Raw genomic sequence first — 55,957 nt, 5'->3', positions numbered from 1 at the left:
TAGCGGTAAAGGGGGCACGAGGACACCATGATCTCCGATCGACCGACCACCCGCGCGGCCCGCCGGGGCACGGTCGCGGCGACGACCGCCGCCGTCCTGCTGGCGCTCGCGCTGGCACCGTCGGCGCCGTCCGCGAACGCCGCGCCGGCGCCGGCCAGGCCGGTGCAGGCCGTCCAGGCGCAGACCGTCCAGACACACGTGATCTCGACCCGGACGGCTCCGGCCCCGGCCCAGGCGCCGGCCGCCGCCCGGACGGACGACACCGTCGGGCAGATCGCCCAAGGGCTGATCAACTCCCGCCTGTACGTGACGAGCGGCGCCGGCAACGTGCTGTCGCCCGCGGACCAGGCCGCGGTCAAGGCCGCCCTGGACCGGGACCGCGACGCCGACATCCGCGCCGTCGTCGTGCGCAGCGACATCGACCGCACCGAGGTCGGCCAGATGCTCCGGGCCGTCGCGAACCGCGTCGGCAAGGGCCAGACGTACGTGGCCGTCACCGCCGACGCGCGGCGGATGGGCGGCATCTCCAAGAAGTTCGACACGAACGAGATCAACCAGCTCGTCACCCGCACCAACGGCGTGGGCCTCAAGGACCGGCTGATCAAGTTCGGCGACCTCGCCGAGAAGAAGGCCGACGACAAGGCCCAGTCCAGCGCGATCGGCGCGTTCGTGACGCTCGGCGTCCTGGTGCTGCTGGTCGCGGCGGCGGTCTCGGCGCTGCTGGTCGTCCGCAAGCGGCGCCGGACCCGCGAGGCCCGGCAGATGGCCGACCTGAAGCGCGGCGTCGAGGAGGACGTGACGCTGCTCGGCGAGGACATCGCGCGTCTCGACCTCGACGTCATGGACAAGAGCCTCAGTCCCGACGTCAGGACCGACTACGAGAAGGCCCTCGACTCCTACGACCGGGCCAAGACCGCGACCGAGCGCGCCTCCAGGCCCGAGGACATGCAGGAGGTCACGACCGCGCTGGAGGACGGCCGCTACTACATGACCGCCACCCGGGCGCGGGTCGCCGGCGAGCCCGTCCCCGAGCGGCGGCCGCCGTGCTTCTTCAACCCCCAGCACGGACCGTCCGTCCAGGACGTGACGTGGGCGCCGCCCGGCGGCCTGGCCAGGTCGGTCCCGGCGTGCGCGGCGGACGCGGAGGCAGTGCTGCGCGGAGGCGACCCGGACGTCCGCATGGTGCCCTACGGCGACGGCCGCCGCCCGTACTGGGACGCCGGGCCCGCCTACGCGCCCTACGCGGGCGGCTACTACTACGGCTACGGCGGCCTCGACCTGCTCAGCGGCCTGATGATCGGCACGATGCTGGGCTCGGCGTTCGGCGGCGGTTTCGGCGGCGGCTACGGCGGAGGCGACATGGGCGGCTTCGGCGGGGACGGCGGCGACATCGGCGGCGGCTGGGACTTCGGCAGCGGCGACTTCGGCGGCGGAGGCGGGGGCGGAGACTTCGGCGGCTTCTGACGAGCCTCCGCTTGAGGCCTCCGCTCCGGGCCGGACCCGTCCGTCCGGCCCGGAACCGCCTGACCCCCCGGTACGTCAGTAGGCGTGCTCGGACATCAGGCGGCGGGACGCCTCCGTGATGCTGCCCGACAGCGACGGGTAGACGGCGAAGGTGTGGGCGACCTGCTCCACGGTGAGGTGCTGCTGGACGGCGATCGACACGCCCAGGATCAGCTCGCTGGCGCGCGGTGCGACGATGACGCCGCCAAGCACGATGCCGGTGGACGGGCGGCAGAACAGCTTGACGAAGCCGTCCTCGAAGCCCTGCATCTTGGCGCGCGCGTTGGTGAACAGCGGCAGCATGACCGTCCGGGCGTTGACGTCGCCGGAGTCGACCATGTGCTGGGTGACGCCGACGGAGGCGACCTCGGGGTCGGTGAAGATGTTGGAGGCGACCCAGCCGAGCTTCAGCGGCTGGACGGCCTCGCCGAGCGCGTGCCACATGGCGATGCGGCCCTGCATGCCCGCGACGGACGCGAGCATGAGCACGCCGGTGCAGTCGCCGGAGGCGTAGATGTGCGGGACGGACGTCCGCGAGACCTTGTCGACCTCGACGAAGCCCCGGGAGTCGCAGCGGACGCCGATCTCCTCCAGGCCGATGCCGCTGGTGTTCGGCACCATGCCGACGGTCATCAGGCAGTGGGTGCCCTCGACCTTGGAGCCGTCCTCCAGCGTGACGATCACGCCGTTGCCGGACCGCTCCACGCCCGCGGCCCTGGACCGCGACATGACGTTCATCCCGCGGCGCAGGAAGACCTCCTGGAGGACGGACGCGGCGTCGGCGTCCTCCGAGGGCAGGATCCGGTCGCGCGAGGACACGAGGGTGACCTTGGAGCCGAGCGACAGGTAGGCGCCGGCCAGCTCGGCGCCGGTGACGCCGGAGCCGACCACGATCAGCTCCTCGGGAAGCTCCGGGAGGTCGTAGAGCTGCCGCCAGTTGAGGATGCGCTCGCCGTCGGGCTCCGCGCCGGGCAGCACGCGCGGCGTGGCGCCGGTCGCGATCAGCACGATGTCGGCCCGGATACGGCGGTCGCCGACCGCGACGACGTGCGGCTCGACCAGCCGCGCCTCGCCCCGGACGATCTTGACCTCCTCGTAGGCGAGCCGCTCCGCCACGTCGAAGGACTGGGCGCGCGCGAGGTCCTTCACGCGCTTGTTCACGGTGGCCATGTCGGCCTCCAGGCCGCCGACGATCCCGTCGGGTCCGCCGCTGAAGCGCAGGCCGAGGCCCTGCGACTCCGACATGACGGCCATGCGGGTCGAGGTGGCGATGAGCGTCTTGGAGGGCACGCAGTCGGTGAGCACGCAGGCGCCGCCAGGACCGTCGCGCTCCACGACGGTCACGTCGGCGCCGAGCTGCGCCGCGACGAGGGCGGCCTCGTAGCCGCCCGGGCCTCCTCCGATGATCACGATGCGGGTCACCCTTCCATTGTTTCCTACGCGCGGCAGTGACCCGTCCCACGCCCGTCCCGCGCGGGCGCGCCCGCCGGTGTTCATCCGGGCATGTCAACGGTGGCGTACCCTTGGCCAGCGTGGCTCTGTACGCGGCATACGCCTCCAACATGGACCCCGAGCAGATGGCGAGCCGGGCTCCGCACTCCCCCATGCGCGGCACCGGCTGGCTGGCCGGGTGGCGGCTGACCTTCGGCGGCCAGGACAAGGGCTGGGACGGCGCCCTCGCGACGGTGGTCGAGGACCGGTCCGAGCAGGTCTTCGTCGTGATGTACGACGTGCCCGCCTGGGACGAGAAGGAGCTCGACGCCTGGGAGGGCGCCGCGCTGAACGTCTACCGCAAGATCAGGGTGCGGGTGCAGACGCTGGACGGCGACGCGCTGTGCTGGCTGTACGTCCTGGACGACTACGAGGGCGGCCTGCCGTCCGCGCGCTACCTCGGCATCCTCGCGGACGCGGCGGAGAAGGCGGGCGCGCCCGACGACTACGTCAAGGAGCTGCGGGCCCGCCCCTGCAAGTCCCTGGGCGACTGACGCGCCGGCCCGGGCCGGGCGGGTGATCGCGGGCTGACCTGGGCGGGGCGATCTCGACGGTAGTGTCAGCGATGTGAGCAACGACGCTTTTGCACGGGCGCGGGCCGCGGCGGACGAGCTGCGGGCGCGCACCTCCATCGACTCCTTCGACGTCGCCCTGGTGATGGGGTCCGGCTGGGTGCCGGCCGCCGACGCGCTGGGCGAGCCCCTCGCGGAACTGCCGTTCACCGAGCTGCCGGGCTTCGCGCCGCCCGCGGTGGAGGGGCACGCGGGACGGCTGCGGATCGTGGAGGTCGGCGGGCGCCGGGCCCTCGTGTTCCTCGGCCGGACGCACCTGTACGAGGGGCGCGGCGTGGACGCGGTCGTCCACGGCGTCCGGACGGCGCTGGCCGCCGGGGCGGGGACGGTCGTGCTGACGAACGCGGCGGGCGGGCTGCGGCCCGAGCACCAGCGGGTCGGCGATCCCGTGCTGATCTCCGACCACCTGAACCTGTCGGGCGCGAACCCGCTGACCGGCCCGACGTTCCTCGACCTGACGGAGGCGTACTCGGGGCGGCTGCGCGCCCTCGCCAAGGAGGTCGATCCGACGCTGTCGGAGGGCGTCTACGCCGCGTTCCGGGGCCCGACGTACGAGACGCCCGCCGAGATCCGGATGCTCCGGGCGATGGGCGCCGACATGATCGGCATGTCGACGGTCCTGGAGACGATCGCGGCCCGGGAGGGCGGCGCGGACGTCCTCGGGATCTCCCTCGTCACCAACATCGCCGCGGGGCTGTCGGACGAGCCGCTGGACCACGAGGAGGTCCTCGCCGCGGGCCGCGCGGCGGCGGGCCGGATGGGCGCGCTGCTCGGCACCGTACTGTCGAAGATATGAGCGACCTGAGCGGGCTCCGGCGCCGGGCCGAGGAGTGGCTGTCGCAGGACCCGGACCCTGCCACCCGGGCCGAGCTGCGGCAGATCCTGGACGCCGCCGACGGAACCGCCGACGGAGCGGCGGACGGAACCGCTGAGGCGGCTCTCGCGGACCGGTTCGGGGCGCGGCTGGAGTTCGGCACGGCCGGACTGCGCGGGGAGCTCGGCGCGGGACCGAACCGGATGAATCGGGTGACGGTGATGCGGGCGGCGGCGGGGCTGGCGGCGTGTCTCCCGCCGGGCGGACGCGTGGTCGTCGGGTTCGACGCGCGGCACGGGTCGCGGCGCTTCGCGCAGGACACGGCGGCCGTGCTGACGGGCGCCGGGCTGAAGGTGGAGCTGTTCGCCGGGCCGGTCCCGACGCCGGTCGTGGCGCACCGCGTGCGGGCGTCCGAGGACGCCGTGGCGGGCGTCGTGGTGACCGCCAGCCACAACCCGCCGCGCGACAACGGCTACAAGGTGTACTGGGCGGACGGCGCGCAGATCGTCCCGCCGCGGGACGCGGAGATCTCCGCCGCGATCGACGCGGTCGGCCGGGTCGACGAGCTGCCGCTCGGGGCGGGCTGGACCGTCCTGGAGGACCTCGGCCCCTACCTGGACGCGGTGTCGGGGCTGCGGCTCGGCGACGCCCGGGACGTGTCGATCGTCTACACGCCGATGCACGGCGTCGGCGGACCCGTGCTGCTGGAAGCGTTCGAGCGGGCCGGGTTCCCCGCGCCGGAGGTCGTCCCGGAGCAGGCGGAGCCCGATCCGGACTTCCCGACCGTGGCCTTCCCCAATCCGGAGGAGCCGGGCGCGCTGGACCTGGCGCTGGGCCTCGCCGCCGCCCGCGGCGCCGACCTGGTGATCGCGAACGATCCGGACGCGGACCGCTGCGCGGTGGCGGTCCCCGGGCCCGGCGGGTGGCGCGCCCTCACCGGCGACGAGGTCGGCGGGCTGCTCGCCGAGCACGTCCTGCGGCACACGTCGGGGGACGACCGGCTCGCGGTGACGACGATCGTCTCGTCGTCGCTGCTGGGCTCGATCGCGCGGGCGCACGGCGTGCGGTCCGCCGAGTCCCTGACCGGCTTCAAGTGGATCATGAAGGCGGGCGGTCCGGGCGACCGGCTCGTGTTCGGCTACGAGGAGGCCCTCGGGTACAGCGTCGGCGACGACCGGGGCGTCCTCGTCAACGACAAGGACGGGATCGGGGCCGCCCTCGCGGTCGCCGCCCTCGCCGCCGAGGCGAGGCGGGACGGGCGCACGCTGCTCGACCTGCTGGACGACCAGGCGCGCCGGTACGGGCTGCACGCCACCGCGCAGCTGTCCGTCCGGGTCGCGGACCTGTCGCTGATCACCGGCGCGATGGCGCGGCTGCGCGCCGAACCGCCCGCCGCGCTGGCCGGACGCGCGGTCGAGTCGTTCGAGGACCTAGCGGAGGGCGCGGGCGGCCTGCCGCCCACCGACGGCCTCCGCTTCCGCCTCGCCGGGCGGGCGCGCGTCGTGGTCCGTCCCTCGGGCACCGAGCCGAAGCTCAAGTGCTATCTGGAGATCGTCCTGCCCGTGGAGGGCGGCGAGGACGTCGCCGCGGTCCGGGCCCGCGCCGCCGAGGAGCTGGAGGCCCTGCGAACCGACGTGTCCCGGAGCCTGGCCCTCAACTAGCGGAGCCCGCTGTCGCCTAGCCGACCGCCGCCACGATCGCCAGGGCGACCAGGGCGACCAAGGGGACGGCCAGCGCCGCCACGGCCGGGAGCGACCAGGAGACCGTCCCCGTGGCGTCGGCGGCGCCGTCCTGCTCGGCCTTGGCGGCGGCGGCCCGGTCCGGCGCGCCGGACCGAGCCCGGGACCGCTGCCGGTCGCGGATCTCGTTCAGCTGCTGCGCCGCGTACGCCGCGGGCGTGCGCCCCTTCAGCGCGGCACCCGGCACCTTGGCGCCCTCGTCGCGGCGCGCCCGCGCCTCCGCCTTGGCCTGCGCGCGCGGCGACGTCTGGTGCACCCAGGCGCGCGTCTTCAGCTCCGTCCCGCCGGGGCCCGCGAACCGCACGGTCAGCGCGTGGGTGCCCTGGACCTCCCGGACCGCCCGCCACGGCGCCCGCACGTCGCGCAGCGGGTTGCGGACGGTGACGCCCTGCTCGTCCCCCAGGATCGCCGGGCGCAGCCCGATGACGTAGGCGATCCCGCAGCCGAGCAGCAGCAGGACCGCGATGGTCGCCGTGGTCAGCGTGTAGTGGCGCCGGCCGGTGACGCCGAAGGCCAGGTCCGCCAGGTTGAGGACGGCGAACGCGAGCCACGCGTACGCGGCGATCCGCCCGCCGGTGGAACGAATGGTCATGGCTCAGATCATGCCAGTGGACGGGCGCCGCTCCACTTGAGCTGCGCGAAGCCGGGCTTGATCACCCCGTTGATGAGCTCCAGCCGGTCGTTGAACGGCGCGAACGCCGACTTCATCGCGTTCACGGTGAACCACTGGAGGTCGTCCCAGCCGTAGCCGAACGCGTCCACGAGCTTCATGAACTCCTCCGACAGCGTCGTGCCGCTCATGAGCCGGTTGTCGGTGTTGACGGTGACGCGGAAGCTCAGCCGCCGCAGCAGCCCGATCGGGTGCTCCGCGATCGACTTGGCGGCCCCCGTCTGGATGTTGGACGTCGGGCACATCTCCAGCGGGATCCGCTTGTCCCGCACGTAGTCGGCGAGCCGCCCGAGCCGGGGCGCGTCCCCGTCCACCTCGATGTCGTCGATGATCCGGACGCCGTGGCCGAGCCGGTCGGCGCCGCACCACTGGATCGCCTGCCAGATCGACGGCAGCCCGAACCCCTCACCCGCGTGGATGGTGAAGTGCGCGTTCTCCCGCTGGAGGTACTCGAACGCGTCCAGATGCCGGGTGGGCGGGTAGCCGGCCTCGGCCCCGGCGATGTCGAACCCGACGACGCCCGCGTCCCGGTACCGGACGGCCAGCTCGGCGATCTCCATGCTGCGGGCCTGGTGCCGCATCGCCGTCACCAGCGTCCCGACCCGGATGCCGTGGTCGCGGCCGCCCCTGGCGAACCCGTCGAGGACCGCCTCGACGACCTGCTCCAGCGACAGGCCCGTGCTGGTGTGCAGCTCGGGGGCGTACCGCACCTCCGCGTAGACGACGCCGTCCTTGGCGAGGTCCTCCGCGCACTCGTAGGCGACGCGCGTGAGCGCCTCGGTGGACTGCATGACGCCCACGGTGTGCGAGAACGTCTCCAGGTACCGCTCAAGCGAGCCCGAGTTCGACGCCTCGGAGAACCACGTCCGCAGGTTGTCGGGGTCCGTGGTCGGGAGATCCCCGTACCCGGACTCGCGGGCGAGGTCGACGATGGTCGCGGGGCGCACCCCGCCGTCGAGGTGGTCGTGCAGCAGCACCTTGGGGGCGCGGCGGATGGCATCGAGAGTCGGACGAGCGTTCATCTCTAGAAACTACCGCCGTCGGCCCCCGCCCCACCTCGTCAACCCTCGCCAACTCCAGCGCGCCTGGTCAAACGAGAAGGCCCCGCCGCCCGAGCGGCGGCGGGGCCCCGGGTCGTCAGCCCGTGAGGGGCAGGGTGAGGGTGCTTCCCGCCAGGTCGACCTTGACCTTGGTGCCCGCCGGGTAGCGGAGGGTGTAGGCGTGGTCGGTGGCGAGGATCATCAGCCCGATGCGGTGGCCGGGCTTGAAGACGTAGTCGTAGGGCTGCATCGGCCAGCTGAAGGTGTAGTCGCGGCCCGCCTCGACCGGCTCGGTGACGGACGCGGAGTGGCGGTTGCGGACGTCCGTCCAGCCCCGGGTGACGATCTTGAAGGGGGTCACCGCGGTGGAGTACCTGCGGACCGTCCGGCATCCCGGGTCGGAGGGGATCGAGTCGCCGTAGCACCAGGTCTCGGACGTGGGGGCGAAGCCCGCGACGCGCTCGTCGGTGCCGTAGTCGACCAGGAGAGCCGACAGGTACGGGGAGCGGCCGTCCACCGACGCGCGGACCTTGATCCTGGCGGTGCCGCTGAGCTTGGTGGCCTTGGTCAGCGGCGGCGTCAGGTACATCAGGCGGTTCGGGCTCGGGGTCGTCTCGTTGGCGGCGAGGTCCTCGGCCTTGCGGGACGGGTCGTCCACGAAGGCGTCGGTGCCCTTGCCGGGCTTGCCGAGGGTGCCTGTGGACAGGCCCAGCCTCACCGGACGCGCGGACGGGTCGGGCCAGTCCTTGTGCGTCTCCCAGTGGCCGGGGGTGCGTTCCAGGTCGACCCTGGGCTGCTTGAGGATGTCGTTGCGGACGCCGTAGAGCTCATGGGCGAACCAGAGGTTCAGGGTCTCCAGCCAGACGCTCTGCCGGACGTCGAGGGGCTCGTCGTGGGCCGCCTGGTGGATCCACAGCTTCCGGGGGACCCCGGCCTTCTTCAGGCCGTTCCACAGGAGGGACATCTGGATCGGCTTGACGTTCCAGTCGGCGAGGCCGCTGGTCATGAAGACGCTGGCCTTGAAGCGCGGGGCGTCCTTGGCGAAGTTCCGCTCGTCCCAGGTGCGGTTGTAGTCGCCGGTGACGCGGTCCATGCCCGGTTCGAGCTTGCGCACGACCTGGTCGCAGAACTGCGGGTTCTTGCGGGTGAGGACGACCTTGGCGTGGAGGTCGAGGTCCTCGCCCTCCCAGCCGTCGGGGGCGACGACGCCGCCGTTGGCGCGGTACTCGTCGTACCAGCTGGAGACGCCGGAGATGGAGACGACGGTCTTCAGGCCCTTGACGCCGGTCGCGGCGGCGGCGAGGGGCAGGGTGCCGTCGTAGGACTTGCCCGCCATGCCGACGTCGCCGGTGGACCAGTCCGCGCGGATCCGGCGGCCGCTCGCGTCGTAGGCGGTGGCCTTGCCCGTGAGCCACTTGATCACGGACGTCATGCCGTCGGTCTCGTTGGGGCCGACGGCGGTCGGGCAGCCGTCGGAGTCGCCGGTGCCGAGCGTGTCGGCGGCGAGGACGGCGTAGCCGCGGGAGACGAAGTAGTTGTCGTAGTAGACGCGGTTGTAGTTGACGGGGGCGGGCGGTCCGGGCGGGACGGTCCAGGGGGCGAGCCGCGGGTAGTCGGTGACGTCGGCCGGGTGGTAGGGCGGGTCCTGCGTCCCGGCGAAGTAGGGGCTGCCTTCGAGGATCGAGGCGACCTTGAGGCCGCCGTTCGTCTCCTTGGGCCGCGTGACGTAGACCGAGACGCGGTCGCGCTTGCCGTCATGGTCGCTGTCCACGTTGGTCTCGACGTAGACCTTCTCGCGGACCGCGTCCTGGTACGAGAACGCGGGCTGGGTCTTGCCGTCCTTCACGACGATGTGGGGACGCGTCGCGGCGGCGTTCGCGGGCGGGGCGTACGCGGGCAGGGTCCCGGCCGCGAGGCCGCCCAGGCCCGCGAGCGCCGCCGCGGTCAGTAACGAGGGTCGCACCGTTGCTCCTCCGAAGCTGAACGAAACCTGATCAGCTTCCAGAAGGGGCTGAACGCCCGTCAACGGTGATTATCGACAAACCCGTCAGTTCAGGCGATCCGGTCGAGGATGAGCGGGGTCACGTCCCCGGTGCCGCCCGCGCCGTCGGTGACCGTGTACGCGCCGTCCAGGGACTCCAGGGCGCGCGCGAACCGGCTCTCGTCGTCGGCGTGGAGGGTGAGCAGCGGCTGCCCCTCGGTGACGCGGTCGCCGGGCCTGGCGTGGCAGACGATCCCCGCGCCGAACGACACCGGGTCCTCCTTGCGGGCCCGGCCCGCGCCGAGGCGCCAGGCCGCCACCCCGACGCCGTACGCGTCCAGCGAGGCCAGGACGCCCGTGGACGGCGCGGTCACGACGTGGGTCTCGCGCGCGGCGGGCAGCGGCGCGTCGGGGTCGCCGCCCTGGGCGGAGATCATCCGGCGCCACACGTCCATCGCGGAGCCGTCCTTCAGGGCGTCCGCCGGGTCCCTGCCGTCCACGCCCGCGGCGGCGAGCATCTCGCGGGCCAGCGCCACGGTGAGCTCCACGACGTCGGACGGGCCGCCGCCGGCGAGCACCTCGACGGACTCGGCCACCTCCACGGCGTTGCCGACCGCGTTGCCGAGGGGGCGGTCCATGGCGGTGAGCAGCGCGACCGTGCGCAGCCCGTGGTCGGTGCCGATGGCGACCATCGTCTCGGCCAGCTCGCGGGCGTCCCGCTCGGTCTTCATGAAGGCGCCGGAGCCGACCTTCACGTCCAGGACGAGCGCGCCCGTCCCCTCGGCGATCTTCTTCGACATGATCGACGAGGCGATCAGCGGGATGGACTCGACGGTGCCGGTCACGTCCCGCAGCGCGTAGAGCTTGCGGTCGGCGGGCGCGAGGCCGCCGCCCGCCGCGCAGATCACCGCGCCGGCCTCGCGGAGGACGTCCAGCATCTCCGCCGTACTCAGCGACGCCCGCCAGCCGGGGATCGACTCCAGCTTGTCCAGCGTGCCGCCGGTGTGGCCGAGGCCGCGGCCCGACAGCTGCGGGACGGCCGCGCCGCACGCCGCCACGACCGGCGCCAGCGGCAGCGTGATCTTGTCGCCGACGCCGCCGGTGGAGTGCTTGTCGGTGGTCGGGCGGTCCAGCGCCGACCAGTCCATCCGCTCCCCGGACCGGATCATCGCCTCCGTCCAGCGGGCCACCTCGGGACGCGTCATGCCGTTCAGCAGGACCGCCATCGCCAGCGCCGCCATCTGCTCCTCGGCGATCGCGCCGCGGGTGTAGGCGTCGACCGTCCAGTCGATCTGCTCGGGCGTCAGCGTCCCGCCGTCCCGCTTCGCGCGGATGACGTCGATGGCGTCCATGGATTCCCCCTCGTTCGAGCGATGGCGGTCAGCGCGCCGGTCAGGCGCGGTCGGTCAGGCGCGGTCGGTCAGGCGCGGTCGGTCAGGCGCGGCCGGTCAGGCGCGGTCGGTCAGGTCGTCGGGGCCGAAGGCGTCCGGCAGGACGTCCGACATGGGCAGGACGCCGCGGACCGTCTCCAGCAGCATCGCGGCGCCGCCGTGCTCCCACAGGAGCTGGCGGCAGCGGCCGCAGGGCATCAGCGGGTCGCCGTTCCGGTCGACGACCGCCAGCGCGACCAGCCGCGGGCGCGCGGACTTGCCCGGGCCGTGCAGCGCCGACACCACCGAGCACTCGGCGCACAGCCCGAGGCCGTAGGAGGCGTTCTCCACGTTGCAGCCGGTGATCACGCGGCCGTCGTCCACCAGGGCGGCGGCCCCGACCGGGAAGTCCGAGTAGGGGGCGTAGGCCCGCCCCATCGCCTCGCGCGCGGCGGCGCGCAGGGCGGGCCAGTCGATGTCCGTCATGCCTTCATGATCCACCAACGGTCTAGCGGGCCTCGCCGCGCCGGTACCGCAGGCCGTCCGCGGCGGGCATCCGCAGCCGCTGGCTCGCGAGCGCGAGGACCAGCAGCGTCGTCAGGTGCGGCGTGAACGAGACCAGCTCGCCGGGGACGGCGTCGCTCAGCAGGAACCACACCAGCAGCCCGGCGGCGGCGGCCAGCGCGAGGACGGCGCCGACGTAGGCGCTGCGGACCTCGCGGCGGCCGAGGTCGGTGACCGCCCGCGGCCGCAGCCGGTTGGCGCGGACGCCCTGCCAGACGGCGACCCCGATGAGCAGGATCGCGACGAACAGCAGCAGCGCGTGCACGGCCTGGCCGCCGCCGCGCACGTTCATCGCGTCGGTGTAGCCGAACAGCAGCGAGCCCGCGGCGAGCCCGCCGGGCCGCCAGTTCCCGAAGATCATCGCGGCGAGGCCGATGAAGCCGCGGCCGCCGGTCTGGCCGTCCTGGTAGAGCGGCGCGGCGACCGTGACGAGGAACGCCCCGGCGAGGCCCGAGAACGCGCCCGAGATGACCACCGCGGCGTACTTCATCCGGTACACGTGGACGCCGAGCGACTCGGCGGCGTACGGGTCCTCGCCGCAGGAGCGGATCCGCAGCCCGAACGACGTCCGCCACAGGATGACGAAGGTCAGCGGGACGAGCAGGATCGCGACCAGCGTCAGCAGCGACATGCCGCTGGTCAGGCCGCGCAGGATGCCCGCGATGTCGGACACCAGGAACCAGTGGTGCTTCTCGATCGAGCCGAGCCAGTCCGGGCTCTTCCAGCCGCCGATCTCGCCGCCGGACAGCACCGGCAGCGTCAGCGTCCGGATCGGGTCGATCGGCGGGGACTGCCGGGGGCCGCCGCCGAGCGCCTTCGCCTCGCCGGTGTTGAAGATCAGTCCGGCGAGGAACTGGGTGAGGCCGAGCCCGAGGATGTTGATCGCGACGCCGGAGACGATGTGGTCGACGCCGAACGTCACGGTCGCGACGGCGTGCAGCAGCCCGCCGAGCGCGCCGCCGAGGATGCCGAACAGCACCCCGACCCACGGGCCCCACTGGTAGCCGGCCCACGCGCCCGTCCAGGTGCCGAGGATCATCATGCCCTCAAGGCCGATGTTGATCACGCCGGAGCGCTCGGACCACAGCCCGCCGAGCCCGGCCAGGAAGATCGGCACGGCGAGGCGGAGCGCGGCGCTGACCGTCCCGCTGGACGTCACGTCGTCGGCGCCGTCGATGACGCGGACGAGCGACAGCAGGACGAGCAGGCCCGCGGCGATCAGCAGGTAGTGCGGCCAGCGCAGCCGCGCCCTGCCGTTGGCCGCCTTCGCCTTCGCGACGGTCTCGGTGACGGTCATGAGGCGCTCCCAGCGGGGGTCTCGCGGGCCAGGTCGTGCCCGGTGGCGAGCTCGTCGGCCACGGTCCGCTGCTGGAGCCGGATCTCCCAGCGCCGGACCAGCTCGTAGACGATGACGACGGTCAGCACGACCACGCCCTGCATCACCCCGACGATCTCCTTGGGCACGTCGACCTCCTGGAGCACGTCGGAGGTCTGGTCGAGGAACGCGAACAGCAGCGCGGCGAGCGCGATCCCGAACGGGTGGTTCCGGCCGAGCAGCGCGACCGTGATGCCGGTGAAGCCGAGGCCCGCCGGGAAGTTCAGCGAGTACTCGTAGGACGCGCCGAGCAGCTCCGGCATGCCGATCAGGCCCGCGACCGCGCCGGACGCGATCATCGTGACGACGACCATCCGGCGGGCGCTGACGCCGCTCGCCTGCGCGGCCGTCGGGGACAGGCCCGACACCTTCAGGTCGAAGCCGAACCGGGTGTGGTTGATGACCACCCAGAACACGATCCCGACGACGATCGCGAGCGGCAGCAGCCCGTACACCTGGCCGGGCAGGTCGATGCCGAGCGAGGACAGGAAGCCGTTCAGCGGCCCGACCCGTCCCTCGGACGGGATCCGCGGCGTCGCGACGTTGTTGCTGCCCGGCCGGACCTCGGCGAGCCGCTCGTCGTTCAGCAGGTAGGCGATCAGGCCGGTCGCGATCGCGTTCAGCATGATCGTGGACAGCACCTCGCTGACGCCGCGGGTGACCTTCAGCACGCCCGCGATCGCGGCCCACAGCCCGCCGATCAGCATCGCCGCGAAGATCACCAGCAGCTGCCCGAACGGGGCGGGCAGCGTCAGCGCGCCGCCGAGCGACGCGGCGAGCATCGCGGCGAGCCGGTACTGGCCGTCCACGCCGATGTTCAGCAGCGCCATCCGGAAGCCGATCGCGACCGCGACCGCCGACAGGTAGTAGCGGGTGGCCCGGTTGACGATGTCGACGACCGAGTTCTGCGTGGTGCCGTAGTCGATCATGCTCTGGATCGAGCTGACCGGGTCGGCGCCGGTGGCCCGCAGCAGGATCATCGTGATGGCGAGGGAGATCAGCAGCGCCAGCACCGGCGCGCCGATCTTCAGCGCCAGCCCGCGCGGGCCGAGCCCCTGGAGGATCGCCTTCCACGCCGGTACCGGCTCCGGCCCCGCCGGAGTCCCGGGCTTGGACGCCTCGGGCCCGGCTGCCTCCCTCTTCTCCGGCGCCTCCGTTTCCGGGGCCTCGGGCTTCGGGGCGTCCGCCTTCGGGGCGTCGCCGTCGCCGGGCGGGCCGGGCCTCCCGGCCGCCGGGTCGTTCGGGCCGCTCATGCCGCGCCTCCCGCGCCGGTCATGGCGGAGCCGAGCTCCTCCGGGGTGACGGTCCGTGGATCGACCTCCGCGACGAGCCGCCCCCGCAGGATCACGTGCAGGGTGTCGGACATACCGATGAGTTCCTCAAGATCGGCGCTGATCAGCAGCACGGCCAGCCCGTCCGCGCGGGCCTGCCGCAGGTAGTCCCAGATGGCGGCCTGGGCGCCGACGTCGATGCCGCGGGTGGGATGCGCCGCGATCAGCAGGTGCGGCTCGCCGGACATCTCCCGCCCGACGATGAGCTTCTGCTGGTTGCCGCCCGACAGCGCCGCCGCGGGCACGTCGATGCCCGGGGTCCGCACGTCGTACTCGCGGACGATCCGGGTGGTGTCGCGGCGGGCGCCGCGCCGGTCCACCCACGGGCCGCGGACGTTCGGGCGCTGGGTCTGGTGGCCCAGCATCCGGTTCTCCCAGAGCGTCCCCTCCAGGACGAGCCCGTGCCGGTGCCGGTCCTCGGGGATGTAGGCGATCCCGGCCTCGCGGCGGCGCCGGGTCGCCCAGTGGGTGATGTCGTCGCCGCCGTAGGCGATCGTCCCGGCGTCCGCGTGCCGGATGCCCATGATCGCCTCGATCAGCTCGCTCTGCCCGTTCCCCTCGACCCCGGCGAGCCCGACGATCTCGCCGCGGCGGATGCGCAGCGACACGTCGTCCACGACCGGGCGCCCCTCGGGGGTGAGGACCGTCAGCCCGCCGATCTCCAGCTGGACGTCCTCGGTGACGGTGGACTCGCGGAGCTCCGGGGTGGGCAGCTCCGAACCGACCATCAGCTCGGCGAGCCGGCGCGAGGTCACCTCGGCCGGGTCGAGCCGGGTCGCCACCGTGGTGCCCCGGCGGATCACCGAGATGGTGTCGGCGACCGAGAGCACCTCGTCGAGCTTGTGCGAGATGAACAGGACCGTGAGGCCCTCCGCGCGCAGGTCGCGCAGGTTGCCGAACAGCTCCTCGACCTCCTGCGGGACGAGCACCGCGGTGGGCTCGTCGAGGATCAGCACGCGGGCGCCCCGGTAGAGGACCTTGAGGATCTCCACGCGCTGCCGCTCGCCGACGCCGAGCGTCTCGACGAGCACGTCGGGGTCGACGCGCAGCCCGTAGGCGCGGGACATCTCGGTGATCTTCTCGCGGGCGGCGGCGAAGTCGATCCGGCCGCGCCGCCAGCCCTTGCCGCGCGGCTCCGCGCCGAGGATCACGTTCTCCAGCACGGTCAGGTTGTCGGCCAGCTTGAAGTGCTGGTGGACCATGCCGATGCCGCGGTCGATCGCGTCGGCGGGCGTCCGGAAGGCGACCTGCTCGCCGTCGACCTCGATCGTGCCCTCGTCAGGCCGCTGCATCCCGTAGAGGATCTTCATCAGCGTGGACTTGCCGGCGCCGTTCTCGCCGCACAGCGCGTGGACCTCACCGCGCTCGATGGTGAGGTCGACGTCGCGGTTGGCCACCACTCCGGGGAACCGCTTGGTGATCGATGTCAGCCGCACGGCCGGCACCTGGTCGGGCACGAGTGCCCCTCCTCCTGCCTCGGACGTCCCGTGTCGGACGTGCTGTGTCGGACGCCCCCGTGTCGGACGCGCTGTGCCGGACGAGCCGTGCCGGACGCCCTGTACCGGACGAGCCGTGCCCGCGCCGGCGGCGGGCGCGCGTACCGGGCGCCACCTGCCGGGTGGCGCCCGGTGCGCGCTCTCGGGCCGGGGCGACCGGGACCGCCCGTCGCGGACGGATCCGCGGAGGACCCGGCCCCGGGTCACTCCGCGGGAGTCCGGGTCACTTCGTCGGGACGGTGATCTTGCCGCTGACGATGTCGGCCTTGAACGCGTCCAGCTTGGACTTGATGTCGTCGACCTTGCCGCCCGACACCGAGTAGCCGACGCCGTCGTTGCTGAGGTCGTACTTCTTCGTGCCCGCCTGGAACGAGCCGTTGGCGACGCTCTCGACGAAGTCGTACACGGCCAGGTCCACGTGCTTGATCATGGAGGTGAGGATGAACTCCTTGGCCCCCGCGACCGCCGGCTGGTTGTACTGGTCGGAGTCGACGCCGATGGCCCACTTCTTGGCCTCGCCGACGGTCTTGATCACGCCGATGCCGGCGCCGCCCGCCGCGTGGTAGATCACGTCGGCGCCCGCGTCGAGCTGGCCCTTGGCGGCCTCGTTGCCGAGCGCCGGGTTCTTGAACCCGTCGAAGTTCGGCGGCTGCGTCAGGTACTTGGCCGGCAGCACCTTGATGCCCGGCTTCGCCTTCTTCGCCCCGGCGGCGTAGCCGGCCTCGAACTTGTGGATCAGCGGCACGTTGACGCCGCCGATGAAGCCGATCGTGCCGGTCTTGGACTTCAGCGCCGCGGCGGCGCCGACCAGGAAGGAGCCCTGCTCCTCGGAGAAGCAGGCGCCCTTGACGTTCGCGCCCTCGACCTTGCACTGGTCGGCGTCCACGACGAGGAACTTGGTGTTCGGGAAGTCCTTCGCCACCTTGATCAGCGACGCGGTGTAGGCGAAGCCCACCCCGATGATCGGGTTGTAGCCCTTGTTGGCGAGCAGCCGCAGGCGGGACTCCTTGTCGGAGTCGGGCTCGTCCGGCTTGGCGGAGATCTCCTCGGTCTTGACGTCGAGGTCCTTCTTGGCCTTGTCGAGACCCGCGGCGGCCGAGTCGTTGAACGACTGGTCGCCGCGGCCGCCGATGTCGAACGCCAGGCCGATCTTCAGGGTCTTCTTGCCGTCCCCGTCGCCACTGCCGGTGTCCGCCTTCTTGCCACCGCACGCGGAAGCGCTGAGCGTCAGCGCCGCACCCGTCACGGTGACGAGCGAAATCTTCAGTCCACGGCGCAAGGTAGCGCTCCTTCCGTTCCCCACCCACGGTCGGCGGCCGGTCCGGCCACCGAAATCGTTGGGACGCTACCCCGCGCCCGGTGGGAAACTGCCGGCTTGCACCGTTTCGCAATAGGTCCGTTACCAATGCGTACGCATATCTCCACAGGTCAGAGACCGGACCGTACCGCGAGCCGGGGGGTTTCTCCGGGACCGGCGGGATCCCGGCGAGCCGCCTACGCGAGCGCCGCGCCCTGGACCGGCGCGGCGTCGCCGGGACGGCCTCCCTCCCACAGCGCGGTGAGCGCGGTCGCGGTGAGGACGCGGACGCCCACGGCGACGCACCGCTCGTCCACGTCGAAGTCGCCCCGGTGGAGGTCGTACTCGCCGGGCGAGCCGGGCGTCCGGACGCCGAGCCGGGCCAGCGCGCCGGGGATCGACTCCAGGTACCAGCCGAAGTCCTCGCCGCCGAGGCTCTGCGGCGTCGGGACGACGCCCTCCTCGTCGATCACCTGCGCGGCGGCGTCGCGGAACATCTGCACGCTCGTCGCCTCGTTGACGGTCGGCGGGACGCCCCGGACGTACTCCAGCGAGGCCTCCACGTCGTACGCGGCGGCGACCGACTGGAGCAGCGCCTTCATCATCTCCGGCGCCCGGTGCCACGCGTCGTCGTCGAGGCAGCGGACGGTGCCCTCGGCGATCCCGTCGTCGGGGATGGCGTTGGCGACCGACCCCGCCGAGACGCGGCCCCACACCAGCGACAGGCTGGAGCGCGGGTCGACCCGGCGCGACAGCGCCGACGGGAGCTCGGTGACGATCTTGGCGAGCGCGTAGACGAGGTCGGCGGTGAGGTGCGGCCGCGCGGTGTGCCCGCCGGGCCCGGCCACCTTCACGTACACCTTGTCGCAGGCCGCGGTGATCGGGCCGGTGCGCAGCCCGAGCTGGCCGACCTCGATGCGCGGGTCGCAGTGCAGGGCGAACGCGCGGTCCACGCCCGCGATGCCGCCCGCCGCCATCACGTCCAGCGCGCCGCCGGGGGTCTCCTCGGCGGGCTGGAACAGCAGCCGAACCCGGCCGGGCAGCAGCCCCGCCTCGGCCTGCTGCGCCAGGAACAGGCCCGCGCCCAGCACCATCGCGGTGTGGACGTCGTGGCCGCACGCGTGGGCGACGCCCGGGACCGTCGAGCGGTACGGGACGCCCTCCTTCTCGTCCTGGAGGGGCAGCGCGTCGATGTCGGCGCGCAGCGCGACGGTGGTGCCGTCCGCGGGGCCGATGTCGCAGAACAGGCCCGTGCCGCGCGGCAGGATCTGCGGTTCGAGCCCGGCGGCGCGCAGCCGCTCGGCGATCTGCTTGGTGGTGCGGTACTCGTTGTAGCCGAGCTCGGGGTGCATGTGCAGGTCGCGGCGGAAGGCGATCAGCCCGTCCTCGTGCCGGGCGAGGAACGCGTCGAGCTGCGGTTGCAGCGCCGCGCCCCCGAGCACGGCGCCCGCGGCCGCTCCGGCGGCCGCTCCCGCGGTCGCTCCGGCCGCGGGGGCGGTCCCGCGCGCCGCGGCGTCCCGGGCGTCTCGGTCCCCGGGACCCGCGGGTCCCGGGGAGGTGGGTGGTTCAAGGCCGGGCATCACCCCGGGTCCCGGATGGGTCATGTGCGCCCCCTGCGCGATGGCGGGGCCGGACGGCCCCTGCCCGATGGTCAGTTCTTCACCGGTTCCACCGGCGCCCGCGTTACCGGCGCCGGGCTCGCCGGCCCTTCCCGTGCCGCCGTTCCGGCGGGTATCGCCCGGTTCGTCCGAGCCGGAGGTCGTTTCCGGGTCCGGTCCGCCGGCCGCGCCGGACGTCGCGTCCCGCCACCCGGTGTCCGGGCCGGCCGGCTCCTCAGGTGCCGGCATGGGCAACCTCCCCCAGTGTGACGAACCTGTCCTCCGCGAGCTCGGTGATCGCGGCGTCGACGATGTCCTCCAGCGTCCCGCCGCCGGCGCGGATCGCGCGCTGGCGTTCGTACGGCGCCCCGTGTTCGAGGACTTCGCCGGCCACCTTGAGCTCCTCCGCGCAGCCGAGCCGGTCGGCCACGGGCTCCAGCTCCCGGATCAACTCGTACAGGTCGTCGCGGAGCGGTGCGGTGTTCCCAGTGTCATCGGTGATGACGATGGCGTCGAGTCCGTATCTGGTCGCCCGCCACTTGTTGTCGCGGACGACCCAGGACGCGGGGCGGGGCAGGGTGTACCCCCGGTCGAGCTGCTGGTCGAACAGCGTGACGAGGCTCTGGCAGAGGGCCGCGGCCATGCCCAGCTCCCGCATGGTGGGGATGCCGTCGAACATCCGGATCTCGATGGTGCCGAAGTCCGGATGCGGACGGATGTCCCACCACACCTCTTTGATGCTCCGGATCGTGCCCGCGCGCATCAGCGTGTCCATGTAATCCTCGAAGGCCTCCCAGTCGTCGAGCGAGTGGGGAGGACCGGCCGTCGGGAGCTGGCCGAAGACGACGGCCCGGCACGAGGCGAGGCCGGTGTCGCTGCCGCTCCAGAACGGGCTGGACGCCGTCAGCGCGAGGAAGTGCGGCAGGTACGCCGACAGCGCGTTCACGATCGGGATGGCCTTGGCGCCGTCGGAGACGCCGACGTGGACGTGCACGCCGAAGGTCTGGATCCGCCGGGCGAGCCACTGCATCTGCTCGATGAGCTGCGCGTACCGGGCCATCGGCGCCATCACGGCGTCGCGCCAGTCGCTGATGGGGTGGGTGCCCGTGCACGCCAGCGCGATGTCGCGTTCCGCGGCGGCGGCCCGGAGGGAGGCGAGGGTGCCGGCCAGGTCGCCCTTGGCCTCCCCCACCGTGTGGCAGATGTCGGTCACGATCTCGACCGTCGACTCCATCAGCTCATGGCGGACCTTCGGGTTCACCACGCCCTCGCTGAGGGAGGGCAGCGCGGCGAGCACCTCGCGGGCGTCCTGCCGCAGGTGCCTGCTCTCCACATCGACGAGCTGGAGTTCCCACTCCACACCGAGGGTCGCCCCGTTCGATGCGTTGAAGTCAATGGCCACGGCCAACCTCCGTCCACAATCCTTGCAGGTCGTTGCGTGGCACGTGGCGCTATTCACCCAGCGGGTCCCTAAGCCTGGACAAACGCCGGTCCAGGTCACGTGTTCGCTCCATGATGGCGTCGTGGCAACGACCTCGTCGGGTCCTCATGCCCTTTGCGGATCAATTGACTCGTCCGGGCCGCCGTCGAGCGCGCCGGGGCGCCCTTTTCGGTCATCCGCCGGGTCTGGGACGCCATCCGAACGAACTAGTCAGCCCGTCCTAAATATCAGGTCATGACAGACTGTAACCGATGAAGGTCGTCCCTTACATACCGTGAGTCCTGTACGTCCCGAGGATCGCCGTCTCCGCGTTCGGGTACCTCTTCTCCGGATACGTCGCCTAGTCTTCGGGGGAGTCATGGGCGTTGGGGGCCGCTGCGCGGCTGCGGGAACGAGGAGCGGCGAGAGCTTGCGACCACAGCGACGGAGGATGCGGGCGGGTGCGCGCCGCGCCGCGACGGTGATCACAGTCCCCCTCGTCGCGGGATCGCTCGCCGCGGCCCCCGCGGCGGCGCTCGCGGCCCCGGCCTCCCCCGCGGCCGCCGCCGGACGGGCCGCGCCGTATCCGGACCCGGTCGGCGGCGCGCAGCTCGCCGGCCGCGGGACCGTCGTCGACCAGGCCCCCGGGACGCCCGCCCTCCCGAAGATCAAGACGGCCTCGTACATCGTCGCGGACGGCGACACCGGCGACGTCCTCGCCGCCAAGGACCCGCACGGCAGGTACCTGCCCGCGAGCACGCTCAAGACGCTGACCGCGCTGACCCTCGTCCCGCGGCTGGACCCGGACAGGCTCGTCCGGCCGTCGCAGAAGGCGTGCGACGTCGAGGGCACCAAGGTCGGGCTGACCCCGAAGATGCAGTACAAGGTCTCCGACCTGTTCCACGCGCTGATGATGATGTCGGCCAACGACGCGGCGGTGACCCTCTCCGAGGCCGACGGCGGGATGCGCAAGACCCTCGCCGACATGAACGCCGAGGCGAGGCGCATCAACGCCCGCGACACGCTCGCCGGCTCCCCCAACGGGCTCGACAAGGACCTCGGCCTCTCCGTCAAGACCCAGCACACCTCGGCGTACGACCTGGCCCTCATCCTGCGCGAGGGGCTGAAGAACGCCGAGTACCGCGAGTACGTCCAGGCGATCGACTACAAGTTCCCGGCGCCGCCCTCGAAGAAGGAGCGGAAGAAGGGCAAGAAGGTCGGCGGGTACCCGATCCACACCCACAACAAGCTGCTGCCGGGCGAGCGGTACGCCTACCCCGGCATGCTCGGCGGCAAGAACGGCTACACCATCGCCGCCGGGCAGACCTACGTCGCCGCCGCCCGCCGCGGCGGCCACACGATCATCATCGCGCTGATGAAGGCGGACATCCCGCCCTCGCCGTACGCGGTCAAGCTGCTGGACTGGGGCTTCGCGGCGCGCGGCAAGGTCAAGCCGGTGGGCGTGCTCGTCCCGCCCGGCGACGCCCCCGAGGCGAAGAAGGACGGCGGCGGCGGCCTGCTGCCGGACGCGCCGCTCGCCTCGGACGACTCGACCCGGATGTGGCTGCTCGTCGGCGGCGGGGCGGTCGGCGCGGTCCTCGCGATCGCGGTGCTGTTCGCCGTGCTGCGGCGCCGCCGCCGCTACGGCTCCCCCGCGCGCCCCGCGGCGGCGTCCGGCCCGTCCGCCGGTCCCGCTGCCGGTCCGTCGCTCGACGAGACCGGCCAGTAACGACGGGACCGGCCAGTAACGAGTACCGGCCGGTAAGGCGTCGCTCGCCCTCGCCCCCACTGGTACAGCCCCCGGCGGCGGCCTACGCTCACGGTGGGTGCCGGTGACCGCGCTGCCGCTCTCACGGCGGACCGGTGCCGCTGGAGGAAGCGCCATGCCCCGTATGAGCAGCTCCACAACCCTTCTCGAACATCCCAACGTCACTCTGCTGAGAGACGGCTACACGGCCTTCGCCAAAGGCGACATGGACCTCATCCGCGACCTGCTCGCCCCCGACGTCGTCCATCTCGTCCCCGGGCGGGGGCCGCTGTGCGGCGTGTACCGCACCGCAGCGGAGGTCCTCGGCTTCTACGTCAACCTCTTCGAGCTCTCGGGCGGGACGTTCCGCGCCGAGCCCTACTCGCTCATGGCGAACGAGGAGTACGGCGCGGCTCTCGTCCAGACCTACGCCGAGCGCCCCGGACGCGTCCTCGACGCCCGCTCGGTGGACCTCTTCCGCTTCCGCGACGGGCGGATCACCGAGATCCGGACCCTCGCCGAGGACCAGTACGCCGAGGACTCGTTCTGGTCCTAGGGCGCGTCCCGGCGATCAGGCCGTCACCGGCTTCCCCGCACCGGACGGGCTGCCCTTCCCGCGCGGCTCGTCCTTCCTCCGCTGCTCGTCGCCCTGCCGCCTTTCCCCTCGCTGCTCGTCCTGCTCCGGCGGGCCGTCGCACACCGCCTTCTCGGACGGGCCGCGCTCCGGGGAGTCGGCGTCGGCCGTCAGCACGACGCGGCGGGTCGCCGTCCACGCGGCGACGAACAGCATGAACCGCGACACGATGTTGATCCACACCATCAGCCCGACCAGGACGGCGAACGAGGCGTAGACCGGGTTCTGCGTCGTCCGGCCGATCAGCAGCTGGGCGATCTGCTTCAGCACCTCGAAGCCCACGGCGCCGAACAGCGCGCCGCGGGCGATCCGCCGCCACGGCGCGAGCGTCCCCGACAGGCGGCTGAACAGCACGATGAAGATCACGGTGTTGAACGCGATCGCGCAGCACAGCGAGAGCAGCCGCAGCACCGTCCCGGCGCCGGGCACGTCCTGCATCCCGAACCAGCCGAGGACGGTGTGGGTCGCGGACGTCGTCACCGTCGAGATCGCCATGCCGCAGATGAGGATGACGCCGAGGAACGCGAGGACGGCGAGGTCCCACAGCCGCTTGAGGAAGAAGTTGCCGCCGCCGCCCGGCTCGTTGCCCCAGATGTCGCGCAGCGACTCGCGCAGCACCTGCACCCAGCCGAGCCCGGTGAACAGCAGCGCCACCAGGCCGAACAGTCCGACGGCGGTCTTCGACTGCGCGATCTGCTCGACCTGGAGCTGGTCCGACAGGCCCGGCAGCAGCGAGTTGACGGCGTCCACGAAGTAGTCGCGGGCCTGCCCGCTGACGCCGACCAGGTAGCCGAGCAGGGAGTACGCCAGCGCCAGCAGCGGGAAGAACGACAGGAACGCGTAGCAGGTGAGGGCGGCGGCGAGCCGGTCGCCGCGCCGCTCCTGGTACCGGTCGAAGGCGCGCCCGAGGTGGTCGAACCATTTCCAGCGGGCGCGCGCGCCGTTCAGCAGGCCTTTCCCCGTGTCGAGCAGGCCCTCGGCCTGCCCCTGCACCTTGCCGATCGCCCGCCGCATGGACGCAACGTACCCACCTCGGGCCGCTCGATGCGGCGCACGGTGATGGTCCGTTCGACATTCCGTGGCCCCCCGGCCCCACAGCCGCCCGCCGCGGGACGCCCGCTCAGGGCGGGGCGGGAGGGCCGTCCTCGATATGGGGGCCCGCGCCGCCCGTCCCGAACGCGAAGTCGCGCTGCGGACGCCACACCCCGTCGTCGCCGTGCTCGTACAGCGAGAAGCCCCAGACGTCGAAGTCGGCCCGGTAGGTGGCCAGCTCCTTGAACGCCCGATCCATGGCCTCGTCGGGCAGGTGGTGGGCGACCGTGACGTGCGGGTGGTACGGGAACGGCAGCGCGCGGGCGAGCGGCCCCGACGACACCCGCGCCTGCACGCGCTCGCAGTCGCCGATGCCCTCCTCCAGCGCCACGAACACCACCGGGGACACGGGCCGGAACGTTCCCGTCCCGTGCAGGCGGATGTGGAAGGGCCGCTCGGTGCGGGCGATCCGCAGCAGGTGCTCCTCGATGGCGGGCAGGTCGGCCCCCGCCACCTCGGTGGGCGGCAGCAGCGTGATGTGCGTGGGGATGGCGGCGGCCATCGGATCCCCGAAGCCCGCCCGCCTCGCCCGCAGCAGCGAGCCGTGCGGGTCGGGGATCGGGACGGCCACCCCGATCATGCGCCGGGGCGCCGCGGCCCCGGATCCCTCCGGGTCAGCGACCACGTCCGACGAATCCCACGCGTTCGCGCACGGTGTCCATCGTGCGCGCGGCGACCCGGGAGGCGCGGTCGGCGCCCTGGGCGAGGAGCCGGTCGAGCCGCTCCTCGTCGCCCAGCAGCGCCAGCGTGCGCTCCCTGATCGGCGTGAACGTGTCGAGGACGAGCTGCGCGAGGTCCTTCTTGAACTGCCCGTAGCCGGAGCCCGCGTACCGCTCCTCCAGCGCGGTGACGGGCACGCCCTCCAGCGCGGAGTAGATCCGCAGCAGGTTGGTGACGCCCGCCTTCTTCTCCTCGTCGTAGACGACCTCGGAGCCGGTGTCGGTGACCGCGCGCATGATCTTCTTGCGCATCGGGCCGGGCTCCTCCAGGACGTCCACGATGCCCTGCGGCGAGGACGCCGACTTGCTCATCTTCGCGGTCGGCTCCTGGAGGTCGGTGATCTTCGCGGCGCCCGCGGGGATGTACGCCTCGGGCGGGACGAAGGTGTCGCCGAACCGGTGGTTGAACCGCTGCGCGAGCGTGCGGGTGAGCTCCAGGTGCTGCCGCTGGTCCTCGCCGACCGGGACGTGGAAGACCCGCTCCCCCGGGCCCGGCTCCGGCGAGTACAGCAGGATGTCGGCGGCCTGGAGGATCGGGTAGGTGAACAGCCCGACCGTCGTGCCCGCCGTGCCCTGCTTGGACGACTTGTCCTTGAACTGGGTCATCCGCCCGGCCTCACCGAACCCCGTGAGGCAGCCCAGCACCCAGGCCAGCTCGGCGTGCTCCGGGACGTGGCTCTGCACGAACACGGTCGCGCGCTCCGGGTCCACGCCCATCGCCAGCAGCTGCGCCGCCGCGATCCTCGTCCGGCGGCGCAGCGCGTCCGGATCGTGCTCGACCGTGATCGCGTGCAGGTCGACCACGCAGTAGAACGCCTCGTGCGACTCCTGCAGGGCGACCCACTGCCGCAGCGCGCCGAGGTAGTTGCCGAGGTGGAAGGAGTCGGCGGTGGGCTGGATTCCGGACAGCACCCGCGGGGTCGCGGTGCCGGACGCTTCGGGCATGTGCACGGACCGATTCTCTCAGGTGTCCCGGGGAGCGCCGTCGCCGACCGCCGTCCCGCCCGCCGAGGGCTCGCGCGCTGGCTCGCTCGCTGTCGCGCGCGCGGTCTCGCTCGCTGCCTGGCTCACTGCGGCCGGTCCTCCGTCCCTGGCGACGCCCCCGCGGGCAGGGGTCTTCGGGCCGGATCCGGGTGGAGCCGGCGCCGCTGGCTGTGTGGCGGCCCGCGCGGCCGCGGACGGCGGCGGTGCGGGCGACGGCGCGGGCGGCACCGGCAGAGGCTGCGGCGACGCACGCGGCGTGACGCGCACGCGGGCGACCCGCCGGCCGTCCATCCGGGCCACCGCGAGATGCCGGCCCGCGGCCTCCACCGCGTCGCCCTCGGCGGGCACCCGGCCGAGCGCCGCCATGATGTGGCCGGCGACCGTCTCGTAGGGCCCGGCGGGCAGCCGGATCCCGGTCTCGGCGGCGAAGTCGTCGAGGTTCAGCAGGCCGTCCACCTCGACCACCCCGCCGTGCAGGCGCCGCGCCTGCGCGTCCTCCACATCATATTCATCGCGTATGTCCCCGATGAGCTCCTCCACGAGGTCCTCCAGCGTGACGATCCCCGCGACGCCGCCGTACTCGTCCATGACGATCGCCAGGTGGCAGCCCTCACGGCGCATCTCCGACAGCACCGGCAGCACCCGCTGCGAGGACGGCAGGAACTTCACCGGGCGCACCAGGTCCCCCACCGGGACGCGCTCCTCCCGGTGCTCCGGCACCAGCAGGTCCCGGATGTGCACGAACCCGATCACCTCGTCGTGGGAGTCGCGGCACACCGGGAACCGCGAGTGCGGGCTCGCCGCGGCGAGCCGCGCGGCGGCCGGCAGCGGCAGCTCCGCGTCCAGGAACGTCACCTCCGTCCGCGGCACCAGCACCTCCCGCAGCGGCCGCTCCCCCGCCGCGAACACCTCCCCGATCAGCGCCCGCTCGTCCGCCGTGAGCTGGGGGTTCTCCGCGACCAGCGCCCGCATCCGCTCCGCGGTCGGCTGCTCCCGCAGCACCCGCGGGTCGCCGCCCGCCAGCCGCACCGCGAGGTCCGTGGCCCCCGACAGCAGGCGGAACAGCGCGCGGGCCGGCCAGCCGGGCGGCTCGGCCTGCCCCCGCTCCGGTTCCCGCGCCGGCCCATGCCCCGTTCGCGGCCGCTCGCCGCGCGCCGTCCGGTCCATGCGTTGACCCTTCCCCGTTCGAGGTACCGGATAGCCTGGACCGAGCCCGGCCGCCCCCGCCCGGGCCGGCGCCGTCCGGCCGCTCGCGCGGCCCGCGCGGTTCACAGAGCCCGTCACGTCGAAACCCGTCGGTCGGAAATGGTCCGTCAAGACGGCACCGTCTCAAATGGAGGTCCGTTCGTGAAGCTGCTCGTCACCGGAGGCGCCGGCTACATCGGCAGCGTCGTCTCCGCCCTGCTGCTGGAGGCAGGGCACGAGGTCGTGGTCCTGGACGACCTGTCCACCGGTCACGAGGACGCGGTGCCGCCGGGGGCGCGGCTCGTCCGGGGCACGCTGCGCGAGACGGCGGCGGGCGTCCTCGACGGCGCCGGGTTCGACGCCGTCCTGCACTTCGCGGCCAAGTCCCTCGTCGGCGAGTCGGTGGAGAAGCCGGGCCTGTACTGGGACAAGAACCTCGGCGAGTCGCTGGCCCTGCTGGAGGCGATGCGCGCCGCCGGCGTCCCGCGGATCGTGTTCTCCTCGACGGCCGCGACCTACGGCGAGCCGGAGTCCACGCCGATCCTGGAGACCGACCCGACCCGCCCGACCAACCCCTACGGCGCGTCCAAGCTCGCGATCGACACGGTCCTCGCCGAGTACGCCCGGCTGCACGGCCTCGGCGGCGTCTCGCTGCGCTACTTCAACGTCGCCGGCGCCTACGGCGCGCAGGGCGAGCGGCACACCGTCGAGACCCACCTCATCCCCAACGTCCTCAAGGTCGCGCAGGGCGAGAAGGAGGCGGTGAACGTCTTCGGCGAGGACTACCCGACCGACGACGGCACCTGCGTCCGCGACTACATCCACGTCGCCGACCTCGGCCGCGCCCACCTGCTGGCCCTGGACGCCTGCGAGCCCGGAACCCACCACGTCTTCAACCTGGGCAGCGGCACCGGCTACTCCGTCCGCGCGGTCATCGACGTCTGCCGCGAGGTGACCGGCCGGGAGATCCCCGTCGTGGTCGGCCCGCGCCGCGCCGGCGACCCCGCCGTGCTGGTGGCCTCCTCCGACAGGATCCAGTCGCGGCTGGGCTGGAAGCCGGAGCGGGACCTGCGCGCCATGGTCGAGGACGCGTGGACCTTCCTCCGCTCGCGATGACGGACACCGGAACCGCCGGAACCGGCACCGCCGGGACCCGGGACCCCGGCGCGCTCCGGTCCGCCTTCACCGAGGCGTTCCGGCGCGAACCGGAGGGCGTCTGGCACGCCCCCGGCCGCATCAACCTCATCGGCGAGCACACCGACTACAACGACGGGTTCGTCCTGCCGTTCGCGCTGCCCCGCGGCGTGTCCGTGGCCGCCGCCCGCCGCGACGACGGCGTCGTCGAGGTCCGCTCCCTCCAGACCGGCGGGTCGCTCGTCACCGCGCCCGTGGACGGCGGCCCCGTCGTCGGCGAGGGCTGGCCGGACGAGCGCGCCTGGGCCGCCTACCCGGTCGGCGTGGCCCGCGTCCTGCGCGAGCACGGCACGGGCGGCGCGTCCCTGCTCGTCGACGCCGACCTGCCGCAGGGCGCCGGGCTGTCGTCGTCCGCGGCGCTGGAGTGCGCGACCGCCCTCGCCCTCTGCGACCTGCACGGCGTCGCGATCGACCGGCCCGCGCTGGCCCGGCTGGCCCAGCGCGCCGAGAACGAGCAGGTCGGCATGCCGTGCGGGCTGATGGACCAGTCCGCCTCGCTGCTCTGCACGCCCGGCCACGCGCTGATGCTCGACTGCCGCAGCGGCCTGTCCGCGCAGGTCCCGTTCGCCCCCGCCGAGGCCGGGCTGACCCTCCTCGCGGTCGACACCCGCGCGAGCCACGCGCTCACCGGCGGCGACTACGGCCGCCGCCGCGCCGAGTGCGAGGAGGCCGCGGCCCTGCTCGGCGTGCCCGCGCTCCGCGACGTCACCGACCTCGCCGGCGCGCTCGGCCGGCTCGCCGACCCGGTACTGCGCCGCCGCGTCCAGCACGTCGTCACCGAGAACCACCGCGTCGAGGCCGCCGTCGGCCTGCTGCGCGCCGGGGCGCCCGCCGAGCTCGGCGCGATGCTGAACGCCTCCCACCTGTCGCTGCGCGACCAGTTCGAGATCTCCTGGCCGGAGGCCGACGCGACCGTCGACGCCGCGCTGCGGGCCGGGGCGCGCGGCGGCCGCATGGTCGGCGGCGGCTTCGGCGGCTCGGTCATCGTCCTCACCGGCACCGACCGCGCCGACCGCGTCCGCGAGGCGATCCTGGCGGCCTACGAGCGGCGCGGCTGGACCGAACCGCGCTTCCTCGACGCCGTCCCGTCCGCGGGAGCCCACCGGGTCAGCTAGGACGCGTCACGCCCTGCCGAGCGGCGTCCTAGCGGAGGTGGACGCTGGTCGCGGCGGCGTTGTCGCCGGGCCGGCTCTCACCGAGCTCGCAGGAGACGCTCGCGCCGAACTCCACCACGCGCGCGCGGGCGCGGATCGCCGAGACCGCCGGCTTGACCTCCTTGGACGCGCCCGGCTCCAGCCCGTCCAGGGTGCAGCGCAGGTACTGGTCGTTCGCGGTCTGCCCGGTCACCGCGCATCCCGGCACCCGGATCCGGGCACCGTGCGCGCCCAGCAGCAGCCCGACCCGGCCCGCGGCGCGCGGCCCCCGGTTGGTGACCGTGACCTTCAGTGGGATCCGCCCGCGCCTGGACGCGGAGTGCGGCGCGGCAAGGCGCACCCGCAGATCGGTGCTCGGCAGGACGGGCGTCACCAGCTCGACCCGGTCGTTCCCCGGAACGGGATCGGGCGTCGCCGACGTGACCGCCGCGACGGCCCTCAGCTCGCCCACGGCGGACGGCGCGACCACGCCGTGCACGTGGAAGGCCCGCTCCGTCCTGGCGCCTCCCGGAACCGCGCAGCGGACCTCACGGCCCTTCTCCGCGCACCCCGGCTCCTCCAGCGCGACCACCGCCACGTCCCGGGGCACCGTGAACACCATCTCGGCGCGCTCGGCCGCACCCGCCCCCTGGTTGCGCACCGTCACGGTGTACGCGATCTCGCCGCCCGGCCTCGCCTGCCGCACCGACGCGGACACCGACACCCCGAGATCGGCGTCGTCCTGCGCGAACACGGGTCCCGCGCACGCCAGCAGGACACCGGCAGAGCCATAGACGGCCAGAACCCGACGCATGGCAACGAATCCTATTGAACACGAGGCGTGACGGACGCGCCCTGACACGCGCCCGCCCGGAAACGGGACGAGCCCCGGACCCACCAAGGTCCAGGGCTCGCCGCGCGTGACCGCTCGGTCAGATGAGGCCGAGCTTGCGGACGGCGTCGCGCTCCTCCGCCAGCTCGGCGACGGACGCGTCGATCCGGCCGCGCGAGAACTCGTTGATCTCCAGGCCCTGGACGATCTCCCACGCGCCGTCCTTGGTCGTGACGGGGAAGGAGGAGATCAGGCCCTCGGGGACGCCGTAGGAGCCGTCCGACACGACCGCCATGGACGTCCAGTCGCCCTCGGCGGTGCCGTTCACCCAGGTGTGGACGTGGTCGATCGCCGCGGACGCCGCCGACGCCGCCGACGACGCGCCGCGCGCCTCGATGATCGCGGCACCGCGCTTGGCGACGGTCGGGATGAAGTCGTTCTCCAGCCAGGCCTGGTCGTTGACCGTCTCGGCGGCGTTCTTGCCCGCGATCTCGGCGTGGAAGATGTCCGGGTACTGGGTCGCGGAGTGGTTGCCCCAGATCGTCAGCTTGCGGAGGTCGGCGACGGAGACGCCGGCCTTGCGCGCGAGCTGCGCGAGCGCGCGGTTGTGGTCCAGGCGCGTCATCGCGGTGAAGCGCTCGGCCGGGACGTCCGGCGCGTGCGACCGGGCGATGAGGGCGTTGGTGTTCGCCGGGTTGCCCACGACGAGGACCTTGATGTCGTCCGCGGCGCCGGCGTTGATCGCCTCGCCCTGCGGCTTAAAGATGCCGCCGTTGGCCTCCAGCAGGTCGCCGCGCTCCATGCCCTTCGTGCGCGGGCGGGCGCCGACCAGCAGCGCGACGTTCGCGCCCTCGAACGCCTTCGTGGCGTCGTCGAAGATGTCCACGCCGGACAGCAGCGGGAACGCGCAGTCGTCCAGCTCCATGGCGGTGCCTTCGGCGGCCTTCACGGCCTGCGGAATCTCCAGCAGGCGCAGGCGTACGGGTACGTCCGCGCCGAGGAGCTGACCGGACGCGATGCGGAACAGCAGCGCGTAGCCGATCTGGCCCGCGGCGCCGGTGACGGTGACGTTGACTGGGGTGCGCGTCATTGCCTTCTTCTCCTGCTGTGACCTGACGGGGCTCAGGCGGCCATCCTTGGAACCCGACCGCCCGAGAGGGTCGCCGCGGCGCGGGATCTCTCGTCGTCGAGATAGTTCACCGGGGCCAGGCTATCGCGCATCGCCCGCCTCCCATCCGGCAGGTGCGCGGACGGGCATGTCCGCGAACGCGAAAGGCCGCCCCGGGTTCTCCGGGACGGCCTTCACTCACGCATTCGCGGGGACCACGGGCAGGACACGCCCTGGCTCACGACCCAGCAGGGATCATCCCCGCATTAACGGAGCGACTCCAATTGAACACTATCCGTTGATCTTCTTCTGGAGGTTGGTGTCGAGGGCCTCCAGGAAAGCTTGCGTCGTCAACCAGGGGGTGTCGCGGCCGACCAGAAGGGCGAGGTCCTTGGTCATCTGGCCGCCCTCGACGGTCTCGACGCAGACCGCCTCCAGCTTGCGGGCGAAGTCGACGAGCTCGGGGGTCTTGTCGAGCTTGCCCCGGTGCTCCAGGCCGCGCGTCCAGGCGAAGATCGACGCGATCGGGTTGGTCGACGTCGGCTTGCCCTGCTGGTGCTGCCGGTAGTGCCGGGTCACCGTGCCGTGCGCGGCCTCGGCCTCGACGGTCTTGCCGTCCGGGGTCATGAGCACCGAGGTCATGAGGCCGAGGGAGCCGAACCCCTGGGCGAGGGTGTCGGACTGGACGTCGCCGTCGTAGTTCTTGGCGGCCCAGACGAAGCCGCCCTCCCACTTGAGCGCGGCGGCGACCATGTCGTCGATGAGGCGGTGCTCGTAGGTGAGCCCCTTGGCCTCGAAGTCGGCCTTGAACTCCGCCTCGAACACCTCCTGGAAGATGTCCTTGAAGCGGCCGTCGTAGGCCTTGAGGATGGTGTTCTTCGTCGACATGTACAGCGGCATCTCGCGGCTGAGCGCGTACCGCATGCTCGTCCGGGCGAAGTCCCGGATGGAGTCGTCGTAGTTGTACATGCCCATGGCGACGCCGCCGCCGGGGAAGTTCGCGACCTCGAACTCCATCGGCTCGGAGCCGTCCTCGGGCGTGTAGGTGATCGTCACCTTGCCCGGGCCCGGCACCACGAAGTCCGTGGCCTTGTACTGGTCGCCGTGGGCGTGCCGGCCGATGATGATCGGCTTCGTCCAGCCCGGGACCAGCCGGGGGATGTTGGAGGCCACGATGGGCTCGCGGAAGATCACGCCGCCGAGGATGTTGCGGATCGTTCCATTGGGGGAACGCCACATCTTCTTCAGGCCGAACTCTTCGACGCGCGCCTCGTCGGGGGTGATGGTGGCGCACTTGACGCCGACGCCGTGCTCCTTGATGGCGTTGGCGGCGTCGATGGTGACCTGGTCGTCCGTGGCGTCACGGTGCTCGATTCCCAGGTCGTAGTACTTCAGATCCACATCGAGGTAGGGCAGGATCAACTGGTCCTTGATGAATTTCCAGATGATCCGCGTCATCTCGTCGCCGTCGAGTTCGACGACCGGGCCCGCTACTTTGATCTTGGGCATGCTGTTGCTGTCCCTTTCCTACACCGGCCAGCAGTCCTTGTAAGGCTCAACTGGCAAGGCTAGCCGAGGCGACCAGGAGGTCTAGACCTGGCCTCGTCCCGCGCCCGCTACCTGGGCGGACGGCCGGGGGTACCGGCGGGCGGGCCGTCCCGCCGCCCGGCGAGGACGACCTTCACGGTGCGGGCGAGGAACGCGAGGGCGATGAGGACGCCGAAGACCCCGGCGAGGACGAGCCCGGTCTTGTTCATCGGCGGGACGCTCAGTGCGACGAACGCCACGGTCTCGCCGAGGATCACCAGCGTGAGGACGTCGACGGGGCGGCTGCGGATCGCGAGCATGCCGAGCTGGGACTCGGGGAGCAGCAGCCGGGCGAGCGCGCCGAGCAGCAGCGCGGCCGCCATCAGGCCGGATCCCTTGCGGAAGTAGTGGAGGGCGCAGAGGGCCAGCCCTCCGGCCACGCCGCCGAGGACGAACAGGTAGGGCAGGCGGGCGAGCCAGTGCGGGGTCGCGCTCCTGCCGCGCGGCGCCTTGCGCCTGCGCCGGTGCACCTCCGTGCTCATGGCGCGCAGTCCCTCCGGCCTTCGACGGATCCGTGGGATCTCACGGTAGTGCCATTCCTCCGGGGGTACGACATCGTCCGCCCAGCGAGGAAGTGATCGTCCGAGCGCGGGAGGTGATCGTTTCGGAGCGTCCCCCGGATGGGATTCTCACGCGGCCCTGAGCATCTCGGGCGGGCGGTGCCGGATGGAGGGATCCGGCTTGTCGCCCGACGACGGAAACGGGTGGTGCGGAAGTGAGTCGCGTGGGACGCGAATGCCTTGTGCCACCGGTCCTACTCGCCAGTAGGAGGGTGTGACGGTGACGCGCCCGGGTAACCCGGCAGACAGGGGTCGCTAACTAGCTGGGAGGACTGCCGTGGAGGGGCCGTTCATGCGGATCGAGGACAGCGGGCTGGTGATGCCGTTGCGCCCCGACGTAACGACGGTCGGGAGAGGGAGAGGAGTCGACATCCGCCTCGACGACCCGAGTGTGTCCCGTTTGCACGCAGAGATCGTTCGGCGCGGCCCGTACGTGTACGTCGTCGACATGGGCCTGTCCCGCAATGGAACGCGAGTCAACGGCCGGCCCATCGCCCGCCGTGTCCTGGAGGACGGCGACGTCGTGAGCTTCGGCACGGCGCGCTGCCGGATGGGGGGCATCCCCCGTGAGGAGGTCGACCCGGACGTCGAACTGCGGCGTGCCGTCGCCCCCGAGCTCACCCGCCGCGAGGTCGACGTGCTGACCTCGCTCTGCCGGCCCGCCCTCTCGGACGAGGCCTTCGTCGCCCCCGCCACGGCCCGCGAGATCGCCGGTGATCTCGTGGTGACCGAGGCGGCGGTCAAGCAGCACCTGCTGCGCCTCTACCAGAAGTTCCGGATCCCGGAAGGGGCCAACCGCCGGACGCGGCTCGCCAACGAGGTCATCGCCATGGGCCTCGTCCGTCCGCTGCCGCCGGTGCACGTCCCGCAGCAGGGCCGTCCCCCGATGGACGGCCGGGCGCCCGCGGTCCGGGGCCCGGCCGAGGCGCGCAGGCCGGGCGCGCCGGGGAGCCATCTGCCCGGCCATGTCACGGCTCCCGGGCGGGCGGCGAGCACCGCCGGCCGCCGGGCGAGCTGAGGTGATCGTGCGGTCGCCCTCTTCGGCAGCGCAGCGTGAGGGCGGCCGCTACGCCTTTGCAGGAACCGGACGCCGGCCGCTGGTCGACGGAGACAGCGGTTAGGCGGCACCGGCAGCAGAACCGTCAGGCAGCACCACGGACGTGTCGGGCCGCCGCCAAGGGTGCGGCGGCGGCCCGGCACGTTCGCCATGTCCGGCCCAGGGGCTCGGGCTAGCGGGCCGCGGCCTCGGCGGCTTCGACGACGTTGGCGAGGAGCATGGCGCGGGTCATCGGGCCGACCCCGCCGGGGTTGGGCGCGACCCAGCCGGCGACCTCGCGGACGTCGGCGGCGACGTCCCCGGCGAGCTTGCCGTCCACCCGGGAGACGCCGACGTCGAGGACGGCGGCGCCGGGCTTGACCATGTCGGCGGTGATGAGGTCCGGCACCCCGGCGGCGGCCACGACGATGTCGGCCTGGCGGGTGTGCGCGGCCAGGTCGCGGGTGGCGGTGTGACAGAGGGTGACGGTCGCGTTCTCGCTGCGGCGGGTGAGGAGCAGGCCGAGGGCCCGGCCGACGGTGATGCCGCGGCCGACGACGGTGACCTCGGCGCCCTTGATCGGGACGTCGAAGCGGCGCAGCAGGTCGACGATGCCCTTCGGGGTGCAGGGCAGCGGGCCGGGCTGCATCAGGACGAGCCGTCCGAGGCTCATCGGGTGCAGGCCGTCGGCGTCCTTGGCGGGGTCGATGCGCTCCAGGACGCGCTGCTCGTCCAGGCCCTTGGGCAGGGGCAGCTGGACGATGTAGCCGGTGCAGGCGGGGTCGGCGTTCAGCTCGGCGACGGCCCGCTCCACCTCGTCCTGGGTGGCGGTGGCGGGCAGGTCGCGGCGGATGCTCTGGATGCCGACCTCGGCGCAGTCGCGGTGCTTCATGGTGACGTAGGCGTTGCTGCCGGGGTCGTCGCCCACGAGCACCGTGCCGAGGCCCACGGACACGCCGCGGTCGCGGAGCGCCTCGACACGGGTCTTGAGGTCCGAGCGGATCTCGGCGGCGGTGGCCTTGCCGTCCAGGATCTGTGCCGTCATGCGTTCCTCCGCGCTGTCTGGCCGGAACCGGGCCCCGGCTGAGGTCCCGGCCACCCAGGCGCGCGGTGTCCGGACGGTCGTTCGCTCCCCGGTGGTGATCCACCTTGCTCGCGCCAGTCGCGTCGGACACCCATGGTAGCCGCCGAGTGGTCGCCCGGAATCGCCGCCGAGTGGCCCTGCCGGACGCCCCGTCCCGCCGCCTACGGTGATCGCCATGAGGAACGGGGGTGACCAGATGGGCCCATGGTTCGACCGCCCGGTGCTGGCCGGGCGGTACGTGCGGCTGGAGCCGCTGGGGCGGGAGCACGCCGAGGGGCTGTTCGAGGCGTCCAAGGACCCGGAGATCTGGACGTGGCAGAACGGGCGGCGGCCGGGGAGCCTGGACGAGGTCCGCGCCGGGATCGACAGGGCGCTGGACGACTGCGCGCGCGGCGTCCGGCTGCCGTGGGCGCAGATCGACGCGGCGACCGGGGAGGTCGCCGGGGAGACGTCGTACTACGAGGTCGCGCCCGCGCACCGGGGGCTGTGCATCGGGCACACCTGGCTGGGCGCGCGGTGGCAGCGGACGGGGATGAACACCGAGGTGAAGCTGCTGCTGCTCGGCCGCGCGTTCGACGACCTGGGGGCGATGCGCGTGGGCTGGCACACGCATGTCCGCAACGAGCGTTCGCGGCGGGCGATCGAGCGGCTCGGCGCGTCGTTCGAAAGCGTGCACCGCAAGCACCGGGTCCGTGCGGACGGCTCGGTCCGCGACACGGCGGTCTACGCGATGGTGGACGACGAGTGGCCCGAGGCGGCGGCCGCCCTCCGCGCCCTGCTCAGGTAGGGCGCGGTCCGGAGGCCGCCCGCTCGGGCAGGGTTGCCGGACGTGGCCGTCCGGGTGGGGTCAGTCCTCGTCGGGGCGCTGGCGCCAGGCGATGAGCCGGTCGGTGCCGTGCCAGCCGAGCTGGGCGGCGAGCATCGCGGCCAGCGCCGCGGCGAACAGGCCGATCAGCTGCCGGGACTCCATCAGCAGCGAGTCGGCCTGGGAGACCGTCCCCACCAGCAGGGTCAGCACCACGTCCATAAAGCCTCCAACGGCGGACGCCGCGCGTGAGCAGGGAAGAGCCGGTCCAGGGGGTCGTGGGAGGACCGTCGGGTCGATGTCTGAGGGCGCGGCGTAAAAGTGAGGCTATCAACGCTTAAACGTAAAACCACCCATCGATTCGACAAAGATCTTGGGAACGGCCCAGTGTGGACAGGTCGTGGACACGGCACGGGTGGACCATCGGCGGCCCGTCAACGCGCGGGAGGCCCGGTGCGGACGGTCGTCCGCGCCGGGCCTCCCGGGTCGCCGATCAGTGGAAGAAGTGCCGGACGCCGGTGAAGTACAGGGTGATCCCGGCCTTCTCGGCGGCCGCGATGACCTTGTCGTCGTTCACGGAGCCGCCGGGCTCGACGATCGCCCGCACGCCCGCGGCGGTCAGGACCTCCAGGCCGTCCGGGAAGGGGAAGAACGCGTCGGACGCGCCGACCGCGGCCGCCGCCCGCTCCGCGCCCGCCCGCTGCACGGCGAGCTTGGCGGAGTCGACCCGGTTGACCTGGCCCATGCCGACGCCGACCGTGGCGCCGTCGGCGGCCAGCAGGATCGCGTTCGACTTCACCGACCGGCACGCGCGCCAGGCGAACGCCAGGTCGCGCAGGGTGGCCTCGTCCGCGGCGGCGCCGGCCTTCAGCTCCCAGCCGGACGGGTCGTCGCCCGCGCCGTCCACCCGGTCGACCGACTGGAGCAGCAGCCCGCCGTCGATCCGCCGGTACTCGGTCGCGCCGGACGGGGCGTCCGGGCAGACCAGCAGCCGGATGTTCTTGAACCGGGCCTTGAGCACGTCCACGGCTTCGTCGTCGAAGGACGGGGCGACCACCACCTCGGCGAAGCTCTCGGTGACCTGCCGGGCCATCTCCGCCGTGACGGGCCGGTTCGCCGCGATCACGCCGCCGTAGGCCGACACGGGGTCGCAGGCGTGCGCCCTGCGGTGCGCGTCGGCGACGTCCGCGCCGACCGCGATCCCGCACGGGTTCGCGTGCTTGATGATCGCGACGCACGGCTCGGCGAAGTCGTAGGCCGCGCGGCGGGCCGCGTCCGTGTCGACGTAGTTGTTGTAGGACATCTCCTTGCCGTAGAGCTGCTCGGCCCCGGCCAGCCCCGCCTCGCCCGGCGTCCGGTACAGGGCGGCCCGCTGGTGCGGGTTCTCGCCGTACCGCAGGACGTTCGACCGCTCCCAGGTGGCGCCGAGGAAGTCCGGCCACTTCGCGTCGGCGGCGGTCTCGTCCGGGGCGTACTCGCTCGCGAACCAGGACGCCACGGCCACGTCGTAGGACGCGGTGTGCGCGAACGCCGCGGCGGCCAGGCGGCGCCGCTCCTCCAGGGTGAACCCGCCGGCCTCGACCGCCGCGAGGACGGCGCCGTACGCGGACGGGTCCACGACGACCGCGACGGACGCGTGGTTCTTCGCGGCGGCGCGGACCATCGTCGGGCCGCCGATGTCGATCTGCTCGACGCACTCGTCCGGCTTCGCGCCCGACGCGACGGTCGCGGCGAACGGGTACAGGTTGACCACGGCCAGGTCGAACGGCTCGACGTGCAGGTCGTCCAGCTGCTGGAGGTGGTCCTCCTTGCGCCGGTCGGCGAGCAGGCCCGCGTGGACCTTGGGGTGCAGGGTCTTGACCCGGCCGTCCAGGCACTCGGGGAACCCGGTGAGCTTCTCCACCTTCATGACCGGCACGCCGGCGGCGGCGATCCGCCCCGCCGTGGAGCCCGTGGAGACGATCTCCACGCCGGCCTCGTGCAGGCCGCGGGCCAGGTCCTCCAGCCCGGTCTTGTCGTACACGCTGATCAGCGCGCGCTTGATCGCCACCCGACTCACCGGCCGAGCTCCCCTCGTCGTCGGCTCAACTGCCACTCGCGGATTTCGCACTGCCGTCCGGTTCACCGTCGCGGCAGGTCCTGCACTTCATCGAGACACGTCTGCCCCGCACGGTCCACCCGTCGCGGGCGAGCCGTCCGACGACGTCGACCATGAGCCGGCGCTCCACCTGCTTGATGCGCTCGTGCAGGGAGTCTTCGTCGTCATGCCAGCCCACCTTGACGGTCTCCTGGGCGATGACGGGTCCGGTGTCCACGCCTTCGTCGACGAAGTGCACGGTACAGCCCGTCACCTTGACCCCGTACGCCAGGGCGTCCCGTACGGCGTGCGCGCCGGGGAACGCGGGCAGCAGCGCCGGATGGGTGTTGACGATGCGGCCGCCGAACCGGGCCAGGAAGCGCGGCCCGAGGATCTTCATGAAGCCGGCGGAGACGACGAGGTCGGGCTCGTGCGCGGCGACCGCGTCCGCCAGCGCCGCGTCCCACGCGTCACGATCGGCGAAGTCGCGGATGCGCAGCGTGAAGACCGGGAGCCCGGCGCGCTCGGCGCGCTCGATCCCGCCCGTTCCGGGACGGTCCGCGCCCACGGCCACCACCTGCGCCCCGTAGGCTGGGTCCGCGCACGCGTCGAGCAGCGCTTGTAGGTTGGTCCCCGCGCCGGAGACGAGGACGACGAGCCGGGCGGACACCTTGACTCCCTGGTGGACGTGGGGTTGTTCGGGTCGACACGAAGCCTATCGGCCCTGTTCGGCGCCCAGGATTTCCACCCGGCCGGCGGCGCCCGGCCGCAGGGCGAGGAGGACACGAGCGTGAGCGAGCAGCCGGGGAGCCCGGCCCGTCCCGGAGAGGGCCCCGAGGAGCGGCCGGAGCCGCGTCCCGGGGACCGTCCCCCGGCGAGGGGACCGGTCGAACGCACCGGCTGGCGGGCCCTGTGGCTCGGCGGTTTCGCGCTGCTGACCGCGTTCTTCTTCTACCCGCTCGGCCTCGTGCTCGGCGTCGCGGCGCTCGTCATCGGCTTCCGGGCGCGGCGTGCCGCGCGGGCCGCGCACGGCATCGCGCCGGGCGCCGTCGCGGGCATCGCGCTGGGCACCGCGGGGCTCGTGCTGTCGGCGATGTCGGTGGCGCTCACCGCCTACCTGTGGACGGAGCTGAGCGGCTACCAGACGTGCCTCAGCGACGCCAACACCCACACCGACAAGGACACCTGCCGCACCCGCTACTTCCCGAAGATCGAGAAGAAGATGCACCTGCCCGCCGGGAGCATGGACCGCTACGGCGACTTCCTCTAGCCCGTCTCCCCGGTGGGCGCCGCCGGTCAGTCCTGGCCGGGCTCCTCGCGGAGGACGTAGATCGCTCCGCCCCGGTTCTCGGTGCGCTCGACGTCGTCCCGGTCCTGGTCACGGGGCGGCGGCACGGCCGCTTCGGGCGCGGGTTCGGGCTCCTCGACGATGTGGCCTTCGTGGACGACCGTCCCGTCGTCCACGGGTACCGGAGCGGGCTCCTCGGGGAACTCGATCGGCGGCTCGGCGGGACGTCCCCGTCCGCGGGACGAGCGGCGCGGCGCGAGGAGGGGCTCGGCCTCCTCGAACTCCAGCGGATCGGGCGCGTACGGCGAAGACGTCGCCGCCGCCCGCCCCGGGACGGACGCCTCACGCCCCTCATCGCGCCCCGTGCCCGCACCGCGCGAACCCACCTCATGCGAACCCGCGCCGCGCGCCCCAGTCGAGTGCGCTCCCGTCCCGCGCGGACCAGTCGCGTGCGGGCCTGCCGCGTGCGGGCCTGTCGCGTGCGAGCCAGTCGCGTGCGAGCCAGTGGCGTAGGGGCCTGTCCCTTGCGGATCCGTTCCTCCACTCGGGTCTGTGCCGTCGAAGATCGCCTCCGGCGGGACGGGCGCCGCTAGGGGGAGCGCCGCGGATGCGGTCCGCGGACGGGCGGACGGCCGCTCGTCCACCGGCCGGGTCTTGCGCTTGCCCTCCCGCCGCGCCTGCCGCTTCTTGGAGCGCTTCTCCGCCCGGGCGGGCTCGTCCTCGGAGCGCCGCAGGATCATCCAGTTCGCGACCCAGGCGGCGATCGCCGCGGAGATGCCGACCTCCAGGGCCGCCATCAGGCCGACCTGCCAGGCGGACGGGCCGACCGTCGCCATCCGCTCGCCGCCGAGCGGGCCGCCCGACAGTGCCGCGAGGACCGCCGCGACGGCGCCCGTCAGCGCCCCGGACACGAAGCCCCACAGCGGCGCGCCCTCGTACACCGGGCTGGGCATGGCGCGGATCGTCAGGACGCCGCCCACGGCGCCCGCGGCGAACGGCGCGGCGAGCGCCAGCAGCGAGACGGCGGGCGCGGGTCCCGGTTCGGGCAGCGCGGCCAGCGGCGGGAACGCGGGGACGGTGTCGAGGAACACGCCGGTCGCCGAGACGCTCGTCCCGGCGCCGACGGAGAAGCCGGGGCCGACCGCGTACGCCATGCCCCAGATGACCGCGTTGGGCAGGAACGCGAGCTCGACCAGCAGCAGCAGGACGCCGCCGACGATGCCGGGGGCGAGCATGTCGTAGAGGCGGTCGGACTCGCTCATGTGCAGGGCCAGCGAGCCGCCGACGAGCACGGCGCCGGACGCGAGCAGCACGGCCGTGGAGCCCGCGACGCCGATCACGAGTGAGCGGGGCCGGTCGGGCAGCAGCCGCAGCAGCGCGCCCAGCCCGGACCGGACGCGGCGCCCGCGGGCCTCGGCCGCCACCTGCGCCGCGACGACGGCCCGCGCGGCGCCGAGGCCGCCCGCCACGACAGCGACGGTGAAGCAGGCGACGAGCGCCTGCCACGCCGACGGCCGGACGGCCGGGGACGCCGCGGCGAGCGCGAGCAGCCCCGCCAGCGCCGCGTACGGGACGGCCAGCGCGACCGCGACCTGCACCACCGCGACCCGCGGCCGGCTCGGCAGCCCGAGCCCGCGGATCATCCAGCCGCCGCCGCGGTACAGCATGGCGCCCGGCAGGACGAGCACGCCCAGCGGCAGCAGCCCGACGCGGCCGTGCGAGCTGGAGAAGCCGGCGTGGTGGGAGACGAGCCAGAAGTTCACGGCGGTGCGGAACACGCCGGGGAGGCCGTGGCCGAGCGCGGTGCGGGGCGCGGCGATCCAGCCGATCAGGGTGAAGGTGGTGAGGACGGCGAGCCCGATGCCGATGCACCAGAGCGCCGCCACGAGCCCGGTCACGTAGAGCGGCCGCCCGCCGCCCGCGCCGCCTCCGCCGGGCCTGGCCTGCCCTCGGGCGGCGTCCGGGCGGGGCCCCCGGGCGGTCCGGCCGGGCCTCGGCGGGTCGGGTCGTTCCGGCCGCACGCGCTGTCCGGGGCTCACGTCGCTCACGCGTCCATGCTGGCACCACGCCGCCGCGTCCCCGTCCCCCTCGCCCGGCGTGTCGCCTTTGTCGTCGCCTCTCAGGTATTCGGATGAACGACGCTGATGACGACGGTGTCATCGCCCATCAGGGTGTAGTAGACGGTGACCAGGTCATTCGACAGCTCGTACGCGGCATGCCCCGCTACCTCGACGAACGGCTTCGCATCCGGAGGGACGGGGTCTCCCAGCAGCGAGATGATCAGCATGTTGGCGGCGTCGCGGACGTTCGGCGGGAAGCCCGCGACCTGCATGCGCAGGCGGTACGTGAAGACCAGATGGTCAGGCAAGCCGATCGCCCTCGATGATCTGCTCACGCGTCAGGCTCTCGTAGCCGGGAGGCAGCTCTCCCCGCTCGACGTACGGTGCGACGTGCTTGATCTCCGCGACGACGGCGGCCTCGATCCGTTCGCGCTTCAGCGCCTGGTACTCCTGGTAGTCGGCCTCAGGCACCAGGATGACGGCGTCCGAACCATGTCGAGTGATCTTGATGTGATTGCCGTGGACGGCATCCGAGTGGAGCTTGCCGAGTTGCTCGCGGGCCTGCTTCAGCGGAACCTCTTTCATGCTCCGAGTGTACACTCTTGACACTGTCGCAGTTTTGTACACTTGCACACTCCCCCGGTTCGGCGAGAACGAAGGACGCCCGGGCCCCGCGGCGGGGTCCGGGCGTCCTTCGTGAGCCTGATCCGGAGCGGATCAGCGGTTCTTCATGATCTCCCGCATCAGGACGGCGGTCTCGCTCGGGGTCTTCCCGACGCGGACGCCGACCTTCTCCAGGGCCTCCTTCTTCGCCTGCGCGGTGCCGGCGGAGCCGGAGACGATGGCGCCGGCGTGGCCCATCGTCTTGCCCTCGGGGGCGGTGAAGCCCGCGACGTAGCCGACGACCGGCTTGGTGACGTGCTGCTCGATGTAGGCGGCGGCGCGCTCCTCGGCGTCGCCCCCGATCTCGCCGATCATCACGATCGCGTCGGTGTCCGGGTCGTCCTGGAACGCCTGGAGCGCATCGATGTGCGTGGTGCCGATGATCGGGTCGCCGCCGATGCCGACGCAGGTGGAGAACCCGAAGTCGCGCAGCTCGTACATCATCTGGTAGGTCAGCGTGCCCGACTTGGACACGAGCCCGATGCGGCCGGGGGTGGTGATGTCGGCCGGGATGATGCCCGCGTTGGACTTGCCGGGGGACGCGATGCCGGGGCAGTTCGGCCCGATGATGCGGGTCTTGTTGCCCTTGGACTCGGCGTAGGCCCAGAAGTAGGCGGTGTCGTGCACCGGGATGCCCTCGGTGATGACGACGCAGAGCGGGATCTCGGCGTCGATCGCCTCGACGACGGCGTCCTTGGTGAACTTCGGCGGGACGAACACGACCGACACGTCCGCGCCGGTCTCGGTGATCGCCTCGGCGACCGTGCCGAACACCGGGAGCGTCGTGCCGTCGAAGTCGACGGTCTGGCCGGCCTTGCGGGCGTTCACGCCGCCGACGACCTGCGCGCCGGAGGCGAGCATCCGGCGGCCGTGCTTGGTGCCCTCGGAGCCCGTGATGCCCTGGACGATGATCTTGCTGTTCTCGGTGAGCCAGATGGCCATGATCATGCACCTGCCGCTGCGAGTTCGGCGGCGCGCTTGGCCGCGTCGTCCATGGTGTCGACCTGCTGGACGCCGGGCAGCGCGGCGTCGCTGAGGATCTGCCGTCCGAGCTCGGCGTTGTTGCCGTCGAGCCGGACGACGAGGGGGCGGTTCACGGCCTCGCCGCGGTCCGCGAGGAGCTGGTAGGCGCTCACGATGCCGTTGGCGACCGCGTCGCACGCGGTGATGCCGCCGAAGACGTTGACGAACACCGACTTCACGTCGCCGTCCGACAGGACGATCTCCAGCCCGTTCGCCATGACCTCCGCGGACGCGCCGCCGCCGATGTCGAGGAAGTTCGCGGGCTTCTGGCCGCCGAACTGCTCGCCGGCGTAGGCGACGACGTCCAGCGTGGACATGACGAGGCCGGCGCCGTTGCCGATGATGCCGACGCTGCCGTCGAGCTTGACGTAGTTGAGGTCCTTCTCCTTGGCCGCCGCCTCCAGCGGGTCGGCCGCGGCCTTGTCCTCCAGCTTGTCGTGCTCCTGGCGGAACGCGGCGTTGTCGTCGAGGGAGACCTTGCCGTCCAGCGCCTTCACCTGGCCGTCGGTGGTGAGGATCATCGGGTTCACCTCGACGAGGGTGGCGTCCTCGTCGGTGAACACGGCCCACAGCCGCTCGATGATCTCCGCGGCGCCGTCGAGGGCCTCCTGCGGGAGGCGGCCCTGCTCGGCGATCGCGCGGGCGCGGTCCTTGTCGACGCCGTCCAGCGGCGAGATCGGGACGAGCGCGAGCCGGTCGTGCGGCACCTCCTCGATCTCCACGCCGCCCTCGACGGAGCAGATGGAGAGGAAGGTGCGGTTGGCGCGGTCGAGCAGGAACGAGAAGTAGTACTCCTGCGCGATCGCCGAGCCCTCCTCGACGAGGACCTTGTGGACCGTGTGGCCCTTGATGTCCATGCCGAGGATCTGGCCGGCGAGCGTCTCCGCCTCGTCGGCCGAGTCGGCGAGCTTCACGCCGCCGGCCTTGCCGCGGCCGCCGGTCTTCACCTGGGCCTTGACGACGACCTTCTTGCTGCCCGCGGAGAACAGTTCCTCCGCGATAGCGCGCGCTTCCTGGGGAGTATGGGCGACCTTGCCGGTGGGCACCGGTACCCCGTACTCGGCGAAGAGTTCCTTCGCCTGATGTTCGAACAGGTCCACGAGGCGTCCTTAACAGGATTGACAGCCAATGACCACTCGAGTGGGGAGTACACGGGTGCCCGTGCGGCCGCCACCCTGCGGTCCGCTCCGTCGATGCAGCCTAGTCAACCCCGATCCATGGTCATGCCGCCGGGTCCGATCCCGCGTCCCGGAAACGGTCACCGTTCGGAAACCGGACGGTGGCGGCCCGGTGAGACCGGGCACGCCTCGCAGGAAGGCACGGTGTGGGCCCCTGGGAGGAGGGCACGAGTGGCCCCTGGGGAGGATGAACCAATTGACGTAGTTTGATGTACTTATTTTCACTTTGATGTTGCCCGGGGGAAGGCTGACCGTCATGGCGGACGAGCGTCTGGCGCACCGGGGGGTCGCCGAAGAGCCGCCCCCCGGCGTCCCCGGCGCGCCCGTCGCCACCGCGCCCGCCCCGGCGGACGCCCCGCCCCGGACGCCCTCCCGGACGGCTCCCCGGCGCGGACGGCGCCGCGGGGTCCGGCGCTTCCGCCGCGCCGCCGCGCTGCTGATCGTCGGCGCGCTCGTCGCCACCGGCGGGTCCACCCTCCCGAACAACGCGGGCCCCGGCTGGGCGAGCCCCGGGCTGGTCGGCGGCGGCGGATGGCCGTTCACCGGCGTCCCCCTCTCCCCCGCCGAGGGGCCCGGCGCCTCCTATCTCCCCGACAGCACCGTCGTCCGGCTCGCGGACGGACGGGTCCGGCTCGTCCCGTACGGGGAGGACACGTCCATCGTCGTCCCGGCCGACGACCCCCGCGTGGCCGCCGCGGTCCGCTCCGACAGCGTGTGGCTGACCCACGGCACGATCCCCGGCACGGACCTGAAAGCCGGATCCCCCGACAAGCGGCGGCGGTCCGGCGACGACTACCGCGACATGTCGACACGCGCCCTGCTCGACCTCCGGCTGCTCACCCGGCCCAACGGCGCGTCGCTCGCGTCCTGGTACGGGGCGTGGCGGTACTCGTGGCCGCGCGACTCCGCCTTCGCGGCCGCCGCGTTCACGGTGGCGGGCCACCCGTCCGAGGCGCGCCGCGTCCTGCGGTTCCTCGCCCGCGTCCAGCACGACGACGGCGTCTGGGCCGCCCGGTACAACGTCGACGGGACCGCGGTCACCGACGGCCGCCCGCCGCAGCTCGACTCCCTCGGCTGGGTCCTCTGGGCGAGCTGGTTCTACCGGACGCGCTACCCGGCCGACCTGCCGGAGCTGTGGCCGATGGTCCGCCGCGCCGCCGACCACCTCGCCCGCTCGCTGGACGCCGAGGGGCTGCCGCCCGCCTCGTCCGACTACTGGGAACGCGACCACCGCCGCGAGCAGGACCCGCGCCGCCCCACCCTCGGCGTCGCCGGACCGGTCCTGGCCGGCCTCCGCGCCGCCGCGTCCCTCGCCGGAACGTACGGCGGACGCGCGGAGGGGACCCGCTGGCGAGCCGCGGCGAACCGCCTCTCCAACGCCGTGACCAGGCAGTACGCCCCGTACGGCTACCCGCGCTCGCCGATCAGGGGCGGCCTGATGGACACCTCCGTGACCTTCCTGGCACCCCCGTTCGCGCCGCTCGACGCGGGCGTCTCGGCCGCCGTCGACACGGCCGCCCGCAAGCAGGCGCTGCCGAACGGCGGCGTCCTGCCGGGCGAGCGCTGGCCGGGCAACAAGGCCGTCGCCTGGACGCCCGAGACCGCCCTGTTCGCCCTCAACTCCGCCGCGTCCGGCCGGACCGCCGAGGCGCTCGGCCGCCTCGACTGGCTCACCGCGCACCGCACGACGCTCGGCTCGCTGCCCGAGAAGATCGGCGAGCGCGGGCAGCCCGCGGGCGTGGCCCCCCTCGGCTGGACGGCGTCGCTGGTCGTCCTCACCCTCTCCGCCCTGGAACGCCCCCTCCCCGTCCCACCCGCCCACTGACGTCCGAACGCCGCCGCACCACCAGGACATCGCCGCGCGTCGCCCCGTCGACCGCGGCCACCCGGCGGCTCAGCTCCGCGGGATCCCCCGCCTCGACCAGCCGGTGATGCCCGGCCGCGTCCAGCACCAGGGCCCACCATCGTCCGGTGTACAGCCCGAACCACGCCATCCGGACGCAGGGGAACCGGCGCCGCAGCTCGTCCGAGATCCGGACGGCGTCGACCTGCCGCCAGGCTCCCGCGATCACGCCTGCGCCCCCAGATGGTCGAGGACGAGCACGGCCGCGATGCCGATCTGATCGGAACGCGCGATCGGCTCCGACCACGAGGTGAAGAACCACCACCGACCGGCATCCCCGGGCCGGGGTCGGCAGGTGATGAGGTCGGACGCATGCGGGGCCTCCGCACAACACCCGGCCGCACGCGTGTTCACGACCCTGAGGCCCGTTCCGGTGAGCTCGACGTTCATGCGCCGTGAGGCCAGATGTGCGCCAAGCGCCGCGAGCGACTCCTCGGGCGTTCTACGATCGTCCATGGGTCCGACCTCCGTTGTCGGATCAAGGCCCCGGGCCGGTGCAGTCATCACCGCCCCGGGGCCGCTTCTCTTTTCGACCTTCCCGGTCACATCACTCGAATCGAATACCGGCGGGGAAGCGCACCGGATTCCCTCACGCGAATGCAAGTAAGTCACGATGCGGAGCGGCATCACAGGTGCAGAATTGACGTCATCGAAGAGCACTCCCTGGCAGACCGACGCGAGGCCCCGATGACCGAAGACGCAGATCAGCGCGCCCTGGACCGCCGCACGATCGCCACCCGCCTGACCGCTGAACGCAAGCGCCGAAAGTGGACCAAGCCGGAGATAGCCCGACGCATCAGAGATTCCCTACCTGACCGGCAATGCCCCGATACGGACACCCTGCTGTCGTACGTCAAACGCTGGGAGGCGGGCAAGGTCGGCGTCAGCGAGCGCTATCGCGTCGCCTACGCGATCGTGTTCGGCGTCGATGAAGATGATCTTTTCGCCCTCGACGGAGAAGATTCAGATATCAACCTAAATCAATCCGTCGCACCTCTTCCCTTCGGCTTTCCCGCCGCTAGCGTGGACTCGAAGCCCACCGTCGGAAGCCAGGACGACATGGAACGTCGGCGCCTCCTGCAAACCGCCCTCACCATGGGGATCGGCGCGATGGCATCGTCCGGCGAGTCGGTGCGCCAGCTCCTCGACCTCGCCATGGACACCGAGACCCGGTCGATCGAGGACTGGGGCATGACCTGCGTCGACCATCTGCACGCGCTCCGCACGCTGCCGCCGGCCCAGGTCCGGGACGGCCTCACTCCCGATCTGCTGGCACTCCAGCGCCAGATGACGACGGCGTCCGCGAAGGTGCTGCCCGATCTGCACCTCAATCTCGCCTTGCTCGGCTTCCTGCAAGCCAACGCGGTCACCCGCTTGGGCGATCACGGCGCCGCCATCCGCTGGTGGCGCACGGCCAAGACCGCCGCCGACGCGTCGGGCGTACTCGATGCCCGGCTCATGATCCGCTGCAAGGAGGCGGGTTTCGGGGTGTTCGGGCAGCGTCCCCTGCCGACCGTCCTGCGCCTCGTCGAAAAAGCGCGCCGCCTCGCCGGTGACGGGCATCCCTTCTGGACGGCGAACCTCGCGGGCGTGGAGGCCAACGCCCTCAGCCTCCTCGGCCGACACGACGAGGCCCGGCGTTCCCTCCGCACCTTCGTCGACCGGGACGGGAAAGACTTCCGCACGGACATCTTCCCCACCCTCTGGACCACGGACGCCCTGCACTTCACCGAGAGTTGCGTCTACGCGAGCGCGGGCGACGAGTCGAAGGCCGACACCGCACGCGACCTGGTCCTCTCCCAGAGCTCCGAGTACCAGTACGAGGCGAACGTCCGGCTTCACGAGGGGCTGTGCACGGTCGTCCAGGGCGGCAGCGATGCCGGGGCGCGGCAGGCGACGGCCGTGCTCACGACCCTGCCCGTCCCCTACCGCAGCCAAATGATCACCCAGACCGGGCGCTGGGTCCTCGACGCGATACCCCCCGCCCACCGCGACAGCTCCCCAGTGGCCGAGCTGCGCGAGGCCCTGGTCCTCACCGCCCCGAACTAAGCTCCGCGAGACAGTCGTCCAAAGGTGCCCGCGCCCGGTTCAGCGATTCCCCATCAGCGATCTAGCGCTAGACCGCGACCTGCTGCTTCGACTCGATCCGGTAGGCGACCCGGCCCGACTTCTCCCAGACCTGCTTCCCGCCGACGCTCTCGGCGAGCTTGCGGGGCGCGAGGGCGACCGTCCGGATGACGACGACCGGGGTGGTGATGCCGTGCGCGGCCGCGATGGGCAGGGCGGCGGCCAAGAGCTGGGTGCCGAGGCCCTGGCGGCGGCGGCTGGGGCGGATCGAGAGCCACAACTGGCCGCCGCGGTCGTAGTTGGCGGCGACGAGGTCGTGCCGGACGGTCAGACGCCCGACGAAGGACGGCGGTTGGCCCTCACTGGTCTCGCACCACCACAGCTCGGTCCCCGCGACGCCGATCCTGATGCCGTCGCGGGGGAACGTCCCGGCCGCCATGCCCTCGACGTAGCTGCGCAGCGTGCCTTCGGTCAGGTCGGCGAGGGTGAGGCCGTCGGCGTCGGGACGGCCGTCGTGCTCGGCGTACTCGGCCTGCGCAGCGAGGAAGGTGGCGCGCAGCTTCAGCGATGGAGGGAAGAAGTAGAGGCCCATGGGTCCCACTGTGTCAGCGTCGGCACGGTCCGTCACGGCGAACCGATCGAGCATCCGGCCGAGCCCTGGTTGAGTGGGGTCAGGAGCCGGTCGGCGATCGCCGCGGTGATGCGCAGGCCGGACTGGATCTCCACCATCCCGTACATGCCGGATGGATTGCACTCCAGGAAGCTCCACGGACGACCGGGGCCGGGGTCGATGAAGTCGAAGGCCCCGTACTCCAGGCCGTAGGCACGCAGGAACGCGTGCACGCCGGTGGCGATGGCGGGCGGGATTTCGGTCGCGGTGAAGGTCAGGCGGTCCTGGACGGGCCGCCAGTCGAGCAGGTCGGTGCCGGTGATGCGGACGGCGAACAGGTGCGGGCCGACGGCGGTGAGACGGATGCTGGTGCCCCGCACGATCGGCTGGAAGGTGGAGGCGGCGGCCAGTTCGGCGGGTAGCGCGGCGGCGTCGGTAGCGCTCGCGGTGACCATTGATTCAGGGTCGGCGCCCTGGGCGTGGAAGGCCTTGTAGAGGATGGCGCGGCCGTACGCTCAGGCAGGGACGGGGGCGCCGCTGGTGGTGATGAGGGTGTCGGGGACTTCGAGCCCGCAGCGGCGGGCGGTGACGAGCTGCCCCGCCTTGTCGCCTGCGGTGGCGATCGCGGCGGGGTGGCTGATCCAGCGGGCGGGCAGCGTGCGCAGGATGCCGCGCAGCGCCAGGAGGTCCTCGCGGGCGGCCCAGGCGCGGGCGGCCGGGTCGGTAATGGCGGGGTGCCCGGTGGGCAGGCCGGGCCAGCGCCACAGCACCGAGGTCACCTCCTCCAGGCGGGCAGCGCGGTGCTCATCGCCGACGTGGCCGCGCCACCGGTCGCCGTCCAGGCGGGCGTCGATCCGGATGGGTCCAGCGCCGGGGTCCAGGCGGACGACGGTCGCCTCGCGCTGCTGGAGCTCGTGGACGATGAGGTCGACGGTGTGGTCGGTGGTGTCGGTGAGGATGAGCACCGTGCCGCGGTTCATCTGGCCCTCCGAGTCAGCCGTTGTCGTCGGTCTTGTTGTCCCGATCGGTGGTGCCCCAGGTGACCGAGTAGGCGCGCAGCAGGCCGGGCTGAGCGGCGAGCGGACTGCCACCGGCCAGGGTCTGCTGCCGACGCGGGCAGTAGGTCAGGTCCGGTGGCGTCTGGGTGACCGCGGCGGACAGCCGCTGGGCGAAACGGAGCCCGTAGGGGCGCAGCGCCGGCGGCTGGGTGATCGTCGCCGTGGTGGCGGGAGTGGGGAGCATGTCGGTTCCTTCCGAGGGTGGACGCCCGGGGCGGCGCCGCTCGGTGTTCAGTGGAACGCGCCGGGCCGCGGTTCGGCGGGTGGTGTGCAGGACGTGCGCGCGTGTGCAGGATCTGCACGCGGGTCTGGGCACCCGCTGGTTGATCTCGTAGCGTGGTGGGGTCTGGACTCCCGGTAGCTCCGGAGACGTGATGACGGACCCGTGGTGGCACGGTGCTGTGGTGAGGTCGCTGATCGACGCCGGGAACGTGGGTGAGGTGATCCGTCTCGCACGGGAGCGACGCGGTTGGCGGCAGGCCGACCTAGGCCGAGCCGCGTGCTACTCGGCCGCCACCATCAGCCGGTTGGAGCAGGGCAAGACCGGTCTGCACGTGGCGAAGATCCGGGCGGTCGCCGAGGCCATCGAGATGCCGCCTGCACTCCTGGCCGCCGCGTTGCTCGGCGTCAGCCCGCGGCCGAAGGTTACGGTGGACACCACAGTGGCTCCGGTGGTCCAGGAGGATCCGATGCGCCGACGTTCGTTGCTCGCCGCCGGGCTGGCCGCCGTGCCGGTGGCGGCACTGACCCGTCTAGACGACGCGCTGGCGCTGACCCCGGACGCGGCCGGACCCATCACACGCGAGCAACTCGCCACTCGCCTGCGCCGCTTCCGGACCCTGTTCGACAGCGGGGCGCTGCGCGAGCTGGTGACCGGGCTGCCTGCGCTGCTGGCCGACGCCCACCAGGCCGCCGGCGACGCGCCCGACGAGCCGGACACCTGGGTGCTGGTCGCGGGCGTGTACGACTTGGCGGCCGACGCGCTCAACAAGGTCGGCGCCCGGGAGCAGTCCCGCATCACCGCCGACCGGGCGGTGCTGTACGCCGAGCGTTCCGAGGACCCCGTCGCTCAGGCGGCGGCGGCCAGATCGCTGGGGATCGTGCTGCGCCATGAGGGCCGCCAGGTGGTCGCGCAGCACGTCACCCTGCGGGCCGTGGAACAGCTGGAGCGCACCGGCCTGACCACCCCGGCACAGGCGGCCGCTTACGCTCAAACGCTCTGCACAACCGGGTACAACGCGGCCCTGGCCAACCGGCGCGCGGACGCGCTGGAGATGATGGCCGAGGCCCGCAAAGCCGCCACGCGGCTACCGGCACGGATGCCCGCCGCGCCGACCCCGGACGCGCCGTTTCGCATCACCCCCGCCCAAATCGAGCTGTACCGCGTCGGGGTGTACTGGGGCCTGGGCGACGCCGGCGCCGCGATCGCCGCCGGTGAGCGGCTGCGGCCCGAGCAATTCGACACCGTTGAGCGGCGCGCGCGGCTGCACACCGACATGGCCCGCGCCTTGGTCCAGCGGGGCTGGGCCGAGCAGGCGATCGCGCGGCTGCTGGAAGCCCATCAGCAGGCGCCCAGTGAGGTCCGGGACCGGACCTCGATCCGCAACGTGGCCGTTCAACTCGTGCAGCAGCATCGGCGGGTGCCTGGGGCGCGGGAGCTGGCCGCCGTCCTGTAGTACCGGGGCTGGCCGTGGTGTCGGCTTACAGCGCCCCGGCCGCCGGTCACCGCGACATCGTCAGGCCCGGCCCGTCTGATCTGCACGCCCCATCCTGCAAGCCGCCTCGTTCGGACGACGACTCCTGCATCAGGTCTCGCGCGGAAACGACTCGCCGCTCTGCACGGTGTCGTCGAGCTCGTCCTCCGGAGGGACGTTCGGGGCAGGCCGTCCTTCCGTACGCCCGAACTCCGCCCCCGCCGTTCCGCCGCTGCCGCCGCTCACGCCGGTGCCGCCCACGATTCCGGCCGTGTCCGCGTCGGCCTCCTCGCGGGAGATCTTCCGGGACGCCCGGATGCCGGGACGGCGGTTCCGGAACCGCGGATCATCGGGATGCTCGGCGAGTTCCTCGGCGAGCTCGCGCGCGTGCTTGTCGTCTCTGTCCATGGCCGCTGCCCTACCCGAGCTTGATCGGACTATCCAGAACGGCGCCTGGCCGTCGGATTCGTCCTCGGACGAGTTGCGCGAGGCCCTGGTTCTCACCGCGCCGAACTGAGGTCCGCGAGGTAGGCGTCCAAGGGGTGCAGGCGCTCCGGTGGGGGCTCTCGCCGGTTCCACCATCGGATGGCCGCGATCTCGTCGTTGGGCCGGAACGATCGCGAGACGTCCTCGGCGTGGCCGGTGAACAGGGCACCGTGCTCGGTGCGCTGGTCAGGCGCCAGGGTGAAGCGCGCGAAACCGACGAAGCGGAGCCGTCCGGCGGGTGCGTGACCGGTCTCCTCCACCAGCTCGCGCGCCGCCGCCTGACGAGGCGTCTCACCCGGGTCGATCACTCCGCCCGGTAGCTCCCAGCACTGCCGGAAGCGGTTGAAGACCAGCAGCAGGCGGTCACCGTTCCACATGGCCGCCAGCGCGACGCCCATGGGCGCGTCACCGGGGGGCTCGTCCTCCGCTCCCGGGGCGAAGGAGACCAGGGCATTGCCGCGATCGTCGAGGGCGAGCGGCGGAGGATGGGGAGTCACCCCGACGTCGTTCCCGGTCACGCTCGGGCGGAAGCTCCTCACCAGTTACGTGAACTGTTCGTAGCCGAGCTTCAGGACGAGGGCGGTGACGACGCAGAGGAGGACGGCGCGGACGAAGCCGGCGCCGCGGCTGATCGCCATCCGGGCGCCGAGCTGCGCGCCGACGATGTTGCAGGCGGCCATGGCGAGGCCGATGGCCCACAGGACGTGGCCCTGCGCGGCGAAGACGAGGAGCGCGCCCAGGTTGGTACCGGTGTTGATGATCTTCGAGGTCGCGGACGCGTCGACGAAGTCCATGCCGAGCAGGGTCGTGAACGCGATGACGAGGAACGTTCCAGTTCCGGGCCCGACGAGGCCGTCGTAGAAGGCGATGCCGACGCCCGGGACGAGGACGGCGAGCGCGAGGCGGCGGCGGGTCCGCAGCACCATCGCGGGGACGCGGCCGAGGTCCGGCTTGAGCACCACAATCGCGGCGACCGCGAGCAGCACGACCATGATGACGGGTTTCAGCACGTCCGAGGAGATCGCGGCGGCGCACAGCGCTCCGACGGCGGCGAAGCACACCGCGAGGCCGGCGGCGGGCAGGGCGACGCGCAGGTCCGGCTTGGCCTTGCGCAGGTAGGCGTAGGCGGCGGACGAGGTGCCCGCGATCGAGCCGAGCTTGTTGGTGGCGAGCGCCGTCGCCACGGGCTGGCCGGGGTTGAGCAGCAGCAGCGCCGGGAGCTGGATCAGCCCGCCACCGCCGACGACCGCGTCGACCCAGCCCGCGGAGATCGCGGCCAGCAGGAGCAGGACGACTTGCTCGGCATGCACGGGCGCCCCCGGGGAGTAAGGGATAAAACAAGATCACCCCTTAACCTACCGACCGGCCGCAACCCGTTTACCAGGCCGCCCGCCCTAAGCGGCTCCCGGAGGCCGCGCCCGGGGTGGCTCAGGCGGCATTCCATTCGGAGGCGAGGAGGGCCCAGATCTGCTCGTCGCGGCGCTCGCCGTCCAGCAGGAAGGACTCGCGGAGGGTGCCTTCGAGGGTCATCCCGAGGCGCTTCGCCACGGCGACGCTGGGCGCGTTGCGGGGGTCGCAGCGCCACTCGACCCGGTGCATCCCCCGCGGACCGAACGCCCAGGCCGCCATGTGGCGGGCCGCGGTGGTGACGAGGCCGCGGCCGCGGGCGGCGGACGAGAGCCACACGCCGATCTCGCACACGCCCATCGCCGGGTCGAAGACGCGGAAGACGGTCCCGCCCTCCAGGACGCCGTCCACCCAGATGCCGTAGAGGCGGCCCGTGTCGGCCGCCGCGCGGTCGGCGTAGGTCTGGAGGAAGCCGCGGGCGCTCGGCTCGTCCACGACGAAACCGGCCCACGGGATGTATCTGGCGATGTCGGATCGGACGCGGTCGGCGTGCGCGGCGAACTCCGCGGCCTGCCACGGTTCCAGCGGCCTGAGCTCGGCGTTCTCGGCGAGCGGCAGTGCGAACATGGGGGGGCTCCTCGAAATACGTACCGAACGTTTGTTATGTACTATAGCGGCCATGCCCGCACGCGGTGATCACGATGCCCGGCGCCGGGACGTCTCCGCGGCGGTGTGGCGGGTCCTCGCCGACCGCGGCTTCGGCGGCCTGACGCTGCGCGCGGTCGCGGCGGCGATGGACGCGTCCACCGGCCTGCTCACGCACTACTTCCCGAGCAAGAAGGCCCTGGTCGCCTACGCCCTCGACGTCGCCGACGAGCGCACCGCGAACCGCCCGCTCCGCGACGCCCCCGCGCCCGGCCTGCCCGCCCTCCGCGCCGCGCTCCTCGACGTCCTGCCCCTCACCCCGGACGCGGTGGACATGAACCGCGTCTGGGTCGGCTCCTGGGACGGTTCGCTCGCCGATCCCCAGCTCCGCGACCGGCAGCGGGTGCGGTACGCGAAGTGGCGCGACCGGCTCCGCCCGCACGTCGAGGCCGCGGTCCGGCTGGGCGAGCTGCCCGGCACCGACCCGGACGGCCTGGTCGCCACCGCCGCCGCCTTCACCCACGGCCTCGTCGTCCACGCCCTGTTCGACCCGGACGCCTACCCGCCCAACCGCCAGATCGAGCTCCTCGACGCCTTTCTGACATCCCTGTCCCACTGAACTGCGACGACGGCGCGCCCGTCCCCGCGCGCCGCCCTCGCCCGTGCTCGGGCAAGGCCGCCGCGTCATGCTGTCCCCATGACGACGATCACCCGCGCCCTCGGCGGCGACTTCGCCGCCCCCATCGACGACCGCTACTTCGAGGACTACGCCGAGGGCGCCACCTACGAGTACGGCCACGTCAAGGTGTCCGAGCAGGAGATCCTGGAGTTCGCGCACCGGTTCGACCCGCAGCCGATCCACATCGACCCGGACTATGCGAACGCGGGACCGTTCGGCGGGTTGATCGCCAGCGGCTGGCACACCGGCTCGGTCATGATGCGGCTGTTCGCCGACCACGTCCTGTCCCGGGTGGCGAGCCTCGCGTCCCCCGGCGTGGACGAGCTGCGCTGGCCCGCGCCCGTCCGTCCCGGCGACGAGCTGCGCCTGCGCGTGGCCGTCCTTGAGGCCCGCCCGTCCCGCTCCAAGCCCGACCGCGGCATCGTCCGCACCCGAGCCGAACTCCTCAACCAGGACGACCAGGTCGTCCTGCACACCCTCCCCATGAACCTCCTACGCCGCCGCCCCACCTGATCACCGGAAGCGCTCGGCCCGGCGGCGGAGGACGAGGTCAACGGACTGCGGCGCCGGGACCGGGCGCCATGGCGTCGTCCGAGGTGGGGCGGGTGGGCTTTCGGGCGGGGGTCAGGGTGAAGAGCAGGGAGGCCGTCGTCAGCGCGACGCCGAACCAGACGACACTCGGGACGCCCGCGTGGTCGGCGAACAGGCCGCCGAACAGGGCGCCGAGGGCGATGGACGTGTTGTAGGCCATCGTGTTCAGCGACATCGCGGCCTCGAACGTGTCGGGCGCGGCGGCCTGGGTCAGGTTGACCTGGCAGAGCTGCACGACGCCGAAGGAGATCCCCCACAGGACCAGTGCGACGACCGCGCTGGCGCGTCCGTCCCCGATGGTGATCAGGAGCAGCAGGGACGCGACGAGCCCCGCGCAGCCGATAGCGAAGCCGGCCCTCGGGTTCCTGCTCACGGCGTAGCCGGCGGCGAAGTTCCCGGCCGCGCCGCCGAGGCCGTAGAGCATGAGCACCGCGGTGACGAAGCCGGACGAGGCGGACGCGTGGTCCTCCAGGTAGGGCCGGACGAACGTGTAGGCGCCGAAGTGGCCGAGGACGAAGAGGACGACGGTGATCAGCACCGTGCGCAGCGGCGCGTTCCTGAGCGGCAGCCCGAAGACGTCGCGGACCGGGACCGCGTTCGCCGACGGCAGCGACGGGACCAGGGCGG

At 72.7% G+C, this 55,957-nt stretch carries 56 protein-coding genes and 1 riboswitch (1 of these 57 running past the window's edge); of the genes, 16 read left to right on the top strand and 40 right to left on the bottom strand.

All coding sequences use genetic code 11. The features are described from left to right. Positions 1–27: 27 nt before the first annotated feature. Positions 28–1,464: a hypothetical protein gene (locus E1300_RS04510; protein WP_131755583.1), complete on the top strand. Its 1,437-nt coding sequence runs from the start codon at positions 28–30 to the stop codon at positions 1,462–1,464. Positions 1,465–1,539: 75 nt separating this feature from the next. Here E1300_RS04510 and E1300_RS04505 read toward each other — a convergent pair whose 3' ends face one another. After that, positions 1,540–2,925: an NAD(P)H-quinone dehydrogenase gene (locus E1300_RS04505; RefSeq protein ID WP_131755582.1), complete on the bottom strand. Its 1,386-nt coding sequence runs from the start codon at positions 2,923–2,925 to the stop codon at positions 1,540–1,542. 110 nt (positions 2,926–3,035) lie between these two features. Here E1300_RS04505 and E1300_RS04500 point away from each other — a divergent pair, with 110 nt between their 5' ends. From E1300_RS04500 to E1300_RS04490, 3 genes are all read left to right on the top strand, one after another. Further along, entirely contained in the window at positions 3,036–3,488 is a 453-nt protein-coding gene (locus E1300_RS04500; protein ID WP_131755581.1) for a gamma-glutamylcyclotransferase family protein, read from the top strand. A gap of 73 nt (positions 3,489–3,561) precedes the next feature. Further along, entirely contained in the window at positions 3,562–4,362 is an 801-nt protein-coding gene (locus E1300_RS04495; RefSeq protein WP_131755580.1) for a purine-nucleoside phosphorylase, read from the top strand. After that, positions 4,359–6,041, top strand: a complete 1,683-nt coding sequence (locus tag E1300_RS04490) for a phospho-sugar mutase (protein ID WP_131755579.1) — start codon at positions 4,359–4,361, stop codon at positions 6,039–6,041. The genes E1300_RS04495 and E1300_RS04490 overlap by 4 nt, the downstream gene beginning before the upstream one ends. A gap of 16 nt (positions 6,042–6,057) precedes the next feature. On the opposite strand, the gene E1300_RS04485 is transcribed toward E1300_RS04490, so the two are convergent. The 11 genes from E1300_RS04485 to E1300_RS04435 form a co-directional block, all read right to left on the bottom strand. Beyond that, on the bottom strand, positions 6,058–6,711 hold the full coding sequence (locus E1300_RS04485; RefSeq protein WP_242618937.1) for a PH domain-containing protein: 654 nt from the start codon (positions 6,709–6,711) through the stop codon (positions 6,058–6,060). Positions 6,712–6,719: 8 nt separating this feature from the next. Beyond that, a complete protein-coding gene (locus tag E1300_RS04480) occupies positions 6,720–7,811 on the bottom strand; it encodes an adenosine deaminase (protein ID WP_131755578.1) in 1,092 nt (363 codons plus the stop codon). A 115-nt stretch (positions 7,812–7,926) separates the two neighbouring features. Continuing rightward, positions 7,927–9,792 carry a Xaa-Pro dipeptidyl-peptidase gene (locus E1300_RS04475; protein WP_242618936.1) on the bottom strand — a complete coding sequence of 622 codons (1,866 nt, stop codon included), beginning with the start codon at positions 9,790–9,792 and terminating at the stop codon, positions 7,927–7,929. 89 nt (positions 9,793–9,881) lie between these two features. After that, positions 9,882–11,162 (bottom strand): thymidine phosphorylase, encoded by a 1,281-nt coding sequence (locus E1300_RS04470; protein WP_131755577.1) that lies wholly within the window; start codon positions 11,160–11,162, stop codon positions 9,882–9,884. A 96-nt stretch (positions 11,163–11,258) separates the two neighbouring features. Next, positions 11,259–11,666 carry a cytidine deaminase gene (locus tag E1300_RS04465; protein WP_131755576.1) on the bottom strand — a complete coding sequence of 136 codons (408 nt, stop codon included), beginning with the start codon at positions 11,664–11,666 and terminating at the stop codon, positions 11,259–11,261. 22 nt (positions 11,667–11,688) lie between these two features. After that, positions 11,689–13,041, bottom strand: coding sequence for an ABC transporter permease (locus tag E1300_RS04460; RefSeq protein ID WP_131755575.1), 1,353 nt, complete (start codon positions 13,039–13,041; stop codon positions 11,689–11,691). Continuing rightward, entirely contained in the window at positions 13,038–14,372 is a 1,335-nt protein-coding gene (locus E1300_RS04455) for an ABC transporter permease (protein WP_242618935.1), read from the bottom strand. Before E1300_RS04455 ends, E1300_RS04460 begins: the two co-directional genes overlap by 4 nt. Further along, complete coding sequence (locus E1300_RS04450) at positions 14,369–15,907, bottom strand: ABC transporter ATP-binding protein (RefSeq protein ID WP_131755574.1); 1,539 nt, start codon at positions 15,905–15,907, stop codon at positions 14,369–14,371. Before E1300_RS04450 ends, E1300_RS04455 begins: the two co-directional genes overlap by 4 nt. A 262-nt stretch (positions 15,908–16,169) precedes the next feature. Next, positions 16,170–17,225, bottom strand: a complete 1,056-nt coding sequence (locus E1300_RS04445; RefSeq protein WP_242618934.1) for a BMP family lipoprotein — start codon at positions 17,223–17,225, stop codon at positions 16,170–16,172. Between the two features lie 215 nt (positions 17,226–17,440). Then, positions 17,441–18,847 (bottom strand): M20 family metallopeptidase, encoded by a 1,407-nt coding sequence (locus E1300_RS04440; protein ID WP_370784385.1) that lies wholly within the window; start codon positions 18,845–18,847, stop codon positions 17,441–17,443. Between the two features lie 229 nt (positions 18,848–19,076). Then, positions 19,077–20,243, bottom strand: coding sequence for a glutamate--cysteine ligase (locus E1300_RS04435; protein ID WP_131755573.1), 1,167 nt, complete (start codon positions 20,241–20,243; stop codon positions 19,077–19,079). Positions 20,244–20,742: 499 nt separating this feature from the next. Here E1300_RS04435 and E1300_RS04430 point away from each other — a divergent pair, with 499 nt between their 5' ends. Continuing rightward, positions 20,743–21,990: a D-alanyl-D-alanine carboxypeptidase family protein gene (locus E1300_RS04430; RefSeq protein ID WP_242618933.1), complete on the top strand. Its 1,248-nt coding sequence runs from the start codon at positions 20,743–20,745 to the stop codon at positions 21,988–21,990. A gap of 163 nt (positions 21,991–22,153) precedes the next feature. Continuing rightward, positions 22,154–22,564 carry a nuclear transport factor 2 family protein gene (locus E1300_RS04425; RefSeq protein ID WP_165502671.1) on the top strand — a complete coding sequence of 137 codons (411 nt, stop codon included), beginning with the start codon at positions 22,154–22,156 and terminating at the stop codon, positions 22,562–22,564. Between the two features lie 15 nt (positions 22,565–22,579). Here E1300_RS04425 and E1300_RS04420 read toward each other — a convergent pair whose 3' ends face one another. The 4 genes from E1300_RS04420 to E1300_RS04405 form a co-directional block, all read right to left on the bottom strand. Then, the gene (locus E1300_RS04420; RefSeq protein ID WP_131755570.1) at positions 22,580–23,656 is read right to left on the bottom strand and encodes a YihY/virulence factor BrkB family protein; all 1,077 of its coding nucleotides are present in this window, start codon (positions 23,654–23,656) and stop codon (positions 22,580–22,582) included. A 106-nt stretch (positions 23,657–23,762) separates the two neighbouring features. Next, a complete protein-coding gene (locus tag E1300_RS04415) occupies positions 23,763–24,359 on the bottom strand; it encodes a 2'-5' RNA ligase family protein (RefSeq protein ID WP_242618932.1) in 597 nt (198 codons plus the stop codon). Then, a complete protein-coding gene (gene trpS / locus E1300_RS04410) occupies positions 24,349–25,398 on the bottom strand; it encodes a tryptophan--tRNA ligase (protein ID WP_131755610.1) in 1,050 nt (349 codons plus the stop codon). Before trpS ends, E1300_RS04415 begins: the two co-directional genes overlap by 11 nt. Positions 25,399–25,416: 18 nt before the next feature. After that, positions 25,417–26,604, bottom strand: coding sequence for a hemolysin family protein (locus E1300_RS04405; protein WP_131755569.1), 1,188 nt, complete (start codon positions 26,602–26,604; stop codon positions 25,417–25,419). Positions 26,605–26,784: 180 nt separating this feature from the next. On the opposite strand from E1300_RS04405, the gene galE reads away from it, so the two are divergent. Together galE and galK are read left to right on the top strand one after the other, a co-directional pair. Next, positions 26,785–27,738, top strand: a complete 954-nt coding sequence (gene galE / locus E1300_RS04400) for a UDP-glucose 4-epimerase GalE (RefSeq protein WP_131755568.1) — start codon at positions 26,785–26,787, stop codon at positions 27,736–27,738. Next, positions 27,735–28,931: a galactokinase gene (gene galK, locus E1300_RS04395; protein WP_131755609.1), complete on the top strand. Its 1,197-nt coding sequence runs from the start codon at positions 27,735–27,737 to the stop codon at positions 28,929–28,931. Before galE ends, galK begins: the two co-directional genes overlap by 4 nt. Before the next feature lie 28 nt (positions 28,932–28,959). Here galK and E1300_RS04390 read toward each other — a convergent pair whose 3' ends face one another. The 4 genes from E1300_RS04390 to E1300_RS04375 all read right to left on the bottom strand — a co-directional run bounded on the left by E1300_RS04390 (position 28,960) and on the right by E1300_RS04375 (position 32,958). After that, positions 28,960–29,763 (bottom strand): DUF11 domain-containing protein, encoded by an 804-nt coding sequence (locus tag E1300_RS04390; protein WP_131755567.1) that lies wholly within the window; start codon positions 29,761–29,763, stop codon positions 28,960–28,962. Positions 29,764–29,881: 118 nt separating this feature from the next. Then, positions 29,882–30,871, bottom strand: a complete 990-nt coding sequence (locus E1300_RS04385; RefSeq protein ID WP_131755566.1) for a malate dehydrogenase — start codon at positions 30,869–30,871, stop codon at positions 29,882–29,884. Positions 30,872–31,180: 309 nt separating this feature from the next. Beyond that, positions 31,181–32,398, bottom strand: coding sequence for an NADP-dependent isocitrate dehydrogenase (locus E1300_RS04380; protein WP_131755565.1), 1,218 nt, complete (start codon positions 32,396–32,398; stop codon positions 31,181–31,183). Between the two features lie 107 nt (positions 32,399–32,505). After that, positions 32,506–32,958: a DUF3017 domain-containing protein gene (locus E1300_RS04375; protein ID WP_131755564.1), complete on the bottom strand. Its 453-nt coding sequence runs from the start codon at positions 32,956–32,958 to the stop codon at positions 32,506–32,508. A 370-nt stretch (positions 32,959–33,328) separates the two neighbouring features. Between E1300_RS04375 and E1300_RS04370 the strand changes: the two genes are divergently transcribed. Then, entirely contained in the window at positions 33,329–34,054 is a 726-nt protein-coding gene (locus tag E1300_RS04370) for an FHA domain-containing protein (protein WP_370784372.1), read from the top strand. A gap of 211 nt (positions 34,055–34,265) precedes the next feature. Here the strand turns inward: E1300_RS04370 and E1300_RS04365 are convergent, their stop codons facing one another. Further along, positions 34,266–35,117, bottom strand: coding sequence for a bifunctional methylenetetrahydrofolate dehydrogenase/methenyltetrahydrofolate cyclohydrolase (locus tag E1300_RS04365; RefSeq protein WP_131755562.1), 852 nt, complete (start codon positions 35,115–35,117; stop codon positions 34,266–34,268). A gap of 45 nt (positions 35,118–35,162) precedes the next feature. Beyond that, positions 35,163–35,248: riboswitch (ZMP/ZTP riboswitch) on the bottom strand. An 83-nt stretch (positions 35,249–35,331) separates the two neighbouring features. Here E1300_RS04365 and E1300_RS04360 point away from each other — a divergent pair. After that, positions 35,332–35,943, top strand: a complete 612-nt coding sequence (locus tag E1300_RS04360; protein WP_242618931.1) for a GNAT family N-acetyltransferase — start codon at positions 35,332–35,334, stop codon at positions 35,941–35,943. Positions 35,944–36,003: 60 nt separating this feature from the next. On the opposite strand, the gene E1300_RS04355 is transcribed toward E1300_RS04360, so the two are convergent. The 3 genes from E1300_RS04355 to purN form a co-directional block, all read right to left on the bottom strand. Further along, positions 36,004–36,183, bottom strand: a complete 180-nt coding sequence (locus E1300_RS04355) for a hypothetical protein (protein WP_131755561.1) — start codon at positions 36,181–36,183, stop codon at positions 36,004–36,006. Positions 36,184–36,454: 271 nt separating this feature from the next. Beyond that, positions 36,455–38,020 carry a bifunctional phosphoribosylaminoimidazolecarboxamide formyltransferase/IMP cyclohydrolase gene (purH, locus tag E1300_RS04350; RefSeq protein ID WP_131755560.1) on the bottom strand — a complete coding sequence of 522 codons (1,566 nt, stop codon included), beginning with the start codon at positions 38,018–38,020 and terminating at the stop codon, positions 36,455–36,457. 25 nt (positions 38,021–38,045) lie between these two features. Beyond that, complete coding sequence (gene purN / locus E1300_RS04345) at positions 38,046–38,708, bottom strand: phosphoribosylglycinamide formyltransferase (RefSeq protein WP_131755559.1); 663 nt, start codon at positions 38,706–38,708, stop codon at positions 38,046–38,048. Between the two features lie 120 nt (positions 38,709–38,828). Here purN and E1300_RS04340 point away from each other — a divergent pair, with 120 nt between their 5' ends. Next, complete coding sequence (locus E1300_RS04340) at positions 38,829–39,308, top strand: hypothetical protein (RefSeq protein ID WP_131755558.1); 480 nt, start codon at positions 38,829–38,831, stop codon at positions 39,306–39,308. A gap of 26 nt (positions 39,309–39,334) precedes the next feature. Here the strand turns inward: E1300_RS04340 and E1300_RS51275 are convergent, their stop codons facing one another. From E1300_RS51275 to sucC, 5 genes are all read right to left on the bottom strand, one after another. Then, positions 39,335–41,374, bottom strand: coding sequence for a cell division protein PerM (locus E1300_RS51275; protein WP_207399470.1), 2,040 nt, complete (start codon positions 41,372–41,374; stop codon positions 39,335–39,337). 71 nt (positions 41,375–41,445) lie between these two features. Further along, entirely contained in the window at positions 41,446–41,694 is a 249-nt protein-coding gene (locus E1300_RS04330) for a hypothetical protein (RefSeq protein WP_131755557.1), read from the bottom strand. After that, positions 41,687–41,971: a type II toxin-antitoxin system Phd/YefM family antitoxin gene (locus tag E1300_RS04325; RefSeq protein ID WP_131755556.1), complete on the bottom strand. Its 285-nt coding sequence runs from the start codon at positions 41,969–41,971 to the stop codon at positions 41,687–41,689. Before E1300_RS04325 ends, E1300_RS04330 begins: the two co-directional genes overlap by 8 nt. 132 nt (positions 41,972–42,103) lie before the next feature. After that, a complete protein-coding gene (sucD, locus tag E1300_RS04320; protein WP_131755555.1) occupies positions 42,104–42,991 on the bottom strand; it encodes a succinate--CoA ligase subunit alpha in 888 nt (295 codons plus the stop codon). Positions 42,992–42,993: 2 nt separating this feature from the next. Continuing rightward, the gene (gene sucC, locus E1300_RS04315) at positions 42,994–44,172 is read right to left on the bottom strand and encodes an ADP-forming succinate--CoA ligase subunit beta (RefSeq protein WP_131755554.1); all 1,179 of its coding nucleotides are present in this window, start codon (positions 44,170–44,172) and stop codon (positions 42,994–42,996) included. Between the two features lie 334 nt (positions 44,173–44,506). Here sucC and E1300_RS04310 point away from each other — a divergent pair, with 334 nt between their 5' ends. After that, positions 44,507–46,075, top strand: a complete 1,569-nt coding sequence (locus tag E1300_RS04310) for a glycoside hydrolase family 15 protein (protein WP_242618930.1) — start codon at positions 44,507–44,509, stop codon at positions 46,073–46,075. Here E1300_RS04310 and E1300_RS04305 read toward each other — a convergent pair. Together E1300_RS04305 and E1300_RS04300 are read right to left on the bottom strand one after the other, a co-directional pair. Beyond that, positions 46,026–46,322, bottom strand: coding sequence for a hypothetical protein (locus E1300_RS04305; protein WP_131755553.1), 297 nt, complete (start codon positions 46,320–46,322; stop codon positions 46,026–46,028). The two genes, E1300_RS04310 and E1300_RS04305, sit on opposite strands and share 50 nt — an antisense overlap. After that, positions 46,319–46,609, bottom strand: coding sequence for a hypothetical protein (locus tag E1300_RS04300; RefSeq protein ID WP_131755552.1), 291 nt, complete (start codon positions 46,607–46,609; stop codon positions 46,319–46,321). The genes E1300_RS04305 and E1300_RS04300 overlap by 4 nt, the downstream gene beginning before the upstream one ends. 231 nt (positions 46,610–46,840) lie before the next feature. On the opposite strand from E1300_RS04300, the gene E1300_RS04295 reads away from it, so the two are divergent. Next, complete coding sequence (locus tag E1300_RS04295; protein ID WP_131755551.1) at positions 46,841–48,202, top strand: helix-turn-helix domain-containing protein; 1,362 nt, start codon at positions 46,841–46,843, stop codon at positions 48,200–48,202. A 67-nt stretch (positions 48,203–48,269) separates the two neighbouring features. Here the strand turns inward: E1300_RS04295 and E1300_RS04290 are convergent, their stop codons facing one another. Genes E1300_RS04290 through E1300_RS04275 form a run of 4 tightly spaced genes read right to left on the bottom strand, consistent with a single transcriptional unit; the run spans position 48,270 to position 50,072 of the window. Next, positions 48,270–48,812 (bottom strand): GNAT family N-acetyltransferase, encoded by a 543-nt coding sequence (locus E1300_RS04290; RefSeq protein ID WP_165502670.1) that lies wholly within the window; start codon positions 48,810–48,812, stop codon positions 48,270–48,272. Positions 48,813–48,844: 32 nt separating this feature from the next. Next, positions 48,845–49,285, bottom strand: coding sequence for an MvdC/MvdD family ATP grasp protein (locus tag E1300_RS04285; RefSeq protein ID WP_131755549.1), 441 nt, complete (start codon positions 49,283–49,285; stop codon positions 48,845–48,847). A gap of 60 nt (positions 49,286–49,345) precedes the next feature. Next, complete coding sequence (locus tag E1300_RS04280; protein WP_131755548.1) at positions 49,346–49,810, bottom strand: MvdC/MvdD family ATP grasp protein; 465 nt, start codon at positions 49,808–49,810, stop codon at positions 49,346–49,348. A 13-nt stretch (positions 49,811–49,823) separates the two neighbouring features. Further along, a complete protein-coding gene (locus E1300_RS04275; protein WP_131755547.1) occupies positions 49,824–50,072 on the bottom strand; it encodes a hypothetical protein in 249 nt (82 codons plus the stop codon). A gap of 220 nt (positions 50,073–50,292) precedes the next feature. On the opposite strand from E1300_RS04275, the gene E1300_RS04270 reads away from it, so the two are divergent. Continuing rightward, the gene (locus E1300_RS04270; RefSeq protein WP_207399469.1) at positions 50,293–51,564 is read left to right on the top strand and encodes a helix-turn-helix domain-containing protein; all 1,272 of its coding nucleotides are present in this window, start codon (positions 50,293–50,295) and stop codon (positions 51,562–51,564) included. 129 nt (positions 51,565–51,693) lie between these two features. On the opposite strand, the gene E1300_RS04265 is transcribed toward E1300_RS04270, so the two are convergent. The 4 genes from E1300_RS04265 to E1300_RS04250 all read right to left on the bottom strand — a co-directional run bounded on the left by E1300_RS04265 (position 51,694) and on the right by E1300_RS04250 (position 54,042). Beyond that, positions 51,694–51,990 carry a hypothetical protein gene (locus E1300_RS04265; RefSeq protein WP_131755545.1) on the bottom strand — a complete coding sequence of 99 codons (297 nt, stop codon included), beginning with the start codon at positions 51,988–51,990 and terminating at the stop codon, positions 51,694–51,696. A gap of 92 nt (positions 51,991–52,082) precedes the next feature. Then, positions 52,083–52,586 carry an NUDIX hydrolase gene (locus tag E1300_RS53310; RefSeq protein ID WP_207399468.1) on the bottom strand — a complete coding sequence of 168 codons (504 nt, stop codon included), beginning with the start codon at positions 52,584–52,586 and terminating at the stop codon, positions 52,083–52,085. Between the two features lie 24 nt (positions 52,587–52,610). Then, positions 52,611–53,378 carry a sulfite exporter TauE/SafE family protein gene (locus E1300_RS04255; protein ID WP_131755544.1) on the bottom strand — a complete coding sequence of 256 codons (768 nt, stop codon included), beginning with the start codon at positions 53,376–53,378 and terminating at the stop codon, positions 52,611–52,613. A 118-nt stretch (positions 53,379–53,496) separates the two neighbouring features. Next, a complete protein-coding gene (locus E1300_RS04250) occupies positions 53,497–54,042 on the bottom strand; it encodes a GNAT family N-acetyltransferase (RefSeq protein ID WP_131755543.1) in 546 nt (181 codons plus the stop codon). A gap of 52 nt (positions 54,043–54,094) precedes the next feature. On the opposite strand from E1300_RS04250, the gene E1300_RS04245 reads away from it, so the two are divergent. Both E1300_RS04245 and E1300_RS04240 read left to right on the top strand, forming a co-directional pair. Continuing rightward, positions 54,095–54,679 (top strand): TetR/AcrR family transcriptional regulator, encoded by a 585-nt coding sequence (locus E1300_RS04245; RefSeq protein WP_131755542.1) that lies wholly within the window; start codon positions 54,095–54,097, stop codon positions 54,677–54,679. A 78-nt stretch (positions 54,680–54,757) separates the two neighbouring features. After that, positions 54,758–55,252 carry a MaoC family dehydratase gene (locus E1300_RS04240; RefSeq protein ID WP_131755541.1) on the top strand — a complete coding sequence of 165 codons (495 nt, stop codon included), beginning with the start codon at positions 54,758–54,760 and terminating at the stop codon, positions 55,250–55,252. Between the two features lie 37 nt (positions 55,253–55,289). Here the strand turns inward: E1300_RS04240 and E1300_RS04235 are convergent, their stop codons facing one another. Next, positions 55,290–55,957: the 3' portion of an MFS transporter gene (locus tag E1300_RS04235; RefSeq protein ID WP_131755540.1), read on the bottom strand. Its footprint extends 547 nt past the window's final position; the window shows 668 of its 1,215 coding nt (coding positions 548–1,215); its start codon lies beyond the right edge, outside the window; the stop codon is at positions 55,290–55,292.

It is taken from the genome of Actinomadura fibrosa, assembly GCF_900659615.1.
GTDB classification, from domain to species: domain Bacteria; phylum Actinomycetota; class Actinomycetes; order Streptosporangiales; family Streptosporangiaceae; genus Spirillospora; species Spirillospora fibrosa.
Note: the sequence above shows the minus strand (reverse complement) of the source record. Positions and strands in the feature narration are given on the sequence as shown.

Coding starts and splice junctions, on each gene's coding strand:
- E1300_RS04510 (WP_131755583.1), top strand. CDS start 28: ATGATCTCCGATCGACCGACCACCCGCGCGGCCCGCCGGGGCACGGTC.
- E1300_RS04490 (WP_131755579.1), top strand. CDS start 4,359: ATGAGCGACCTGAGCGGGCTCCGGCGCCGGGCCGAGGAGTGGCTGTCG.
- E1300_RS04485 (WP_242618937.1), bottom strand. CDS start 6,711: ATGACCATTCGTTCCACCGGCGGGCGGATCGCCGCGTACGCGTGGCTC.
- E1300_RS04480 (WP_131755578.1), bottom strand. CDS start 7,811: ATGAACGCTCGTCCGACTCTCGATGCCATCCGCCGCGCCCCCAAGGTG.
- E1300_RS04470 (WP_131755577.1), bottom strand. CDS start 11,162: ATGGACGCCATCGACGTCATCCGCGCGAAGCGGGACGGCGGGACGCTG.
- E1300_RS04465 (WP_131755576.1), bottom strand. CDS start 11,666: ATGACGGACATCGACTGGCCCGCCCTGCGCGCCGCCGCGCGCGAGGCG.
- E1300_RS04460 (WP_131755575.1), bottom strand. CDS start 13,041: ATGACCGTCACCGAGACCGTCGCGAAGGCGAAGGCGGCCAACGGCAGG.
- E1300_RS04455 (WP_242618935.1), bottom strand. CDS start 14,372: ATGAGCGGCCCGAACGACCCGGCGGCCGGGAGGCCCGGCCCGCCCGGC.
- E1300_RS04440 (WP_370784385.1), bottom strand. CDS start 18,847: ATGACCCATCCGGGACCCGGGGTGATGCCCGGCCTTGAACCACCCACC.
- E1300_RS04425 (WP_165502671.1), top strand. CDS start 22,154: ATGAGCAGCTCCACAACCCTTCTCGAACATCCCAACGTCACTCTGCTG.
- E1300_RS04420 (WP_131755570.1), bottom strand. CDS start 23,656: ATGCGGCGGGCGATCGGCAAGGTGCAGGGGCAGGCCGAGGGCCTGCTC.
- trpS (WP_131755610.1), bottom strand. CDS start 25,398: ATGCCCGAAGCGTCCGGCACCGCGACCCCGCGGGTGCTGTCCGGAATC.
- E1300_RS04405 (WP_131755569.1), bottom strand. CDS start 26,604: ATGGACCGGACGGCGCGCGGCGAGCGGCCGCGAACGGGGCATGGGCCG.
- galK (WP_131755609.1), top strand. CDS start 27,735: ATGACGGACACCGGAACCGCCGGAACCGGCACCGCCGGGACCCGGGAC.
- E1300_RS04390 (WP_131755567.1), bottom strand. CDS start 29,763: ATGCGTCGGGTTCTGGCCGTCTATGGCTCTGCCGGTGTCCTGCTGGCG.
- E1300_RS04385 (WP_131755566.1), bottom strand. CDS start 30,871: ATGACGCGCACCCCAGTCAACGTCACCGTCACCGGCGCCGCGGGCCAG.
- E1300_RS04380 (WP_131755565.1), bottom strand. CDS start 32,398: ATGCCCAAGATCAAAGTAGCGGGCCCGGTCGTCGAACTCGACGGCGAC.
- E1300_RS04375 (WP_131755564.1), bottom strand. CDS start 32,958: ATGAGCACGGAGGTGCACCGGCGCAGGCGCAAGGCGCCGCGCGGCAGG.
- E1300_RS04370 (WP_370784372.1), top strand. CDS start 33,329: ATGCGGATCGAGGACAGCGGGCTGGTGATGCCGTTGCGCCCCGACGTA.
- E1300_RS04365 (WP_131755562.1), bottom strand. CDS start 35,117: ATGACGGCACAGATCCTGGACGGCAAGGCCACCGCCGCCGAGATCCGC.
- E1300_RS04360 (WP_242618931.1), top strand. CDS start 35,332: ATGAGGAACGGGGGTGACCAGATGGGCCCATGGTTCGACCGCCCGGTG.
- E1300_RS04355 (WP_131755561.1), bottom strand. CDS start 36,183: ATGGACGTGGTGCTGACCCTGCTGGTGGGGACGGTCTCCCAGGCCGAC.
- E1300_RS04325 (WP_131755556.1), bottom strand. CDS start 41,971: ATGAAAGAGGTTCCGCTGAAGCAGGCCCGCGAGCAACTCGGCAAGCTC.
- sucD (WP_131755555.1), bottom strand. CDS start 42,991: ATGGCCATCTGGCTCACCGAGAACAGCAAGATCATCGTCCAGGGCATC.
- E1300_RS04310 (WP_242618930.1), top strand. CDS start 44,507: ATGGCGGACGAGCGTCTGGCGCACCGGGGGGTCGCCGAAGAGCCGCCC.
- E1300_RS04300 (WP_131755552.1), bottom strand. CDS start 46,609: ATGGACGATCGTAGAACGCCCGAGGAGTCGCTCGCGGCGCTTGGCGCA.
- E1300_RS04295 (WP_131755551.1), top strand. CDS start 46,841: ATGACCGAAGACGCAGATCAGCGCGCCCTGGACCGCCGCACGATCGCC.
- E1300_RS04290 (WP_165502670.1), bottom strand. CDS start 48,812: ATGGGCCTCTACTTCTTCCCTCCATCGCTGAAGCTGCGCGCCACCTTC.
- E1300_RS04285 (WP_131755549.1), bottom strand. CDS start 49,285: ATGGTCACCGCGAGCGCTACCGACGCCGCCGCGCTACCCGCCGAACTG.
- E1300_RS04280 (WP_131755548.1), bottom strand. CDS start 49,810: ATGAACCGCGGCACGGTGCTCATCCTCACCGACACCACCGACCACACC.
- E1300_RS04275 (WP_131755547.1), bottom strand. CDS start 50,072: ATGCTCCCCACTCCCGCCACCACGGCGACGATCACCCAGCCGCCGGCG.
- E1300_RS04265 (WP_131755545.1), bottom strand. CDS start 51,990: ATGGACAGAGACGACAAGCACGCGCGCGAGCTCGCCGAGGAACTCGCC.
- E1300_RS04250 (WP_131755543.1), bottom strand. CDS start 54,042: ATGTTCGCACTGCCGCTCGCCGAGAACGCCGAGCTCAGGCCGCTGGAA.
- E1300_RS04245 (WP_131755542.1), top strand. CDS start 54,095: ATGCCCGCACGCGGTGATCACGATGCCCGGCGCCGGGACGTCTCCGCG.
- E1300_RS04240 (WP_131755541.1), top strand. CDS start 54,758: ATGACGACGATCACCCGCGCCCTCGGCGGCGACTTCGCCGCCCCCATC.